Origin of the sequence: Candidatus Darwinibacter acetoxidans, assembly GCF_041936445.1 — a bacterium.
Taxonomy (GTDB): domain Bacteria; phylum Bacillota; class Limnochordia; order Darwinibacteriales; family Darwinibacteriaceae; genus DTU010.
In genome coordinates this window covers 1-56,660 of the sequence record NZ_JBHGXH010000096.1, presented here as the reverse complement: position 1 = coordinate 56,660, position 56,660 = coordinate 1, and the positions used below count along the sequence as shown (strand labels likewise).

53 protein-coding genes, 1 riboswitch and 1 other annotated feature are annotated in these 56,660 nt (G+C 58.4%); of the genes, 40 read left to right on the top strand and 13 right to left on the bottom strand.

From position 1 onward, the window contains the following. The first annotated feature begins 23 nt into the window (after window positions 1-23). Window positions 24-572, top strand: coding sequence for a D-lyxose/D-mannose family sugar isomerase (locus tag ACE4YL_RS03185; RefSeq protein WP_461358485.1), 549 nt, complete (start codon window positions 24-26; stop codon window positions 570-572). A gap of 81 nt (window positions 573-653) precedes the next feature. On the opposite strand, the gene ACE4YL_RS03180 is transcribed toward ACE4YL_RS03185, so the two are convergent. After that, on the bottom strand, window positions 654-1,427 hold the full coding sequence (locus ACE4YL_RS03180) for a sugar phosphate isomerase/epimerase family protein (RefSeq protein ID WP_461358486.1): 774 nt from the start codon (window positions 1,425-1,427) through the stop codon (window positions 654-656). A 301-nt stretch (window positions 1,428-1,728) separates the two neighbouring features. On the opposite strand from ACE4YL_RS03180, the gene ACE4YL_RS03175 reads away from it, so the two are divergent. From ACE4YL_RS03175 to ACE4YL_RS03140, 8 genes are all read left to right on the top strand, one after another. Continuing rightward, entirely contained in the window at window positions 1,729-2,928 is a 1,200-nt protein-coding gene (locus ACE4YL_RS03175) for an ROK family transcriptional regulator (protein ID WP_461358487.1), read from the top strand. 23 nt (window positions 2,929-2,951) lie between these two features. Then, on the top strand, window positions 2,952-4,187 hold the full coding sequence (locus ACE4YL_RS03170; protein ID WP_461358488.1) for a glucuronate isomerase: 1,236 nt from the start codon (window positions 2,952-2,954) through the stop codon (window positions 4,185-4,187). A 60-nt stretch (window positions 4,188-4,247) separates the two neighbouring features. Further along, window positions 4,248-5,477, top strand: a complete 1,230-nt coding sequence (locus ACE4YL_RS03165) for a nickel-dependent putative hexonate epimerase (protein WP_461358489.1) — start codon at window positions 4,248-4,250, stop codon at window positions 5,475-5,477. 26 nt (window positions 5,478-5,503) lie between these two features. Further along, window positions 5,504-7,009, top strand: a complete 1,506-nt coding sequence (locus ACE4YL_RS03160; RefSeq protein ID WP_461358490.1) for a tagaturonate epimerase family protein — start codon at window positions 5,504-5,506, stop codon at window positions 7,007-7,009. A 28-nt stretch (window positions 7,010-7,037) separates the two neighbouring features. Beyond that, a complete protein-coding gene (locus ACE4YL_RS03155; protein ID WP_461358491.1) occupies window positions 7,038-8,111 on the top strand; it encodes a sugar kinase in 1,074 nt (357 codons plus the stop codon). Window positions 8,112-8,126: 15 nt separating this feature from the next. Then, window positions 8,127-9,578, top strand: a complete 1,452-nt coding sequence (gene gnd / locus ACE4YL_RS03150) for a decarboxylating NADP(+)-dependent phosphogluconate dehydrogenase (protein WP_461358492.1) — start codon at window positions 8,127-8,129, stop codon at window positions 9,576-9,578. Window positions 9,579-9,759: 181 nt separating this feature from the next. Continuing rightward, a complete protein-coding gene (locus tag ACE4YL_RS03145) occupies window positions 9,760-10,662 on the top strand; it encodes a restriction endonuclease (RefSeq protein WP_461365136.1) in 903 nt (300 codons plus the stop codon). A gap of 126 nt (window positions 10,663-10,788) precedes the next feature. Continuing rightward, entirely contained in the window at window positions 10,789-11,103 is a 315-nt protein-coding gene (locus tag ACE4YL_RS03140; RefSeq protein ID WP_461360552.1) for a hypothetical protein, read from the top strand. Between the two features lie 55 nt (window positions 11,104-11,158). Here the strand turns inward: ACE4YL_RS03140 and ACE4YL_RS03135 are convergent, their stop codons facing one another. Further along, window positions 11,159-11,953 carry an SDR family oxidoreductase gene (locus ACE4YL_RS03135; protein ID WP_461357925.1) on the bottom strand — a complete coding sequence of 265 codons (795 nt, stop codon included), beginning with the start codon at window positions 11,951-11,953 and terminating at the stop codon, window positions 11,159-11,161. Window positions 11,954-12,065: 112 nt separating this feature from the next. Beyond that, a riboswitch (cyclic di-AMP (ydaO/yuaA leader) is annotated at window positions 12,066-12,193 on the top strand. Between the two features lie 98 nt (window positions 12,194-12,291). Between ACE4YL_RS03135 and ACE4YL_RS03130 the strand changes: the two genes are divergently transcribed. From ACE4YL_RS03130 to ACE4YL_RS03120, 3 genes are all read left to right on the top strand, one after another. After that, window positions 12,292-13,545 carry a cation:proton antiporter gene (locus ACE4YL_RS03130; protein WP_461357924.1) on the top strand — a complete coding sequence of 418 codons (1,254 nt, stop codon included), beginning with the start codon at window positions 12,292-12,294 and terminating at the stop codon, window positions 13,543-13,545. 156 nt (window positions 13,546-13,701) lie between these two features. Then, complete coding sequence (locus ACE4YL_RS03125) at window positions 13,702-14,349, top strand: hypothetical protein (protein WP_461357923.1); 648 nt, start codon at window positions 13,702-13,704, stop codon at window positions 14,347-14,349. A gap of 165 nt (window positions 14,350-14,514) precedes the next feature. Then, window positions 14,515-15,153 (top strand): hypothetical protein, encoded by a 639-nt coding sequence (locus ACE4YL_RS03120; RefSeq protein ID WP_461360551.1) that lies wholly within the window; start codon window positions 14,515-14,517, stop codon window positions 15,151-15,153. A 47-nt stretch (window positions 15,154-15,200) separates the two neighbouring features. Here ACE4YL_RS03120 and ACE4YL_RS03115 read toward each other — a convergent pair whose 3' ends face one another. After that, window positions 15,201-16,157 (bottom strand): L-threonine 3-dehydrogenase, encoded by a 957-nt coding sequence (locus tag ACE4YL_RS03115; protein ID WP_461358034.1) that lies wholly within the window; start codon window positions 16,155-16,157, stop codon window positions 15,201-15,203. Between the two features lie 445 nt (window positions 16,158-16,602). Between ACE4YL_RS03115 and ACE4YL_RS03110 the strand changes: the two genes are divergently transcribed. The 5 genes from ACE4YL_RS03110 to ACE4YL_RS03090 all read left to right on the top strand — a co-directional run bounded on the left by ACE4YL_RS03110 (window position 16,603) and on the right by ACE4YL_RS03090 (window position 21,242). After that, entirely contained in the window at window positions 16,603-16,917 is a 315-nt protein-coding gene (locus tag ACE4YL_RS03110; protein ID WP_461358035.1) for an ArsR/SmtB family transcription factor, read from the top strand. A gap of 9 nt (window positions 16,918-16,926) precedes the next feature. Further along, window positions 16,927-17,889, top strand: a complete 963-nt coding sequence (locus ACE4YL_RS03105; protein WP_461358036.1) for an ABC transporter ATP-binding protein — start codon at window positions 16,927-16,929, stop codon at window positions 17,887-17,889. Further along, on the top strand, window positions 17,886-18,626 hold the full coding sequence (locus ACE4YL_RS03100) for an ABC transporter permease (RefSeq protein WP_461358037.1): 741 nt from the start codon (window positions 17,886-17,888) through the stop codon (window positions 18,624-18,626). Before ACE4YL_RS03105 ends, ACE4YL_RS03100 begins: the two co-directional genes overlap by 4 nt. 401 nt (window positions 18,627-19,027) lie before the next feature. Then, window positions 19,028-20,233: a GIY-YIG nuclease family protein gene (locus ACE4YL_RS03095; RefSeq protein ID WP_461369197.1), complete on the top strand. Its 1,206-nt coding sequence runs from the start codon at window positions 19,028-19,030 to the stop codon at window positions 20,231-20,233. Between the two features lie 52 nt (window positions 20,234-20,285). Further along, on the top strand, window positions 20,286-21,242 hold the full coding sequence (locus ACE4YL_RS03090; protein ID WP_461358246.1) for a selenium metabolism-associated LysR family transcriptional regulator: 957 nt from the start codon (window positions 20,286-20,288) through the stop codon (window positions 21,240-21,242). Here the strand turns inward: ACE4YL_RS03090 and ACE4YL_RS03085 are convergent. Continuing rightward, entirely contained in the window at window positions 21,178-22,332 is a 1,155-nt protein-coding gene (locus tag ACE4YL_RS03085; protein WP_461358245.1) for an aminotransferase class V-fold PLP-dependent enzyme, read from the bottom strand. The genes ACE4YL_RS03090 and ACE4YL_RS03085 overlap by 65 nt on opposite strands. A gap of 166 nt (window positions 22,333-22,498) precedes the next feature. On the opposite strand from ACE4YL_RS03085, the gene yedE reads away from it, so the two are divergent. From yedE to ACE4YL_RS03055, 6 genes are all read left to right on the top strand, one after another. After that, complete coding sequence (gene yedE, locus ACE4YL_RS03080) at window positions 22,499-23,587, top strand: YedE family putative selenium transporter (protein ID WP_461358244.1); 1,089 nt, start codon at window positions 22,499-22,501, stop codon at window positions 23,585-23,587. Next, window positions 23,577-23,789 carry a sulfurtransferase TusA family protein gene (locus ACE4YL_RS03075; RefSeq protein ID WP_461358243.1) on the top strand — a complete coding sequence of 71 codons (213 nt, stop codon included), beginning with the start codon at window positions 23,577-23,579 and terminating at the stop codon, window positions 23,787-23,789. Before yedE ends, ACE4YL_RS03075 begins: the two co-directional genes overlap by 11 nt. A 4-nt stretch (window positions 23,790-23,793) precedes the next feature. Continuing rightward, window positions 23,794-24,030 (top strand): DUF3343 domain-containing protein, encoded by a 237-nt coding sequence (locus ACE4YL_RS03070; protein WP_461358242.1) that lies wholly within the window; start codon window positions 23,794-23,796, stop codon window positions 24,028-24,030. 327 nt (window positions 24,031-24,357) lie between these two features. Continuing rightward, complete coding sequence (locus ACE4YL_RS03065) at window positions 24,358-25,614, top strand: ABC transporter substrate-binding protein (RefSeq protein WP_461369196.1); 1,257 nt, start codon at window positions 24,358-24,360, stop codon at window positions 25,612-25,614. Window positions 25,615-25,692: 78 nt separating this feature from the next. Continuing rightward, complete coding sequence (locus tag ACE4YL_RS03060; protein WP_461358240.1) at window positions 25,693-26,802, top strand: carbohydrate ABC transporter permease; 1,110 nt, start codon at window positions 25,693-25,695, stop codon at window positions 26,800-26,802. A 5-nt stretch (window positions 26,803-26,807) separates the two neighbouring features. Continuing rightward, window positions 26,808-27,629 (top strand): carbohydrate ABC transporter permease, encoded by an 822-nt coding sequence (locus ACE4YL_RS03055; protein ID WP_461358239.1) that lies wholly within the window; start codon window positions 26,808-26,810, stop codon window positions 27,627-27,629. 12 nt (window positions 27,630-27,641) lie between these two features. On the opposite strand, the gene grpE is transcribed toward ACE4YL_RS03055, so the two are convergent. The 3 genes from grpE to ACE4YL_RS03040 all read right to left on the bottom strand — a co-directional run bounded on the left by grpE (window position 27,642) and on the right by ACE4YL_RS03040 (window position 30,597). After that, window positions 27,642-28,373: a nucleotide exchange factor GrpE gene (grpE, locus tag ACE4YL_RS03050; RefSeq protein ID WP_461369195.1), complete on the bottom strand. Its 732-nt coding sequence runs from the start codon at window positions 28,371-28,373 to the stop codon at window positions 27,642-27,644. A gap of 5 nt (window positions 28,374-28,378) precedes the next feature. Next, the gene (locus ACE4YL_RS03045; protein WP_461369194.1) at window positions 28,379-30,094 is read right to left on the bottom strand and encodes a LysM peptidoglycan-binding domain-containing protein; all 1,716 of its coding nucleotides are present in this window, start codon (window positions 30,092-30,094) and stop codon (window positions 28,379-28,381) included. A gap of 185 nt (window positions 30,095-30,279) precedes the next feature. Next, window positions 30,280-30,597 (bottom strand): YmaF family protein, encoded by a 318-nt coding sequence (locus ACE4YL_RS03040; RefSeq protein WP_461359877.1) that lies wholly within the window; start codon window positions 30,595-30,597, stop codon window positions 30,280-30,282. Window positions 30,598-30,781: 184 nt separating this feature from the next. Then, window positions 30,782-31,013, top strand: a binding site (T-box leader). 47 nt (window positions 31,014-31,060) lie between these two features. On the opposite strand from ACE4YL_RS03040, the gene ACE4YL_RS03035 reads away from it, so the two are divergent. After that, window positions 31,061-32,506: a tryptophanase gene (locus tag ACE4YL_RS03035; RefSeq protein ID WP_461359874.1), complete on the top strand. Its 1,446-nt coding sequence runs from the start codon at window positions 31,061-31,063 to the stop codon at window positions 32,504-32,506. Between the two features lie 102 nt (window positions 32,507-32,608). On the opposite strand, the gene ACE4YL_RS03030 is transcribed toward ACE4YL_RS03035, so the two are convergent. Continuing rightward, on the bottom strand, window positions 32,609-33,634 hold the full coding sequence (locus tag ACE4YL_RS03030; protein ID WP_461359873.1) for a winged helix DNA-binding domain-containing protein: 1,026 nt from the start codon (window positions 33,632-33,634) through the stop codon (window positions 32,609-32,611). A 122-nt stretch (window positions 33,635-33,756) separates the two neighbouring features. On the opposite strand from ACE4YL_RS03030, the gene ACE4YL_RS03025 reads away from it, so the two are divergent. Next, window positions 33,757-34,131: a zinc ribbon domain-containing protein gene (locus tag ACE4YL_RS03025; RefSeq protein ID WP_461358234.1), complete on the top strand. Its 375-nt coding sequence runs from the start codon at window positions 33,757-33,759 to the stop codon at window positions 34,129-34,131. Window positions 34,132-34,244: 113 nt separating this feature from the next. Next, entirely contained in the window at window positions 34,245-34,745 is a 501-nt protein-coding gene (locus ACE4YL_RS03020; protein WP_461358233.1) for a GyrI-like domain-containing protein, read from the top strand. Between the two features lie 69 nt (window positions 34,746-34,814). Here the strand turns inward: ACE4YL_RS03020 and ftsH are convergent, their stop codons facing one another. The 4 genes from ftsH to ACE4YL_RS03000 form a co-directional block, all read right to left on the bottom strand. Then, on the bottom strand, window positions 34,815-36,641 hold the full coding sequence (ftsH, locus tag ACE4YL_RS03015) for an ATP-dependent zinc metalloprotease FtsH (RefSeq protein WP_461358232.1): 1,827 nt from the start codon (window positions 36,639-36,641) through the stop codon (window positions 34,815-34,817). A 3-nt stretch (window positions 36,642-36,644) separates the two neighbouring features. Next, window positions 36,645-37,112, bottom strand: a complete 468-nt coding sequence (locus ACE4YL_RS03010; RefSeq protein ID WP_461358231.1) for a MarR family winged helix-turn-helix transcriptional regulator — start codon at window positions 37,110-37,112, stop codon at window positions 36,645-36,647. A 169-nt stretch (window positions 37,113-37,281) separates the two neighbouring features. Then, on the bottom strand, window positions 37,282-38,466 hold the full coding sequence (locus ACE4YL_RS03005; RefSeq protein ID WP_461358230.1) for a thiolase domain-containing protein: 1,185 nt from the start codon (window positions 38,464-38,466) through the stop codon (window positions 37,282-37,284). A 57-nt stretch (window positions 38,467-38,523) separates the two neighbouring features. Next, complete coding sequence (locus ACE4YL_RS03000) at window positions 38,524-41,724, bottom strand: BTAD domain-containing putative transcriptional regulator (RefSeq protein WP_461369193.1); 3,201 nt, start codon at window positions 41,722-41,724, stop codon at window positions 38,524-38,526. A 196-nt stretch (window positions 41,725-41,920) separates the two neighbouring features. Here ACE4YL_RS03000 and ACE4YL_RS02995 point away from each other — a divergent pair, with 196 nt between their 5' ends. From ACE4YL_RS02995 to ACE4YL_RS02955, 9 genes are all read left to right on the top strand, one after another. Then, on the top strand, window positions 41,921-42,943 hold the full coding sequence (locus tag ACE4YL_RS02995) for a 3-oxoacyl-ACP synthase (RefSeq protein WP_461359272.1): 1,023 nt from the start codon (window positions 41,921-41,923) through the stop codon (window positions 42,941-42,943). Between the two features lie 24 nt (window positions 42,944-42,967). Further along, window positions 42,968-43,711 carry a beta-ketoacyl-ACP reductase gene (locus tag ACE4YL_RS02990; RefSeq protein WP_461359871.1) on the top strand — a complete coding sequence of 248 codons (744 nt, stop codon included), beginning with the start codon at window positions 42,968-42,970 and terminating at the stop codon, window positions 43,709-43,711. A 21-nt stretch (window positions 43,712-43,732) separates the two neighbouring features. Continuing rightward, window positions 43,733-45,025: an acetyl-CoA hydrolase/transferase family protein gene (locus ACE4YL_RS02985; protein WP_461359870.1), complete on the top strand. Its 1,293-nt coding sequence runs from the start codon at window positions 43,733-43,735 to the stop codon at window positions 45,023-45,025. 191 nt (window positions 45,026-45,216) lie between these two features. Further along, the gene (locus ACE4YL_RS02980) at window positions 45,217-46,452 is read left to right on the top strand and encodes an ABC transporter substrate-binding protein (protein ID WP_461369192.1); all 1,236 of its coding nucleotides are present in this window, start codon (window positions 45,217-45,219) and stop codon (window positions 46,450-46,452) included. Window positions 46,453-46,519: 67 nt separating this feature from the next. Further along, window positions 46,520-47,449 carry a branched-chain amino acid ABC transporter permease gene (locus tag ACE4YL_RS02975; protein WP_461358686.1) on the top strand — a complete coding sequence of 310 codons (930 nt, stop codon included), beginning with the start codon at window positions 46,520-46,522 and terminating at the stop codon, window positions 47,447-47,449. Then, complete coding sequence (locus tag ACE4YL_RS02970; RefSeq protein ID WP_461358687.1) at window positions 47,449-48,399, top strand: branched-chain amino acid ABC transporter permease; 951 nt, start codon at window positions 47,449-47,451, stop codon at window positions 48,397-48,399. The genes ACE4YL_RS02975 and ACE4YL_RS02970 overlap by 1 nt, the downstream gene beginning before the upstream one ends. Next, window positions 48,371-49,096 (top strand): ABC transporter ATP-binding protein, encoded by a 726-nt coding sequence (locus ACE4YL_RS02965; protein ID WP_461358688.1) that lies wholly within the window; start codon window positions 48,371-48,373, stop codon window positions 49,094-49,096. The genes ACE4YL_RS02970 and ACE4YL_RS02965 overlap by 29 nt, the downstream gene beginning before the upstream one ends. A 1-nt stretch (window position 49,097) precedes the next feature. Next, complete coding sequence (locus tag ACE4YL_RS02960) at window positions 49,098-49,805, top strand: ABC transporter ATP-binding protein (RefSeq protein ID WP_461358689.1); 708 nt, start codon at window positions 49,098-49,100, stop codon at window positions 49,803-49,805. A gap of 29 nt (window positions 49,806-49,834) precedes the next feature. Beyond that, window positions 49,835-50,650, top strand: a complete 816-nt coding sequence (locus tag ACE4YL_RS02955; protein ID WP_461358690.1) for an alpha/beta fold hydrolase — start codon at window positions 49,835-49,837, stop codon at window positions 50,648-50,650. Window positions 50,651-50,661: 11 nt separating this feature from the next. On the opposite strand, the gene ACE4YL_RS02950 is transcribed toward ACE4YL_RS02955, so the two are convergent. Next, a complete protein-coding gene (locus tag ACE4YL_RS02950) occupies window positions 50,662-51,522 on the bottom strand; it encodes a DUF4382 domain-containing protein (RefSeq protein WP_461358691.1) in 861 nt (286 codons plus the stop codon). Window positions 51,523-51,730: 208 nt separating this feature from the next. Between ACE4YL_RS02950 and ACE4YL_RS02945 the strand changes: the two genes are divergently transcribed. The 5 genes from ACE4YL_RS02945 to ACE4YL_RS02925 all read left to right on the top strand — a co-directional run bounded on the left by ACE4YL_RS02945 (window position 51,731) and on the right by ACE4YL_RS02925 (window position 56,473). Then, window positions 51,731-52,678: an alpha/beta hydrolase gene (locus tag ACE4YL_RS02945; protein ID WP_461358692.1), complete on the top strand. Its 948-nt coding sequence runs from the start codon at window positions 51,731-51,733 to the stop codon at window positions 52,676-52,678. Window positions 52,679-52,786: 108 nt separating this feature from the next. Further along, the gene (locus ACE4YL_RS02940) at window positions 52,787-53,431 is read left to right on the top strand and encodes a hypothetical protein (protein ID WP_461365070.1); all 645 of its coding nucleotides are present in this window, start codon (window positions 52,787-52,789) and stop codon (window positions 53,429-53,431) included. Window positions 53,432-53,616: 185 nt separating this feature from the next. Next, window positions 53,617-54,330 carry a TetR/AcrR family transcriptional regulator gene (locus tag ACE4YL_RS02935; RefSeq protein ID WP_461360535.1) on the top strand — a complete coding sequence of 238 codons (714 nt, stop codon included), beginning with the start codon at window positions 53,617-53,619 and terminating at the stop codon, window positions 54,328-54,330. A gap of 71 nt (window positions 54,331-54,401) precedes the next feature. Beyond that, a complete protein-coding gene (locus ACE4YL_RS02930) occupies window positions 54,402-55,763 on the top strand; it encodes a radical SAM protein (protein WP_461359223.1) in 1,362 nt (453 codons plus the stop codon). Between the two features lie 131 nt (window positions 55,764-55,894). Next, window positions 55,895-56,473: a hypothetical protein gene (locus ACE4YL_RS02925; RefSeq protein ID WP_461359222.1), complete on the top strand. Its 579-nt coding sequence runs from the start codon at window positions 55,895-55,897 to the stop codon at window positions 56,471-56,473. Window positions 56,474-56,660 lie beyond the last annotated feature (187 nt).

Below are 56,660 nucleotides of genomic sequence, written 5' to 3'. Positions count from 1 at the left end.
CCGCAAGCAAAGGAGGCCAAGCATTGCTGGCTAAGCAAACTGTTCAAAAGCTGCGTGCCAGGACCAGGGATTTTCTAGCCAAAGCCAACATCGTCATCACCGACGAAGAGTTTTCCACGGTGGAAATCGCCGATTTCGGATTGGGGGACATTGAGCGCACAGGCTTGCAGCTGCTGACCTATGTGAATACAGATCGCTATTGCGCCAAAGAGTTAGTTCTCTTTCCCCATCAGACCTGCCCTGAACACCGGCATCCCCCTCGCGTCGGCGGCGAACCGGGCAAGGAGGAGACCTTTCGGTGCCGCTACGGCAAGGTCTACCTCTATGTGGAAGGCGAGCCCACGCCTAATCCCCAGGTGAGGCCGCCAGCTGGAGATGAGAAGTATTACACGGTGTGGCACGAAATCGTCCTAAGTCCGGGGGAGCAGTACACTCTTCCCCCCAACACCTTACATTGGTTCCAGGCAGGTCCGGAGGGAGCCATTGTTTCTGAGTTCTCCTCCAGCAGCGATGACGCTTCAGACATATTCACTGATCCCCGTATCAAAAGGATTCCTGAACTGGCTGAGTGAAGTGGCCCAGCCCCAAGGCGGACATCTCCCCGTGCTACCGGGGTGATGCCCGCTTTTCTTTTGCCAGAAAAGGGTCGTTTTTCAGCTGAACAGGGCTTGGGCCTTGGCCAGTTCTTCCCTGAGTTTCTCTTCGTTGTTGTCGGGGATAAAGCACTCCAGTGACCAGACTCCGCGGTAGCCAGCGTCCCGGAGGGCGGTGACGATCCGCGGCAGGTCCAGGGAGCCCTGGCCGAGGCGCAGGTGCATCTGCTCTGCTGTGGCATCGCTTAGATGGACATGGGCGATGCGGGAGCCGGCCCCTGCGATGAAGGAGAGGATCCTATCCGTATCCCGCAGGTGGGTGACATCGAGGGTTACCCATTGTTCTATGCTGCCCACGTCGCTAAACAGGCGTTCTAAGTCACCCCAGTCTTTGACAGATACCACCTCTTTGTCGCTGTCCATGTTTTCCACCGCGGCCAGCACGCCCTGCTCCCTGGCGTAGCCCAGGATTCTTCCCATGGAATCCACCTGGTAGTTCCAGTGTGCATCGTTCCGCTCCAGGCGGGAGAACTTACTGCCGGGGTGGATCACAATCAGCCTGGAGCCCAGTTCCTTGGCGAGATCAATGGCCCGCAGGGTCTGCCGGATGGATTCCTCCCGGATACCCCGGTTGGGGCTGGTGATGCTGATGTCCATAATGGGGCAGTGTACAGTGGATTTAAGGTTGTGCTTGGCCAGTGCCGCTTTGAGCTCGGCGCTGCTGGCCCCGTCCCGCTCGTCCCAAGCGTGGTCTGCCCAGATCTCCACGCAGTCAAAGCCGCACCTGGCGATGATTTCCACTGCTTCCAGAATTGGACGGTAGAAAAAGGTCATGGTTGTCACTCCAAAAAGCACCGCTCTCCACCTTTCCCTTAAGGCGTTCGCCCATCAAATGTAGACCAATGGCTCCTTGACGATATGATAAACCACTGTCCATCCATGTTCAATGGAAGATGGCTTGAGCTGCTCGATCCCTCTGCAGTTAAGTTGCACGGCGCAATGAAGGGGAAGTTTAGGGGCATTTTTTTGTCCCAAAATGGGGCATAATTTCGGGATTCCACAGCAGGAATTGTCCCTCCGAAAGAGAAGATGTTGCGTGAGGCAATAAATCTTTTTTGAGAGGGAGAAAAGTTAAGTGGAGATTCTAGGCAGCCTGCCGGTATTACAGGAGGCTAACCCGAGGCTGGTGCTCCGCTTGATCAGGGAAGCGGGATCCATCTCCCGCGCCGAGCTGGCCCGCCTTACCGGCCTGCATCCTTCCACCATCACCCGGATTACAGCTGCCCTCATCGAGGCGGGGCTGGTGCAGGAGATGGGCGAAGGCCAGAATGACCTGGGGCGCAAACCCATTGCCCTGAGGCTGGTACCAGAGGCGGTGCATGTCCTGGGCGTGGCGGTGGAAACCACCTTTGTCGCGGGTGTGCTGGTTAATCTCGGGGCTCAGATCACAGCCAGGGCAGAGGTTGCCTATGTACCCGATGAGGGGAAGACCCCCATCCAGGAGAAGATCCTGGCGGTGATTGAGGAGCTGCTGCGGGAAGCGGGAAGGCGCGGTATACAGGTGGCAGGCATTGGAGTGGCCATGCATGGTATGGTGGACAGCCAGAGGGGCGTAAGCCTCTTTGCCCCCGCCATTGGCTGGCGCAATGTGCCGTTAGCTGAGCTGATTGGGGAGCACTGCGGCCTGCCTGTGCGCATGGAAAACAACGCCCGGGCCATGGTGCTGGGGGAGTACTGGTTCGGCAGCGGCCGCGGGGTGCAGCATCTTTTGGGAGTTAAGGTGGGCCAATCCATCGGTTCTGGGATCATCTTGGGCGGCCAGCCCTTCACCGGTGCGGGTTTTAGCTCCGGTGAAATCGGCCACACCACCGTGGTTCCCGACGGGAGTTTGTGCAAGTGCGGTAATTACGGCTGCCTGGAAACGGTGGCGTCCATCGAAGCAGTCCTGAAAAAAATGCGGGTGATTCTCAAGAGGGGAGATGGCGGGAGTCTTTTGGAGTTGGTGGATACTGATCCCGATCACTTGACCTTCCATCACCTGGTCGAGGCCACCAGGCAAGGTCATCCCCTGGCCGTTCAGCTCTGGGAAGAGGCAGCCAGTTATCTGGGGGCGGCCATCGCCAACACCATCAACATCCTTAATCCCGCCAAGGTACTCATTGGCGGAGACATCCTCCCCGTCATCGACTACCTACTGCCCAAAATCAGGGAGATCGTGGAGGCCCGCATTCTGCATGTGGCCCAGCCCAGCCTGGCCATTGAGCCGGTGGGTCTAGGCGCCGATTCGGTCACGGTGGGAGCAGCAACTCTAGTGTTGAGAGAGCTATTTGCTTAATTAACGAGAAGGGGTGGAGTGAGATGAACCGGGTTGAACTAAAGGCAATCATCGACGAGCAGCTGGCTAACTTGGAAATTGTGGATGTGCACACGCACCTGTTTCCGGCGGATTTCGACGGTCTTTTGCTCTGGGGCATTGATGAGATTTTGACCTACCATTACTTGATCGCAGAGTTTTTCCGCTACAGTTCCCTGGATTACCGGGAGTTTTTCCGGCTGCCCAAAGCTCGGCAGGCGGAGCTGGTGTGGCAGACTCTGTTTTTGGACCGTTCGCCCGTGAGCGAAGCCCAGCGGGGGGTGCTCACCATCTTAAACCGCCTCGGTCTGGATGTGAAAAGCCGCTCCTTGGAAGCCTATCGAGAGTACTACCGCGGCTTGACTTTGCAGGGGCAGATCGACCAGGTGTTTAAGCTGGCGGGCGTTAAGGAGATAGTCATGACCAACGATCCCTTCGACCCCCAGGAAAGGGCAGTCTGGAAGCGGGGCACAGCTGGGGATCCCAGGTTCAAATCGTCCCTGCGCATTGATCCTTTACTGATGAACTTTCCCGCGGCGGCTGAGGTGCTCCAGGGGGAAGGGTATAATGTAACTGGTGATTTCGGCGGGAATTCGGCCGCGGAAGTTCGCAGGTTTCTCACAGATTGGGTGGAGAAGATCGACGCCCTGTACATGGCGGCCTCGCTGCCTCCCACTTTTACAGTGGATGATAACTCCTTGAGAAGTAGAGTGCTGAAGGAGTGCATCCTGCCGGTCTGCCGGGAGCAGGGGATTCCCTTTGCCATGATGATCGGCGTGAAGAAGCTGGTGAACCCCGGGTTGGAACTGGCGGGGGACTCGGTGGGCAAGGCGGAAATCGGCGTCGTGGAACAGCTGTGTTCAGAGTATCCTGAGAACAAGTTCCTGGTGACCATGCTCTCCCGGGAAAACCAGCATGAGCTGGCCATCACCGCGCGCAAATACCGGAATCTGCTGGTCTTTGGCTGCTGGTGGTTCTTGAACAATCCCAGCCTGGTGGAGGAGATCACCGCCCTGCGTGTGGAGACCCTGGGCCTCTCTTTCATCCCGCAGCATTCCGATGCCAGGGTTTTGGAGCATCTGATTTACAAATGGGATCATTCCCGGGAGATCATCGGCCGGGTCCTGCTGGAGAAATACGCAGATCTCGGGGCAACCGGCTGGCAGGTGAGCGCTGCAGAGATCGAACGGGATCTCAAGCAGCTCTTCCAGGGGAACTTCCGGGCATTTGTCGGACGTTAATTTCAAGAAAGGGCGGTGAGCCGATTGCGGAGCTATTCCCTCACGGAGGGACCCATAGATATGGAGCAAGTGGAAAGCACCCTGCAGGAGTGGCTGCTGGGAGTGGATCGGCCCCTCAAGAAGGTGCTCCTCATTCCCCCCGACGGGACGAGGGGGCATAGTCTAGCCGGTCCCATCACAAGTATTCTCTACCGGCTGCTGCAGCCCGCTGAGGTGAAGGTGCTGCCGGCCTTGGGCACCCACAAGCCCATGACCTGGGAGGAGAAGAGCCGTATCTTTGGCCCCGAGATTCCTCCGGAGGCGTATATCGATCATAACTGGCGCACGGACGTGACCAAGGTAGGGGTTGTTCCCGGGGAGTTTGTCCGGGAGGTTTCCGAGGGTCTTGTGGACTATTCCATCGCCGTGGAGGTTAACCGGGAGCTGGTGGAAGGCGGCTATGACCTGATCCTTTCCATCGGCCAGGTGGTACCCCATGAAGTGGTGGGCATGGCCAACTACACGAAGAACATCGTGGTGGGCTGCGGCGGCAAGGAGATCATCGACCGTTCCCACTTCCTGGGCGCGGTGTACGGCATGGAGCGGATGATGGGCCGCGACCATTCCCCGGTGCGCAAGGTGTTTGACTACGCGGAAGAACACTTCCTGAGCAGTCTCCCCCTGGCCTACATCCTCACCGTGAGCAAGACCAGGGGCGAGGAGACTTCCCTCATGGGCCTTTTTGTGGGCCGGGGGCGGTCCGTCTTTGAAGGGGCGGTGGCTCTGAGTCAGAAGGAAAACCTGGATTTGCTCCAGGAGCCCCTGGAGAAAGTGGTGGTCTACCTGGACCCCTCAGAATTCCGCAGCACCTGGCTGGGGAACAAGGCGGTGTACCGTACCCGCATGGCCATCGCTGACGGGGGGGAACTGATCATCTTGGCCCCCGGCGTGAGCAGCTTCGGGGAAGACGCCGGTATTGACCGCCTGATCCGCGCCTTTGGCTACCAAAAGCGCCTGGATATCCTCCGTTTGGTGAAAGAGAGCCAGGAGCTCTCCGAGAACCTTTCGGTGGCAGCCCATTTGATCCACGGCTCCTCCGATGGCCGCTTCAAGATCACCTATGCGGTGCAGCATTTGAGTGAGGAGGAGATCAAGGGCGTGTATTTCGACTACCTGCCGTACCAGGAGGCGGTAGCCAAATACGATCCCCAAAAGCTCAGGGATGGCTTTAACATGGTGGATGGGGAAAAGGTGTTTTATGTCAGCAATCCAGCGCTGGGCCTGTGGGCCTTGGAGAAAGACTTTAGCTGAGGGTGTATAGACAAGGAGGAATGTCGGTGACAGGTTGGAGGCAGGCAGTGGAGCAGGCGGCGGATCTCCAGTCCCTGGCTGGGGGACTGCAGAGGGGTGAAGCGCCGGGCGTGTACAGCGCTTCGGTCCGCTTGGTGGAAAACCAGCTGTTCTTCATGGTGAGAGAGGATCTAGAAAAGCTTTTGGTTGTGGTTGCGGAAAAGGAAGACTGCCCCTTTGAGGCGCAGGCGCAGGTTTTGGGGTCTTTCCACGTGTTTCTGGCCGAGCTCAATAGCGCCAATGCTGAGGTTATGCGCAGGCTCTTCCCCTGGACCGCTCCCCAGGCCTTTGGCACCACAGGGATTTCCCTAGGCCTTGGGGATCGGCTGGGTCTGGCTTCCCCCGGCCATATCAAAACAGTGCAGGGTACGACTGCACGCCCGGTGCTGGCTCAGCAGTCCATGCGGGAACTTGATCTCACCCGGCGCACCTACCGGCAGGTGCTGGATGCGGCCACTTGGGCGGTGTTCCAGGAAGGCTACACGGAAGGTTTCGGCGCGGATGGCGACCACCTGAAGAAGGTGGAGGATATCCAGATGGCCCTGGATCTGGGTTTCAGCATGATCACGCTGGACTGCTCGGAGCATATCGATGATGAGGTTGCCCGCCTCAGCGCCCAGGAGGTTGCTGAGAAGTACCGGGGGCTAGTTCCAGAGCTCAAGGGGCAGCTGGAGGAACTCTACCGGGATAAAACCTATACCCTGCAGGACGGCACTTCTATCCACATGGGTGCCGCGGGCTTCGAGCGCATGGTGCTCACCTACTACCGGGCTCTGGATTTCATGGAGATGGTGTATCACTCCATCATCGCCCGGGAGGAGCGGGCCATCGATTTTGAGATCAGCATTGACGAAGTGGATACACCCACAACTCCCCAGGATCACTTCTTCGTCGCCAGTGAACTGCGCCGCCGGGGGGTGAAGGTGAGCTCTTTGGCTCCCCGCTTCTGCGGTCATTTTGAAAAAGGGATCGATTACATCGGAGACGTGGAGCAGTTTGAAAGGGAGTTCGCAGTGCATGCCCTGATCGCCCGGTATTTCGGGTACAAGGTCAGCATTCACTCCGGCAGCGACAAGTTCAGCATCTTTCCCATCATTGGGAAATACGCTGGGGAGACGGGCTACCACCTGAAGACCGCCGGAACTAACTGGTTGGAAGCTGTGCGGGTGATCGCTTCCGAGGATCCCAAGCTTTACCGGGCCCTGCACCGCAAGGCCCTGGAAACGGTGGACCAAGCCCGCACCTATTACAAAGTAAGCTTGGATCTTGGCAAGGTGCCAAGCCTGGATGAGCTGGACGATGCGGAGCTTCCGGAACTGATGCAGAACGCTGATGCCCGGCAGCTGCTGCACATCACCTACGGCTTTTTGCTCACCGATCCCGAGCTTGGGCCGCAGATCTTCGCTGTGCTTAAAGCCAAGGAAGGGGTGTACGAACAGTTCTTAATGGAGCACATCGGCCGTCATCTTGAGTCCCTTGGCCTTTCTCGCTAGATCATTTCAAAAGGAGGACTTGTACAGGATGGAACTGCGTTCGAATGCTAAGTATGCGATGCTTGTACCCACGAGCATGGGTGTACGGCTCACGCCGCTCCACGGCCAGCCGGTGCACGCCAGCGACACGTTTATCATGCACGTCACCAGTGCGGAAACCAATGTGGCCAGCATTTCTTCGTACCTGGGCCTGCCGGTCAAGGTACTGACAGCCTTTGTTCAAGGCAGTCCCATTGCCCAGTTGATCAAAAGCAACCTGCGCAGCAGGGGCATGGACTTCGAGGGACCTGAGATTCCCCAAGGCGGTCCCTGGGGTTACCGCCATCAGTTTAACATCGCCGACAGCGGCTGGGGGGTGCGGGGTCCCCGGGTATACAACGACCGGGCTGGTGAAGTAGGGCGCATCCTCGATGCTAAGTACTTCGATTTGGAGCGCATCTTTGGGGAAGAGGGCGTGCAGATCGTGCACATCTCTGGCCTTATCGCCGCGCTTTCCCCCGAGTCCAGCCAGTTCTGTTTGGACGTGGCCAGAACCGCCAAGAAACACGGCACCCGCATCTCCTTTGACCTGAACTACCGGGCTTCCTTCTGGAAGGGCAGAGAAGAGGAGCTGCATGAAGTGTTCAAAGAAATCGCCAGCCTAAGTGACATTCTCATCGGCAACGAAGAGGACTATCAGCTCTGCTTGGATATCCCCGGTCCGGAAGCGGGGGGCAAAGAGATCAGCGCCCAGATCGAGTCCTTCAAAGAGATGATCCGCCGGGTGAAGGAGAAGTTCCCCGCGGCCACGGTGTTCGCCAACACGCTGCGGGAAGTTGTGGATGTGAACTCCCACCTGTGGGGAGCCATCCTCTTGGCCGGCGATGAGTGGCATGTGGTTGAACCTAGGCCCATCACCGTTTTGGACCGCATCGGCGGCGGGGATGGCTTTGTGGGCGGTTTGCTCTACGCCATTCTCCGGGGCTGGGAATCGGCAAAATGGGTTCAGTTCGCCTGGGCCACCGGTGCCATGGCCACCACGTTCTTAACCGACTATGTCCAGCCTGCCGACGAAGCTCAGGTCTGGGCCGTGTGGGAAGGCAACGCCAGGGTTCAGAGATAACGAGGAGGTTGTGCTGTGTCTAGAGCAGATCTTGGTTTGATTGGTCTCGCGGTCATGGGCGAGAACCTGGCCTTAAACATGGAAAGCAAGGGCTTTACCGTGGCGGTGTACAACCGCACCGCGGAGCGGGTGACCAACTTCGTTGAGGGCCGGGCCAAGGACAAAAACATCATCGGTACCTATTCCCTTGAGGAACTGGTGGCAAGTCTCAAAAAGCCCCGCAAAGTAATGCTCATGGTCAAGGCGGGGCAGCCAGTGGACGACTTTATTGCTAGGCTCATCCCCTTGCTGGAAGAGGGGGATATCATCATCGACGGCGGCAACTCTCACTTCCCCGACAGCATCCGCCGCACTAAGCTGGTGGAAGAACACGGATTGCTCTATGTGGGCACCGGGGTATCCGGTGGAGAGGAAGGGGCTCTGCACGGGCCGAGCCTCATGCCCGGCGGTTCACCCCAGGCATGGCCGCACATTAAGCCCATTTTCCAGGCCATTGCTGCCAAGGTGGAAGATGGGAGTCCCTGCGCTGATTGGGTGGGACCCGATGGCGCTGGCCATTTTGTGAAGATGGTGCACAACGGCATCGAGTACGGCGACATGCAGCTGATCTGCGAGGCCTATCATCTGATGAAGGAACTTCTGGGCATGAGCGCCGATGAGATGCATGAGGTCTTTAAGGAATGGAATGCAGGTGAACTCAACAGCTACCTCATTGAGATCACCGCGGATATCTTGGCCTACAAAGACGAAGATGGTTCACCTTTAGTGGAGAAGATCTTGGACACCGCGGGGCAGAAGGGAACGGGTAAGTGGACGGCCATCTCGGCCTTGGACGAGGGCATTCCCCTCACCTTAATCGCCGAAGCGGTGTTCTCCCGCTGCCTTTCCGCCTTGAAAGAGGAGCGGGTGGCAGCTTCCCAGGTGCTCACAGGGCCGAAGCCGGAGTTCACAGGGGACAAGAAGGCTTTCGTGGAGGACATCCGCAGGGCGCTTTACGCTTCGAAAATTGTCTCCTACGCCCAGGGTTATACCTTGATGCGGGCCGCTTCAGAAACCTACGGATGGGATCTGAACTACGGCGGCATCGCCCTGCTCTGGCGGGGTGGCTGCATCATCCGCTCCGTGTTCTTGGGAGAGATCAAAAAGGCGTTTGAGCGGGATCCCCAGCTCACCAACTTGCTTTTGGATCCCTTCTTCAAGTCCCAGATCGACGCCTGCCAGGAGAGCTGGCGGAGGGTGGTGGCCACTGCCTTAACCAACGGCATCCCCGTACCCGCTTTTGCTTCAGCCCTGACCTATTACGATGGCTACCGCCATCCCAGGCTGCCCGCCAATTTGCTCCAGGCCCAGCGGGACTACTTCGGAGCCCACACCTACGAACGCATCGACCGGCCTCGGGGTGAGTTCTTCCACACCAACTGGACCGGCAAGGGCGGCAGCACTTCAGCTACCACTTACAACGTATAAGAGAACAGCCCGCATCGCCCCTGGGTGGTGCGGGTTTTTTCATACGTAAATCAATGGTCTCAACACGAAAATGGTGGAGGAAAACGACCTAAAAAGAGTGAAGATATAAATAATGGCAGCCAAAGACATTCCCGTACGGGCGATGGGCTGTCGTGCAAGAAGGGGCGAGGGGTGAGGGAAGATGGCTATTCCGGATTATCAGAGCATTATGCTGCCTTTGCTGAGGTTCGCACGTGATGGGAAGGTTCACTCAATTCACGAGGCCTATGCTGCCATGGCTGAGTACTTCGGTCTATCCGACGAAGAGAGAAGACAGCTCTTGCCCAGCGGGAAGCAGAAGGTCATTGATAACCGTGTGGGTTGGGCCCGTACCTATCTGGTTAAGGCTGGGTTGCTTCATTCGCCCAAACGGGGCTATTTCTCCATAACACCTGAGGGACAAGCTTTCCTGCAGACGAACCCCACGAGTTTAACCAACGAAGATTTGCGGCAGTATGAGAGTTTTCGGGCTTTCCTGAACCAACCGTCCAGGAGAGACAGACCAGTACCATCGTTGGCGCAGGACAAGACGCCTGAGGAAAGACTGGAAGAGATCGTCGAGGAGCTCAGGCAGAATTTAGCCCAAGAATTACTGGCGAAAATCAAGGAGTGCTCTTCGGACTTCTTCGAGGCTTTAGTAGTGGATCTGCTGCTGAAGATGGGCTACGGAGGGTCCCGTAAGGAAGCGGGCGAGGTGCTGCGCCGTTCCAGAGACGGCGGCATTGATGGCATAGTCAAGCAGGACAGGTTGGGGCTGGATACCATTTATATCCAGGCCAAGCGTTGGGAGGGACCTGTTGGGCGTCCTGTGGTGCAGGAATTTGTGGGGGCTCTCCATGGTGTCAAGGCAAAGCGTGGCGTTCTTTTGACCACTTCTTATTTCACACAGGATGCTAAGGATTATGCCAGCAGCATTGAGACACGGGTTGTCCTGATTGATGGCGAGGAGCTGGCCTCTTTGATGATCGAGCATGATCTAGGCGTTACCACTGTAGACACGTACACCGTGAAGCGCATCGACTCTGATTATTTTGTGGATGAATAGCCTCTATCCTTTTTGATCCGGTTGTCTATGATGGCGAGCAGTCGGTTGGGGTGCATCAAATTGGAGTGTGACAGGTGGATGGGCTGAACGATGCTGATTGGTCACAGCTCTAAGGAGGGTATACGTATGAAAGCGGTGTCGTGGATTCTGCTGATTCTTGGAGCGTTCTTCGCTCTAGCGGGTTTCCTGTCCATAGCGTCAGATATCCAGCTGGGCATCGCCGTGACGGGACTGGTCACCTTTTCAATCGCCTATCAACAGCTCCGCTTGCCCATGTTTAAGCTGATAGGCTGGCTGTCGTTGATCGCAGGGGGACTCTTTTTTGTCTTGGGTCTGGCGGCCATGGCCAGCGATATTCAGCTGCAGGTCGCTGCTTCCGGCTTGGCCTTGGCAGCAGCGGGGATCGGCGGGCTGACAGGCCAGCACCGGAAGGGAGCATAGGTTCAGCCTCCTTTCCGGGGCTCTGTTCGCGGAAAAGCGGCCCGATGGCCGCTTCTTACTTGTCTGCGTTTTCTGGTTTGTAGCTCCACCCCTGGTCTCCATGGTAGATCATGAGCTTGGTCATGCCGCCGTCCACAATCAGGTTCTGGCCGTTGATGAAGCTGTTTTCTTCTGAGCACAGGAACATAACCGCCCGGACAATGTCCAGGGGATGGCCAATGCGCTTCACAGGGTGCTGGAGCAGATCCGCTGGATCGAAATTCGGTGTGTAAGTGGGATCATGGTACGCCCCTGTGTCGATCCACCCCGGTGAGATGGCGTTGACCCGCACCCGTCCGGCCAGACTTGCGGCCAGGGCATGGGTAAGGGCGCTGATCCCTCCCTTAGCCGCGGTATAGCTTTCCGTATCTGCTTGGGACTGGAAGGCCCGGGTGGAAGCGATGTTGACAATGCTTGCTCCCGCGTTAAAGTGGGGAAGCAGAAGCAGGCTCAAGAAGTAGGGGGCTGTGACTCCCACCTGCAAAACGTAGTTGAAGTCGGCGTAGCTGCAGGCGGAGAGGATGCCTCCCTTGGACAGGCAGGCGTTGTTGATCAAGTAATCCACCTTTCCGTATGTAGAGACCACTTCTTGTACAAAATCCCGCAGGGTTTGCTCTTCCGCGATATCCCCATGGAAAAACAGGGCTTCGCCCCCTGCGCTGCGGATCAGCTCCAGGTTTTCCTTTCCCGCCTTTTCATCCATGTCCACAAACGCCACTTTGGCCCCGAGGCGGGCAAATTCCTGAGTGAGGCAGCGTCCGATGCCCAAGGCGCCGCCTGTGATGACGCAGACCTTGTTCTCAAACTTCATAGATTTGGCCTCCCTTGAGTGTGCGCTTTAGCTTACGTTCATCATAGCATTGTAATATTCTCGAAGCAACGGCGGCAAACCCTTGCATTTTTCGCAGAATGAGTTATCCTTGAATATGTAGTCTCCGAATACTGATAGTGGGGGACCCAACGTTTCGGGGTGAATCTTGAGCCATCAAGAGGGGCGACTTGGGCGTCCTAACCCGTCAGCTAACCCCATAGGAGTACACCAAGCGCAAGCACTAGGCCTTAGCCTAGGGTACGCGCTTTTTCTTTTGCCCGGCACCGGACAAGGAAAGCGCGCAGGTTGGCAGGTTCATGATAGTGGGAGGGATTGCCTTGAACGTTCTGTTAAAACTGGGTTTGGTCCTAGCAATCGGGTTGGTGGGCGGGAGAGTTGCTAGGGAGTTCAAATTGCCTAACGTGTCCGGTTACTTGGTAGCGGGCTTGTTTTTGGGCCCTTCCTTCACCGGGCTGATCACCGCGCAGGACCTTGATGCCCTGACCGTGATCAGCGAGGTGGCCTTGGCCATTATCGCTTTCAGCATCGGCAGCGAATTTGTCTTGGCAGATCTGCGCAAGCTCGGTAAGTCCATCGTGATCATTACTCTACTGGAGGTAGTGGGCGCGATTGGGATAGTCTTCGGCCTTATGCATTTTATCTTCCGCCAGCCCTTTGCCTTCAGCATCGTGATCGCGGCCATGTCCGCGGCTACTGCTCCAGCGGCAACCCTGCTGGTCATCCGGCAGTACCGAGCCGATGGACCGGTAACCCGGACGCTCCTTCCCGTGGCGGCTCTGGATGACATCTTCGGCATCATCGCCTTTGGTTTCGCCATGTCTGCAGCCAGGCTTGCCACGGGTAGTGCCCACGCCTCGCTTGCCCGCATGCTGGGACAGCCCTTGCTGGAAACCGCGGGCTCGCTGGCACTCGGTGCTGCGTTGGGCCTGCTGCTGGCAGCGGCAGCTGGGAAGGCCGGCGACCGGGACGAACTGCAGGGTATCGCCCTGGCCGCCATAGCGGTAGCCACCGGGCTTGCCAACGCTTTGGGGCTGTCGGCGCTGCTCACCAACATTATGATGGGCACCATTTTGGTTAACGTGATGCGCCATTCTATCCGGGTCTTTAGGTCCATCAACGATTTTGCTTCTCCGGTATATGTACTGTTCTTCAGCTTGGCTGGAGCCAGCTTGAATGTGCGGGTGCTCACGGGTGTGGGCGCTATGGGCTTAGCCTACATCTTCGCCCGGGCTGCCGGTAAAATCCTGGGGGCCCGCTTGGGAGCGACGGTTACCCGGGCTCCTGAAACGGTCAGCAAATACCTGGGCTTTACGCTGCTGCCCCAAGGGGGAATCTCCATTGGGCTGTCCGTCTTGGTCAGGCAGTTCCTACCGGAGTACGCGGCGGCTATCACCACGATCATCATGTTCAGCGTGCTGGTGTACGAAGTCTCGGGACCCATTTTCGCTAAAATGGCCATCGAGAAGGCTGGGGAGATCGGCGGAATGGATAGAAAGGGGAACCGTCCTGGCGGCGAACCTTCAGCTGTTCCGAAGCAGGAAAGACCAGCTGTGGCCTGGGAACAGGGCTGAAGAGGATGGAGAACACGGGACTCAGCGGCGGACGCTGCTGGGTCCTTTTTGCTGCAGGGGGCACAAACAGGAAAGTTCAATCATCTCTCTCTTCCTGCTTGGCGCATATGGTGCTTAAAAGGCCAGACGGGCCCCAAGCAGGGAGGAGGTGAAACCATGGCAGCCACAGGCAGCAACTTGTCTGTAGAGATGCAGGAACGGATGGAGGCACAGCTTCTGGCTGTTCCAGAAGGCAAGGTGACCACCGCCGCAAGCCCCATCGACAACCCCGATGCCGCTTATCTCGCTGCCACCACCAAAATCGACATCACGGATTTGCCTTTCGCCAGTTCCCACGAGTCCATCACTGACGGGACCCTGACCGTGACATTCAGCGAACCGGTGGTCAAGCTCGGGCCGGTCCCGGAGGGCTGGTCCACATGGTCAGCGCCGCCGTTTTCCGAAGATCCTAATCCCTTTGTACTGAGCTCTCCCACCAACATCTTAACTCTGGATCTATCCCGGCCGGTGAGCATCTTCGGTTTTGAACTGGAGCCCGCCCCCTTTGGCGAGTTCGACTTCACTGCTGACTTTTACCTCGGTGATACCCTTGTGGAAAGCATCAACCGCGTCGTGGATGGGGAGGCCGGTGCTCGCTTGTTCGCTAGAGAAAACGGCTTGATTGACCAGGTGGTGGTCTTTGGCGGTGCTGAGTTCGCCATTGCCCAGGTGCGCTACCAACTGCAGGTCGAGCCAATTAACGAGGTGGTCTTCATCCTCCTGGTGGTCATCATCCTGGCGGTTTTGGTGCTCTTGATCCTGTAAAAAGGCAGATGAAAAATGGGGTCCGGCAGCTATTGCTGGGCCCATTTCTGGATCCCGGAACTGAAAAGGGGAACGTTCAACTATTGCTCCCCTCAAGTTCCATGCATATGTATGGACAGAAGTTGGCCGCAACTAGACAGGAGGTGAATCGCGATTAGCAGCAATGTGCTGGAAAGCAAAGTTGTAGGCAGCAATCTGGGTGGAGAAGTGGAAGTGGCCGCGCTCAAGGCTGCGGCTGGAGAGTTTGTCCCCCTGGCCACGCCCATCGACAATCCCGATGCCGCTTATCTAGCTGCCACCACCAAGATCGACATTGACGGCCTGCCTGAGGGCAGTTCCAACGATTCCATCACGGATGGGATCTTAACCGTGGAGTTCAGCGAACCCTTGATCAAGACAGGGCCAGTGCCCGATGGCTGGGCCACCTGGTCGTCGCCGCCTTTCTCAGAAGATCCGAATCCCTTTGTTTTGATCGCCTCTACTAACGTTCTGGAGATGGTTCTGTCGCAGCCCGTGGCTATCTTCGGGTTTGAGATGGAACCCAGCCCCTTTGCACCCGTGGAGTTTACTGTGGAGTTTTTCAACGGGAACACACTCGTGGAAAGCATAACCCGGGTCGTGGACGGGGACGCCGGTGCCCGCCTGTTTGCCCGGGAAGACGGCGCAATCGATCGGGTTGTGATCACTTCTGAAACGGACTTCGCCATCGCGCAAGTGCGTTACCAGTTGGTTGGTGGTGATCAGACCTTTGCTATCGTGCTTGCCCTGCTCCTGCTTGTGATCTTGGCGTTGATTCTGCTGTAAGGTGTGGGCAGTAAAGAAGCAGGCCCAGCTGTCGCTGGGCCCCTTACTTAGAGTCCTAGTTTGCTTTTCAGATTCTTGAGCATATCCTCCGTCATGGCATCCAAATCGTACTTCGGATTCCAGCCCCACTCTTCCCGGGCCGCGCTGTCATCCAGGGAGTTGGGCCAGGACTCGGCAATGGCCTGCCGCACCGGATCTACGTCGAAATCCAGTTCAAACTCGGGGATGAACTTTTGGATGGAACGGGCAATGTCTTCAGGGGCAAAGCTCATGGCCGTGACGTTAAAGGCGTTTCTGTGAATGAGCTTGGCCGGGTCTGCCTCCATGAGCTGAATAATGGCGTCCAGGGCATCGGGCATGTACATCATGTCCATTTTCGTTCCCGGGCCGATATAGCTGGTGTATTTCTTCTGGCGCAGGGCTTCGTAGTAGATATGCACGGCGTAGTCTGTGGTGCCCCCGCCGGGCAGGGTCTTGTAGGAAATCAGGCCTGGGAAGCGCACTCCCCGGGTGTCCACGCCAAATTTATGATAGTAGTAATCGCAGAGCAGCTCGCCGGCTACTTTGGTCACGCCGTAGATGGTGGAGGGCCGCTGAATGGTATCTTGAGGTGTGTTGTCTTTGGGTGTGGAATCGCCAAAGGCCGCGATGGAGCTGGGGGTAAACACGGAGCAATTCTCATGCCGGGCCACTTCCAGCACGTTATACAGTCCATTGATGTTCACATCCCACGCCAGGTGCGGGTTGGCTTCCCCCACGGCAGAGAGGATGGCCGCCAGGTGGATGATGGTGTTGATCCTATACTTCGTTACCACTTCCGCCAGCTGCTCGCGGTTGGTCACATCCACAATCTCAAAGGGCCCGGCTTCCACCAGCTCCCTCTGGTCGTCTTTGACACTTTTGCTGCTGGCTACCACGTTGCTTTCGCCATACAGTTCCCGCAAACGCACGGTCAGTTCAGAACCGATTTGGCCCAAGGCCCCTGTTACTAGAATCCTTCGCACTGGAAACCCTCCTAAGCTGTTGTGATTGACATATTCGTATTAGTATTTAGTTTATTAATTCGCAATACCCTGCTGCCACCACCCCTTTATTTTTCCGCTAAAGCTCAGGGAAGCCCCTTGGAAAAGCGGCCTAGCAGGCTTTACCTTCCCTTTGCGAGGCAGCTCAGCGGGTCTTCACGCTTTCCTGAAATCGGATAACCTCTATTCGGCAAGCTGTAATCGTTTACAACATGGTTCTTCGAGATCTAGGCCCTGTTTTCCTTCTGCAGGGGGAGCAGCCGGAAATGCAAGCAGCGCAGCAAGTTGGGCGTGAACATCAAGGCAGGCTGCCGGGAAACCGAAGTCAGAAGCTTGGGGTTATGGGGGGCGTTTAAGCGTTGACTTAAATATAATCGGGGTCTATAATACAATTAAGTACATGCTTAATAAAGTGGGAGGGTGGAACATGGAAAGAACATTACCACTTCTGAAGGCACTGGCTGATGAGAGTAGGCTAAAGATCGTGAAACTCCTGCTCCAGTACAACTACTGTGTGGGAGCGCTGGCCCGGGAGCTGCAGTTGACGGATGCCGCGGTTTCCCAGCATCTTAAGGTGCTGCGGGAAGCGGGACTGGTCTCAGGCGCAAAGAAGGGCCAGTACACCCACTACGCTGTAGATCGCGAGCAGCTCAAAGCCTTGGCCACCCAGTTTACGCATCTAGCGGGACTTGCCAAAGAAGAGTGTCCCCATGGGGAGGAGCGGTGCAAGGAGAAGGAGTAGGAAACGGTCATGGTCATCCTCAGCGTTACTGATTTGCAGAAAATGTACGGCCGGATCACTGCCGTAGCAGGCATTTCTTTTCAAGTGGAACAAGGGGAAATCTTTGGTTTTCTCGGGCCCAACGGCGCGGGAAAGACCACCACCATCAACATGCTCACGGGTCTAGCCAGGCCCAGCGCGGGCCAGATCTGGATTGACGGCCTGGATGGCGTGGAGGAGATCAAAAAGGCCCAAAGCATCATGGGGATTGTACCTGATGAAAGCAACCTCTGGGACGACCTTGATGGCTTTGAGAATCTCTGCTTTTGCGGGGCCTTGTACGGGTTGGACAGGGCAAGGCGCCAAGAGCGGGCCCGGGAGCTTTTGGAGCAGTTTGGTTTGGCAAGCCTAGGGAGCCGCCCTTTTAGAGCCTATTCTAAAGGCCTGAAGCGCAGACTGACGATTGCCGCAGCCCTGATCCATCATCCCAGGATTTTGTTCCTCGATGAGCCCACCACGGGCATCGACGTGGAAAGCGCCCGGCAGATTCGCCGCCTCATTCTAGACCTTAAGCGCAGCGGCACTACGGTTTTCCTCACCACCCACTACATAGAAGAAGCCGAGCGCCTCTGCGACCGCGTTGCTTTCTTAGTTGAGGGGAGGATCAAAAAAGCCGGGACCGTGCGGGAGCTCATGGCGCAGGCGGGGGATGGACAGATCATCAAGGTCGCCCTGGCCGATGCAGCCGACGCACTGGAGCCGGAGCTGCAGAGAGCCTTCCCGCGGCTCCAGGTGGAGATCAAGGGCAGCACCTGCACCCTGCACGCTTCAGGACAGATCGCTCTCCTGCCCATATTGGAGTTCTTTGAGGTGAGGGGCCTTCACGTTTTGGAAGCCCGAGCGGTGCGTCCCAGCTTGGAGGATGTGTTCGTGCAGATCACCGGTGTGGCCGCAGGTGAGCTGCGGCGGGGAGAAGGGGGCTGCGGCAGATGAGGGCCTGGATCGCCTTTTGGAACATCTTCAAAAAGGATGTGCAGACTTACTACCTAAAGCCGCCTAATATCAGCTGGGGCATAATCTTTCCCTTTTCCTGGACGCTGATGCAGCTGGTCCGTACGCCTGCCGCCGACGATACAGACCTCAGGTCGCTCTTGCCGGGCCTTGTGGCCATGAGCATCTTGTTTGGGACCACCTCCATGGTGGCGGTGACCATCACCTTTGAGAAGCGGAGCCGCTCTTTTGATCGCCTTTTGACGGCCCCCATCAGTTTGACCACTTTGGTGCTGGCCAAAATGGCAGGCGCGGTCTTCTTCGGCGCGCTCATGGCCTGCCTGCCGCTGTTGGTGGGGGCTTTCATCGTAGACCTTTCCGGCCTTAACTGGGCCGTGGCCGCTTTGGGCATCTGGCTGATGTCCATAAGCTCGGCGTTTTTGGGTTTAGCCATCGCGGTTTCCGCCAAAGAGGTTTTTGAGGCTCAAACCTACGCCAACTTCTTCCGCTTTCCCATGCTCTTCCTCTCGGGGTTTTTCTTGCCCATCCACAGCCTGCCCTGGCTGCTGCGGCTCCTTTCCTACTGCCTCCCCCTTACTTACGGAGCGGATCTCCTCAGGTGGGCCCTGGTGCAGGCAGGTGATTTTCATCCAGGGCTTGATCTAGCGGCCCTGGCTGGCTTTTCCACACTGCTGTTTTCCTACTGTCGCTGGAGCATCACCCGGAAGTGGATTCTCTAGAAAAACAAGTCCCGCACCAACGGCGCGGGGCTTGCTTTCTAGGTTGAGGCGGCAGTAGTGAGGAACCACGTAACCAAATAGCGACACATCGTCGCCCCAACGTATATTGGCCGTACACCTCCTTTGTTGAGGCTCTTTAGGATCAGTGTACGGCAGAATACGTCAAAAAAGTAGTTACTGGCGGTTACCTTCTGTAAAGCGCAGCTGCCCATCTTGAGTGAGCGAGCCTTTCTCCCCCGCGTTCTGCGGGGAGGAATTCCCTTGGCCGTGGGGAAAAGCATCTGTAAGTGCAAGTCCTTATTAAGTCGATCCTCTTGAGTCAACAGCACGGTTAGGTCTCCAGCAATACAGTTGGCATTGATGTAGTCTGGAGGAGCGGAAGACTTTGAGGAGGGTTGATGATGCGTGTCCCTGGGCATGTCTACGTGCTGCAGAATCCGGCCTTCCCACACTTGCTGAAAATCGGTTTTACCACCAGAACGCCCGAGGAGCGGGCTGAAGAGCTGTCTAGGCATTCCGGTGTACCGACTCCTTATCGTGTAGTCTTCAGCGAATTCTTTGAAGACTGCTATGCGGCTGAACAAGAGATCCACCAAATCCTGGAAGCAAAGCGCAGAGGCAAGGAGTTTTTCCATGTAAGCGTTGAAGAAGCGGTTGATGTAATACGAGAGTGCAAAAGGCGTGAGGGCAGGCGTAGCTTGTTTCTGAACCGATCTTGGCGTGGTATTGGTGCTGCGGCTTTGTTGCTGATCCTGGTCTTTTCGGCCATGCGCAGCTGTCAAACGCGGATTCGTGAGGGTGAAACTGTCCTTACAGCAGTTCATCAGCGGGAAAACCGCGTTCCTGTTTCCGGCCGTCGGCCCCATCAGGAAGAAACAGATTCTAAGGACGTGGAGTTTCCTACCGCCAAGGAGCCTGTTGCAAAAAAGGAAAGCGAGACTGATCGGTCGGCCCCTCTGGTACTCTTTTCTCAGTCTGAAGGGCCGATGATCGAAGGTTCATCTGCCAGGGAGCTAGGAGTTGCCGACGAGGACGTATTTCCAGGCGATGATGGAGGTTCTCCTATGGAGCCGGATGTGGCTGAAGGTGTGGTTGAGGACGAGCTGCCACCAGCGGTGCAGGAGCGGGTCGAAGGAGCCCCGGAGATGCAGGGCGGACAGGGCGCACCGGCTGCCACTTCAGGGATCATCGGGTTTGTCCGGAACTTGTTATCCAGGCTCGGAAGCCGCCCTGAAGCCGACAGTCCAGGGCGAAAGCGGAGCGATAGGGTATCAACGGCGCTGCAGGCCCAAGACGATGCAGAACCGCCGGAAACAGACGCATCCTTAGCACTTGAGTCAGCCGAACTACCAGAACTCCCCGATGAGGAACAGGTGAGTAACGGCGGATTGGATCAACCCGTGTCCTTCACACAGTTTGAGGATCATGTTTTCTTTGACGGCGCCCGGACAGGAGAGCGCGGGGAGAGGGGTAAACTCCCCGGTGATGATGGGGATATGAGTACAGCTGAATCCGGTTCCCCAGTGTATGCAGCGACGGGAGAGGCTGACCCCTCAGTGCCCCAGGAGGAAGAGCAGAAGGAAGGGCTGCAGCTCACCGAAGAATAAGGCTTGTCCCGCAAACAGCCCGCCATTTCTCTGAGTTAGAAGGGAAGACACCATGGACTTCAGACAGCTTGAGTCTTTTGTAGCCATTGTCAAGCACGGCAGCTTTACCAAAGCGGCGGAAGGGCTGTTTCTTACCCAGCCCACCTTAACCGGGCATATTCAGTCTCTAGAAAACGAGCTGGGTACAGTGCTCCTCAATCGCTGCGGCAAGACGGTCACCCTGACTGAGGCGGGGGAGATCCTCTATAGGTATGCGGTGAATATCCTCAACTCCAGGGAACTCGCGAGGTATGCTTTGGCCCAGTACGAAGGGAAGCTCGAGGGGGAGCTGGCCATAGCTGCCAGCACCGTTCCCCAACGCCACATTCTGCCGCGCCTTTTGGCCGCCTTTAACCAGCGCTATCCCCGGGTCAGCTTCAGGCTGAACCAGCACGACAGCAAAGGGGTGGTCCAGGCCATCGCATCCAGTGCCGTGGACTTCGGTTTCGTGGGGACCCCCGTCTGCGGGAATGAGCTGGAGGCGGTGGAGCTCTGCCGCGGCCGTTTGGTGGTGATCACACCCAACGCCGGCAGGTATGCGGATTTGGAGGAGAAAAGTCTTGCCTGGGATGAGCTGAAGGATGAGCGGTTTATCCTGAGGGAAGCGGGTTCAGGCAGCAGGAGCGTTTTCCTGGAGGGTCTGGCCGCGAAGGGCTTGGACATAAAAGATCTAAAGGTCATTGCCACCGTGGAAAACCCCGATACCATCAAACAGTGCGTGATGGCAGGTTTGGGCATTGCGGTGGTTTCGGAACTTTCTGTGCAGGAAGAACTGCGCCTGGGCCTGCTCAAGGCCTTCTACCTTAAGGAGCTCGATTTGACCCAGCGCTTTTACTTCGTGGTACACAAAAACAGGGTGCTCTCCCCAGTGGCCCGGGCCTTTCAAGAGTTCACCCTGGAATATGCTAGGAGTCTGCCAAAATCTCCTGCACAGCGGCTAGAACCGCCTGCATTTCCCCTTTCGTGTTGAACCAACCAGGGGAAAAGCGCACAGTGCCCCGTGGGAAGGTGCCCAGCGTTTTATGGGCGGCCGGCGCGCAGTGCAGACCGCATCTGGTTTGGATGCCGTAGAACTTCTCCAATTTGTACGTTACTTCTCCGTTATCGCGATCGGGGAAATCCACGGAGATAACTGCGACCCGATCTTCCAGCGAAGCTGGCCCCACGAGCACTACACCTTCCATGTTGGTAAACCCTTCCATCAGGATCCTGGCCAGGGCCTGTTCTTTGGCCCGGATCGCCTCCAGGCCCGTGTTTTCCAAGTAGTTCAGGGCGGCATGGAGCCCGTAAATTCCAGGGAGATTCAAGGTCCCCGCTTCGAATTTGTCCGGGAGGTAGGGGGGAACCTCCTCCTGCTCGGAAAGACTTCCCGTGCCGCCGCTGATCAAGGGTTCCATCTGTTCAGCCAGTTCACTATCGATGACAAACCCGCCTATGCCCTGGGGCGCCAACAGCCCCTTGTGTCCTGTAAAGGCCAGGGCGTGGGCTTGGATTTTCTGGAAGTCGATCTCCAGGATCCCCGCGGTTTGGGCGGCGTCCAGGATGAACAGCAGGCCGCGCCGGGCGCAGAGTTCACCGATTTCTTCCACAGGCAGGATGGTGCCGCAGACATTGGAGGCGTGGGTGACCGCCACCATCTTGGTGTTGGGCCTGATTTGAGCTTCAAAATCGGCAAGGCGCACCCGTCCTTCCCGGTCGCCCCTAACCCGGGAAAACTCCACACCCTGCTTTTGCAGCTGCAAAAGGGGCCGCATCAGGGCATTGTGTTCCAGGGAGGAGACAAGGATGTGGTCCCCGGGCCGCAGCAGACCTTTAAGCAGGAAGTTGAGGGCCTGCGTCACATTCATGGTGAAGACGACGTTTTCCGCTGCCGGGACGTTGAAGAGGGCAGCGATTTTTTCCCGGGTTTCCCACACCACCTCCTGGGCCTCGGGGAAATTGGCGAAGGAGCTGCGGTTCACGCTCCCGCTCACTTCATCGAGGCAGCGCTTCACCGCGCTGCTCACCCCCGGGGCTTTGGGATAGGATGTGGCTGCATTATCAACATAGATTCTCTTCATGTCAGTTGGCCTCCCCATCCATTTTATACCGGCGGCAGCCTGGTCTGTATAGAGTTTGCTTATTGGTGGGGAAGAGGTATAGGCAGTTCTTATTGTACAAGGCAAGGGGCGATTTACTATAATGAAAAGGGGTTTGACAAAAAAATCTCAATGAACTCAGGGAGGGATGTGTGTGGGCGGCAAAAAAGGCATTGCCTTAGTGGGAGCCCTGGTGGGTGCCTTGGCCGTGGCTTTGGTGGCCTTTGGCAACCCCGTGAACATGGGTATCTGCATTGTCTGCTTTATCAGGGATACTGCAGGGGCCCTGGGGCTGCACCGAGCTCCAGTGGTGCAGTATATCCGGCCGGAGATCATCGGTATAGCCCTGGGTGCTTGGCTCATGTCCTTGAGGGGCGGGGACTTCCGGGTCCGGGGCGGCTCGGCTCCCTTTACCCGTTTCATCCTGGGCTTTTTTGTTGTGGTGGGGGCTTTGATGTTCTTAGGCTGCCCCCTAAGGATGGTGCTGAGGCTGGCTGGAGGGGATCTCACAGCTGTCTTTGGCCTTCTGGGCTTTACAGCCGGTATCTTGGTCGGCGTAGCCTTCTTGAACAGGGGGTTCACCCTGGGGAGGACCTACTCGCTGCCTAAAGGGGAAGGTTACCTCTTCCCGGCTGTGCAGGTGGTGCTCTTGATCCTCCTGGTGGCGGGGCCTGCCTTCATCTTTTTCAGCAGCGAGGGGCCTGGCTCACTCCATGCACCGATCTTGGTTTCCCTCCTTGCCGGCCTGATCGTGGGTGCCGGTGCCCAAAGGAGCCGGCTCTGCATGGTGGGCGGCATTAGAGACCTGGTGCTGTTTAAGGACTCCCACTTGATTTCAGGCTTTCTGGCCATTTTCTTGGTAGCCCTGGTGGGCAACCTGGTCACAGGCAACTTCAGGCTGGGCTTCAGCGGACAGCCCGTGGCCCACACCGATTGGCTGTGGAACTTCCTAGGCATGCTCCTCGCGGGGCTCGGTTCCGTGCTCCTGGGCGGCTGCCCCTTGCGGCAGATTGTACTGGGGGCGGAAGGAAATGCGGATTCCGTGATCACCGTGCTGGGGATGCTGGTGGGTGCAGCCTTTGCCCATAACTTCGGGCTGGCCGCCTCTGGGGCCGGTGCCACTGCCAACGGCAAGCTTGCCACCATCATCGGGCTGATTGTGGTGGCGGCGGTTGGCCTTTTGAACACAGAACGGGCTGAAGTGAGTGTGAAGGGAGAGGTGCAAGTTGGCTCTTAGATCAGTTGATGCCAGGGGCAGGGCGTGTCCGGAGCCGGTCCTTTTGACCAAGAAGGCGCTGGCAGCGTCCCCAGAAGGCGTACAGGTGTTGGTGGGTAACAGCACATCCCGGGAAAACGTCCGGCGTTTTGCCGAAGCCAGGGGCTACAAAGCGGAGATCAGGGAAGAGGGGGAAGACTTCCTGCTGATCATCACCAGGTGAGGTTATGGATTACATCGCTACATTTTTTACCCACTCCGGTGCGGTGAAGTATAGAAGGTACATGGGAAGATTGGGTGTGGAGGCGGAGCTTCTGCCCGTGCCGCGCCGCTTGAGCTCAGACTGCGGCATCGCCGCCTGGTTTTCCACAGACCTAGACCTAAGCAGCCTGATCACCGCCGAGATCGAAAAGCTCTTCGTGGTGGAAGAGGGCGGCGAACGGCTGGTTTACAGCGCAGATTAGTTTCGAAAAAAAGTGCACCTCCCAGGCTGCGGAAAGCTTTGGGAGGTGCGTTTTTTCATCTAGGCCTACTGGGGGAGGGTTTCCGGTCTTGTGGCGCTCTTGGCAATCTTTGCAGGATTTATCTTTTTTTCACAGAAGTATATCATTAACCTCATAGATGCGGCAGCATAGGCTATCCACATCCGGGAGGGGATTGAGCTTAGCCACAGTGAACAACCTAGAACTTCTGCTTCAACATACTCCACTCCAAGACGGTAGGGGAGGTGGTGCGGCGGAGTTTTTGCGCGTTTATGTGGAAAAGCCCAAAAAAGGATGGAGGGATAGAGCATGAAGAGGTTTTGCCTGCTGACAGCCGCTTTTTGTGTGGTTTTGGTGGCAACCCTGGCCGTGGCAGCAGCTGCTGCTCCCCAGGGAAAGCTGGAGATCTTTTCCTGGTGGGCCGGCGATGAAGGTCCGGCTCTGGAAGCTTTGATTGCGCTCTACGAAGCCAAGTATCCGGAAGTCACCGTAATCAACGCTACGGTCACAGGCGGCGCGGGAGTGCATGCGAAGGCCGTGTTGAAAACCAGGATGCTTGGTGGAGATCCGCCCGATTCCTTCCAGGTCCATGCCGGTCAGGAGCTCATCGGAACGTGGGTTGTGGCCCAGCGCATGGAAGACCTGACCTGGCTCTTCCAGGAAGAGGGCTGGTTCGAGGTCTTCCCCGAGGACCTCTTGGCCCTGATCAGTACGGATGAAGGCATCTGGTCCGTGCCAGTGAACATCCACCGCTCCAACGTTATGTATTACATCCCCGAAAACCTGAAAAAATGGGGTGTGGAGCCGCCCAAGACCTGGGATGAGTTCTTGGCCATCGCCCCGAGCCTTCAGGAGCAGGGCGTAATCCCCCTCTCCCTGGGGGAAAACTGGACAGCGATCCACCTTTGGGAGAGTGTGGCCCTGAGCTACCTGGGACCGGACAAGTATGACGATCTGTGGGAAGGCAAACTCTCCTGGACCAGTCCTGAGGTGGTCGGGGTGTGGGAGCTCTTCGGCCGGATCTTGGAGTATACCAATCCCGATGCCCCGTCGCTCTCCTGGCAGCAGGCCACCGATATGGTGGTGGCGGGGCAGGCGGCCTTCAACATCATGGGTGACTGGGCTTCCGGTTACATGTCCGTAACCTTAGGCGTAAAGCCAGAGGAGGGCTACGGCTGGGCTCCAAGCCCGGGCACGGAGGGCGTGTTTATGGCCCTCTCCGACTCGTTTGGACTGCCTGTGGGCTGCCCCAACCGGGAGAACACCATCGCCTGGCTGAAGACCATTGGCAGCAGAGAAGGGCAGGACACGTTCAACCCCCTCAAGGGTTCCATCAGCCCCAGAATTGACTCCGATCTCTCCAAGTATGATGTCTACCTCCAGAGTGCAGCCAGGGATTATCAGTCCAATCGCATCGTGGGTTCCTTGGCCCACGGCACAGTGGCCAACGAACGGTTTATGAACGACTTCGCCACAGTCATGGACATCTTCTTGGCCAACAAGGATCCCCAGGCCGCAGCCTACGCTGCCCAGGCGGTGGCCATCCAGTCCGGGCTGGTTAAGTAGGGCGCACAGCCACAAGCCCGTCACCGCAAGGTGGCGGGCTTTCACAAAGGGCAAGATCTGGAGAAAGGACTGAGGGCTATGCACACCCGCCGCGAGCACTTGGCGGCTATTGTGACTATACTGCCGTCCATCATCCTGCTGGGCATTTTCGTCTACGGTTTTATCGCCAACTCCATCTACATGTCCACCACCGATTGGGGACAAACAGCCGCCATGTCTTTGGATCCCCAGATCGAGAGCGTCGGTCTGGACAACTACCGCGATCTGTTCACCGGTTTTTTGAACGTCCGCTTCCGGCAGGACTTGGTGAACATGTTTTTCTTTACCCTGCTCTTTGTGGGACTCTCGCTGCTGGTGGGACTGGTTTTGGCCACCATCATCGACCAGCTTTTCTGGGGGGAAACGTTTTTCCGCACAGTGTTTCTCTATCCCATGTCCCTTTCCATGGTGGTCACCGGTACCATTTGGCGCTGGATCCTGCAGCCCAGGGGAGGGATCAATGTCCTGCCCACATTGATCGGCCTGCCCCCAGGGAAGTTCCTGTGGCTTTCCAGCCGGGATCAGCGTCTAGTCTTTGACTGGTCCCATCTCTTGCACTACGCCTGTTGGGTATTACTGGTCGTTTTGGCCATCAGCGCCTACAGCCAGTGGCGGCAGGGGAAAAAGGGGCGCCTAGCTTGGCACCTGGTTATCTGCGGGGTTTTGGCGGGCCTGATCGCCAGTCGGGTCCTCACCCGCCTTAGGCTTCTGCCTTACCCGGAGATGCACGGTTTCAACGACGCGCTCTGGGGTGTGGTCATCGCTGCGGTCTGGCAGATGTCCGGGTACACCATGGCGCTTTATCTGGCGGGGTTGCGCACCATACCCAGCGAACTGCGGGAGGCGGCGCGGGTTGATGGCGGCAGTGAACTGCAGATCTACCGCTATGTGGACCTGCCCCTACTGAAGCCCATTACCGCAAGTGCCATCGTGATTCTGGGCCACATCGCCCTGAAGATTTTCGACCTGATCTTTGCCATTTCCAGCCCTGACCACTACCCGACGTCCATGCCGGCGGTAACTATGTTCTTGAAAGCTTTCCGCGGCAATGAACTGGCGGTGGGTTCGGCCATCGGCGTGATCCTCTTTTTCATCGTTTCGTTGTTGATCGTACCTTACCTCATAGTTTCCTTTAGGAGGGAGGAGTAAAGCCCATGTCCTCGGGAAAAACGATCAGAGTGTTGGCTCAGATCCTGGCGGTGCTTCTGGCCATGGTCTATCTAGTCCCCATTTACATGACCCTGATCACGAGCTTGAAGGCACCTGCGGAAATCAACGTGATGACGGCCTGGGCGCTTCCCTCCAAGGCACATTGGGCTAGCTACGGGGTGGCTTGGGAAAGATTCGCCCCGAATCTGCAGAACAGCTTCGTTCTGGCCATCAGCGCCACTTTGCTTTCCGCCATAATGGGCTCCCTGAATGGCTATGTGCTGAGTAAATACCGGATTCCCGGGGGGAAAGTGGCCTTGCCCCTGATTGTCTTTGGTATGTTCATCCCCTACCAGAGCGTACTGGTTCCCCTCTTCAGGTTCATGCAGCAGACCAGACTCTACGGGGGCCTACCCGGTTTGATCCTGGTGCACGTGGTCTACGGGCTGCCCATAACTACCCTGCTTTTTCGCAGTTTTTATCAGGAAATACCGGATGAGCTGGTGGATGCCAGCAGCATTGACGGTGCAGGATTCTGGGGCATCTTCCGTCACCTGATCTTGCCCCTATCGGGCCCGCCCTTTTTGGTGGTCTGCATCTGGCAGTTCACCCAGATCTGGAACGAATTCCTCTTCGCAGTCACCTTGACCAAGCCCAGTTCCCAGCCCATCACCGTGGCCCTGGCCAATCTCGCCGGGGGTCAGGCGGTTTCCTGGAATCTGCCCATGGCGGGCTCGGTCCTGGCGGCCCTGCCCACCACCATCGTCTATGTTCTGCTGGGGCGTTATTTTGTCCGGGGGCTTCTGGCTGGCGCCCTGAAGGGATAAAAAAAGCGGCGCCTATTCGGCCGCCGCCACAGTTACCTTGGCTGGTATCTGCACCTGTCCGTTGAGGGTGTAGCCACACTCCAGGCATTCCACGATGATCAGCTCTGCGGTGGGGGGTTCCTCTAGGTTATCTGCCTGGTGCAGTTTCCCGTCGAAACGATCCCCCGGCTCAGGTTCAATGAGGCCTATGCCCAAGGGAGCCACCAGCTGGGCGAAGTGCTTTTTGGCGCTCAAGATGGCCTCAAGCTGCCCCTGATCTTCTGGGGCTGCGCTTTGGCGCTGTTTGTCCAGGAAGCGCAGCATCTCCAGGCTGCGTTGCCGCCACTCGGTGATCTCTTCCCTGAACTGCGCGTTCCCCTTGGCGTAGGTATCCCTTTCCTTGCGCAGGCTCTGGACCTGCTCCTCCAGGGTCTGCATGTACTTGCCCAGGCGCACCTTGGCCACGTTGGGTTCCTGAACTTCCCCTGCCTCTGGAGCAGCCGCGGGCGGCGGACTCACCTCCACCGGCGGCGGAGGAAGCTCCTGGCTGCGCCCCCGGGCACTTACCAGCATCCCCGCGAGACTTCCGATCATCCCCACTATGGACAGGACCAGCAAAGCGCTGGGGTGCATGCCTTCCACGGGCTGCTGAAGCAGGCGGATGGACACCACCAGCAGGGACAGGGCCAGGACGAAGAGGGAGAAGAAAACGACAAGGGCCTCAAAACTAAATAGCTTAGGCCTGGTTGGCTCGGGGTTCGCCATGCCCATCACTCCACTTCCACCAGTCTAAAGATCTCCTCGTTCAGAGGAATCAGCAGGTCTTGGCCGATTCTCAGCCTGTAGGGATCCACCTGGTTGAGTTCGATGATCTGGTTGATGAACTTCTCGCTAGGGGGCGATTGAAAGCGATTGGCGATGCCCCAAATGGTGTCCCGGGGCTTGATGGTCAAGATCATGGCCTGGTTTTTCTTGATCAGCTCTTCAGCAAGGGCAGATAGGACCGGCAGATCTCCAGCCACTTCCAGGCTCACTGCGGGGGCTTGGGGTGCCTCCGGCCGCTCTTCGGCCTCGTGTTCGCTCATCGCGTCCCCAAAGCCCTTGGCGGGAGCGACAGCCTGCACTGCCACCGCTTCGGTGAGGGCCTGCAGCTGGGCCGCTGTGGATTCCCTCTGCTCGGCCAGATCATCTGCCAAGGTGGCCAGGGCCGCGGCGAGGGACTGCACCTCCTGCCCCTGCTGGCTGCTGGCGGTCTGGAGACTGGCCAGCTCCAAGTGGAGCTGGGTCACCTGCTCGGCCAGGTTGGCCAGGGACCGATCTATGGAACGCAGCTCTGTGACCAGGGACTGCAGTTCTGCGCCTGCGGAAACAGCTTCCAGGGTCTCCAGGCGGGCGGTAGTGCTTTGGGCCTCCTCAGCCACCTGCTGAGCGAGGGTGCTAACAGCCACGGCTAAGGTCTGCACTTCTTGGCTCTGCTGGGTGCTGGAGGTCTTCAGGCCAGTTAACTCCTCTTGGAGCTGGGCCAAGCCTGCACTAAGACCTGCCACGGATGCATCGAGGGACTCAAGGGTTGTGAGCACAGCGTCCTGCTCAGTGCTATCCATTGAAGCTGCCAGGGTCTGCAGTTGGCTGCCTGTGCTTTCCACGGCCGCCGCCAGCTCCTGCAGCTTGGCTTGGGTGTTTTCCGCTTGTCCGGTTACTTCCACGGATAGCGCACTCAAGGAAGTGGCCAGGGCCTCCATGTCACGGTCCTGTTCAGCGCTGCGGCTCTGGAGGGCTTCCAGTTCCACTTGGAGCTTAGCCAGCTGCTCCCCTAGCCCGGCGATGCTGGTATCCAGGGACTCCACCGCATTTAGAACTGGCTCCAGCTCATCCCTTTCCGCTGCCGCCGTGAGGACCTGCAGCTGTTGAGCGGCCTCCTTGGCGTGCTCAGCCACCTGGCTGGAAAGCGTCTCCAGGGCAGCGGCTAGGCTTTGCACCTCCGTGTTCTGTTCCGCCGTGGTGCTCTGCAGGGCTGCTAGCTCCTGCTGGAGCTGGGCCACCTGCTGAGCCAGATCCGCCACCGACTGATCGGTGGTCTCCACCGCCGTCAGCAGTGCTTCCAGCTCGCCGCTTTCCGCCGCGGCGACCAGGACTTGCAGCTGGGCTGTGGTAGCTTCCACCTGCCCGGTCATCTCGCTGGAAAAGGTGAGAAAGGTGCCGGAAAGGGCTTCCACGGCGGTTCCCTGCTCAGCAAGGCGTTCCTGCAGGTCAGCGACGTCCACATGGAGTTGGTCCACCTGTTCAGTTAGGGCCGCCATGGTTCCATCCATGGACTGGACTACTTCCATCAACCTGTGCCACTCCTGGGTTTCGGCCAGGGCTGGCTCCGGTTCTGGAGGTTTGAACTGCGTCACGCCCAACAAGTAGCCGCTGGCGAGCAGCGCGATGATCAGCAGCGCACCGGCCACATAACGGAATGCTGTTCCCTCAAAGCGTTGTCCCATAAGCCGTGGTCCGTCCTTTCTTGACAAATTTCCCCAGCGACCTGGGTAAGAAAATCGTTAGTTATGCTAAATATTCCACTAGGGGAGAGGGAACTCCTTCCATAACCTTGAGTGAAACTGGGGATTGGCACCAGGCCGAACGGGAAAAATCCCAAGCAGAGCACTGCCCGGGATTTTTTCGTGCTTTAACGCCGCAGGGGATCGTCAATGAGGGTGGCAAAGAAGAACTCATGGATGTGGCCCCGGTTGAGGGTGGTGATCCCGCTGGCGAAATGGATGTGCCTGCCGTTTCCCACGGGGATGGACGGTCCGGTGAACCCTCCCATCCCATGCAGGTGGATTTCGGTGAAGTCGGTGCTCACCTCAAAGGCGTGGATGTGATCGTTGTTGGCGATGGGTATGACCTGGCCGGTCAGGCCCGCGAAGCGGTGGTTGTGGGGAATGTCGGTGAAGATCGTGGTGCTGCCCTGGATTTCATGGACATGGGTTTGGGTGGAGATCACCTCTTGAGCCGGGGTGAACTCAAAGCTGTTCAGGCTGATCCCTCCTGTCTCCAAGTTTTGTACAGTATATGTGGAAGAGCCTCCCCGGGCACCGTACCCCAGTTCCAAATGGGGAGCGCGGCAGCATCTAGGTGGTTGACAGGGACCAGTTCCAGGCGTATACTGTATGCAAATTCCAAAACGCGGAAAGATCATGAAGGGGACTAAGTAGGTTTCAAGAGGGATTTCCAGAGAGCTGGGGGGTGGTGCGACCCAGTAATCGCTTGAGGCCGAAGTTACACCCTGGAGTCGCCGATTGAACTAGCAGTAGATCGGACCGTAGACCGGCGTTAACGGTTGCGGGAGTGATGGCTCCCTAGAGGGAATCTGCGTGCAGATTAATTCAGGTGGTACCGCGGCTGAAAGTCGTCCTGTTGGGGACGGCTTTTTTTGTTAGAAAAACAAAAGAGAAGGAGCGGTGGACATGACCAAAATCAAGTTGTTCAGCGGTGAGCAGATCCCCATGGAAATGCACAAGGCCAAGATTGTGCAGAAGATCCAGCTGGTGCCGGTGGAAAGGCGCCTGGAGGCCCTGGAGGAAGCAGGTTACAACACCTTTCTCCTGCAGAACAAGGATGTGTTCCTGGATATGCTCACGGACAGCGGAGTGAACGCCATGAGCGACGGGCAGCAGGCCGCCATGTTGGTCGCGGACGACAGCTACGCAGGTTCCCAGACGTTTACCCGTTTGGAACAGAAATGTCAGGAAATCTTCGGCACCCGCTATTTCCTCCCCGCCCACCAGGGCAGGGCCTGCGAGCATCTGCTGGCTAAAGTGCTGGTGCGGCCGGGCACTGTTGTTGTGACCAACTACCATTTCACCACCACCAAGGCCCATGTGGTGCTCCAGGGCGGGGAAATGCTGGAAGCTTACATCCCGGAAGCCCTTGAGACCACAAGTGTTCACCCCTTTAAGGGGAACATGGATGAGGAAAGGCTGGAAGCTCTCATCCAGAGGTACGGAGCGGAGAAGATCGCTTTTGTACGCATGGAGGCAGGTACCAACCTCATCGGCGGCCAGCCCTTTTCCCTGGCCAACCTAGCTGCGGTGAGGGAAATCTGCCAAAGGCACGGTCTCTTGCTGGTGCTGGATGCCAGCCTTTTGGCGGACAATCTGCACTTCATCAAGGAGCGGGAAGCGGCTTGCCAAAAGCTGAGTATACGGGAAATCACCCGCCGTGTTGCGGAACTTGTGGACGTGATCTACTTCTCCGCCAGAAAGCTCGGCTGCGCCCGGGGAGGCGGGATCTGCACTAACAGCGAAGAACTCTATGGGCGGCTCCGGGAACTTCTGCCGCTTTACGAAGGGTTTCTCACCTATGGCGGGATGTCTGTGCGGGAGATGGAAGCCATCGCGGTGGGGCTGGAGGAAACCATGGACGAAGATATGATCAGCCAGGGACCCCAGTTCACTGCCTACATGGTTCGGGAGCTGGAGAAGCGGGGTGTTCCTGTGGTCACTCCCCCCGGCGGGCTGGGCTGCCACCTCAACGCCCGGGAGTTTCTGGACCACCTGCCCCAGGAGCAATACCCAGCTGGGGCCCTTGCCGCCGCTTTGTACTTGGTAAGCGGCATCAGGGGTATGGAGCGGGGCACCCTGTCCGAAGCCAGGGATGCCCAGGGGAGGGAAGTCCTGGCTGACCTAGAGCTCCTCCGCCTAGCTGTCCCCCGCAGGGTGTACAGCCTCTCCCAGCTCAGCTGCGCTGTGGATAGGATCACCTGGCTTTACCAAAACCGCCGGCTCATTGGCGGGCTGCGCTTTGTGGATGAGCCCAAGACGCTGCGCTTTTTCTTAGGTCGCCTGGCACCCCTTACGGAGTGGCCCGCCGAGCTGGCGCGCCGCTTCAGCCAGGACCTCAGCAAGCTCTAGACAGTTCTGCTGCAAGTTGGTGGGGGAGGGTGTTGACCAGCCGGCGGCGAAATTGTGCGGCGAAAAGGAAGGAGGTGCTAACTCCGTCCCGTAGGCGGAGTCCTAGCTAAGGGGCGGGGCAAAGACCACAGTCTGCAGCTCAGGGCCGAAGATTTCCCCTGCTTTTCCTGCGATGAGCTCCTCGTCTTTTTTGGTGAGGGGGCGGAAGGGGGTGATCACAAGCCGCCTCCGTTCCTTTTTCCACCTGGCCCTGAGCCTGCCCCGGAGCAGGATGGTGGGGAAGACGATGCCGGTGTTGGTGGTAACCTTGGTCTTGTCTTCCTCGTCCAGGAAGCGACTGCGCTCCCTGTAGCCCAAGATCAGCTGATCAAAGCCCGCCAGAAAGAGGCAGTCGGGGATCTGGCCGGTGCTGGGCAGCTGATTGAGGTAATAGTACTCCCGGCCTTGGTGGGTGATGCTTCTCAGGGGCAGGCCGGCTTGTTCCACAAGCTCCGCCACTTCCCGCTGGCGGAAGCCGGTGAAATAGGCGCAGTCGGTGAAGGTGGCCGGGCCGAAGGTTTGGAAATAGCGACGGATCACTTCCTGCCGGGCGGTCCGCCGATCCATAAACTCCACGTCAAAGCAGGGGACAAACTCTTTCCCCGTGCCCGGGGCGTAGGCGATCATGCCGCGGCTGCACATATCCCGCAGCAGTCCGCCCCAGCCGTGGAAGACCTTCTTCAGCACCTCCGGCTCCATGCCGCTCGCCCGGGCCTGCTCTTTGAGGGCGCTCCTTTGGGTGATACCTGCAGCGATCCAGCTGCACAGCTGCTCCGCCCAATGGGGTTTGAGGGCAGGATCCAGGTCCCAACGGTCATCCCAGGTCTCCTTCACGCCAACGGCCGAGAGGTAAAGTCCCAGCTCTTCCCGGCGCACGGCGTGGAGTGTACCCCGGAAGGTCCAGGTTTTGACCAGCCCTTCGCCCCAGGTTTCTTCATCATAGTCTGCGGCCCTGATCTGCAGGGCGTACTTGGGATTATTGGCAAACTGGGCCTGCAGCCCCATCAGATCGGAAACGACGGTGGCTTTATCCGTTTTCTCCAAAAGATGCAGGTTGTGGAGGGAAGCAAAAAGCAGCTGCTCCAGCACGAAGACGCCTCCTTTAATGTGATTGGCAGATCTCGACAGCTCGCCGCGGGGCGCTTGCTCCCTCCGCCGGGGTATGTCTTCAGCGGGCCACAGCGTATGATGCAAGGGAGGAGGGTGATGGCATGTCCAGGAAGCTCGCCAGAGGAGGCATTGCGCTTTTGATCCTCGGCGGCGTTTGCGCCATAGTCGGTTTGCTGCTGTTCCTGCGGGGTTTTTTCGCCGTTGGTATGGACGATCCCTTCATCATGCCCTGGAGGAGTCCTGCCTTGAGGCGCTTGGTGTCCTTTGAAGGGGCGGCGGTGGGTATAGTGCTGCTTGGTATCGGCAGTTACCTGGTGAAAATCGGTCTGGGTCTTACCCTGGTGGGCCATTCGGAGAGCATCGCCGGCTGGCTGCGGCGGCTGGTGCGCGGCGAGCGCCTGAGCTGTCCCGAGTGCGGCAGCCCCGCTCCCACAAGTGCCAAATACTGCAGTCAGTGCGGCACCAGGCTGCAGTAAGGCTGGCCGCTTTATGCCGCCTAAGTTTTGTTTTCCCCGCGGCTTAAGCGGTGGCAGGAACGGGGAGTGCACTGGCGAAGCATTGGGTAAAAATGGGAAAGGGGCGATGGACAGTGCCCAGGCTAGTACATTTTGAGGTGAAGGATTTGCCCCAGCTGTGCGTGGTGGGAAAGGCCATACAGGTGCCCAAGGAGATGGAGAGCAATCCCATACCTGCCCTCTGGCACCAGTGCTTTAACGACGGAACCTTTGCCACCCTGGAGACGCTGCGGGAGTATCACGTGGCGGAGGACTATGTGGGTTGGATCGGGGACTGGGGAGAGGAAAGCTTCACCTATATCTGCGGGATGCTGATGAAACCCGAGGTGCCCGTGCCAGAGGGCTTCGAAGGCCGCATACTTCCCGCAGGCCGGGCGGCGGTGGCCTGGATCAAGGGCCAAGAAGCTGAAGTGCTCTTTGCTGCCCACACCGTGACCATGGAGGCCCTCTTGGGGAAAGGTTATGAGTACGACCAAGCCGCCGGCTGGTCCATGGAGCTCTACAACTGCCCCCGCTACACCGAGCCCGACGCAAACGGCGAGCTGATTCTGGACTATTACATCCCGGTGAAGTAGGCAAAGCGGCTGTTTGATCAGGAAAATGCAAAGGGGAATGGGCAAAGAAGGCCCATTCCCCTTTGGCTGTTAGGTGCCTAGGATCTGCATGAACTCCTCGCCGGTGATGGTCTCCTTGGCCAGGAGGTGGCGGGCCAGCTCGTGCAGTTTGTCCATGTTGTCCTTGAGGATGTTCACCGCCCGCTCATGGGCTTTGTTGATCAGCTCCATCACGGCCTTGTCCACGGCCGCGGCCGTTTCCGAGGAGCAGGTGGGCACCGCATCGCCGCCCAGGTAGGGGTTGGTCACCGTCTCCAGGGCCACCATGCCGAACTGCTCGCTCATGCCGTAGCGGGTGACCATGGCCCTGGCCAGCCGGGTGGCCTTTTCGATGTCGTTGGCGGCACCGGTGGTGGCTGTGTTGAACACCAGCTCTTCCGCGGCCCGTCCGCCGGTTAAGGTGGCCAGGCGGGCCATGGCCTCTTCCTTGGTCAAAAGGTAGCGGTCATCCTCTTCCACCTGCATGGTGTACCCCAAAGCACCTGAAGTGCGGGGGATGATGGTGATCTTGTGCACCGGCGGAGAGTTGGTCTGTTTGGCCGCCACCAAAGCATGCCCGATTTCGTGGTAGGCGATGATCTCCTTTTCCTTGGGGGAAATGGTGGCGTTTTTCTTTTCGTAGCCGGCGATGACCACTTCCACGCTTTCCTCCAGGTCCTCCTGGGTTACCCGGCTTCTGCCCAGCCGGACAGCCCGCAGGGCCGCTTCGTTGATAATATTGGCCAGATCTGCCCCCGAGGCACCCGCGGTGGCCCGGGCGATGGCCTCCAGGTCCACGCCTGGTTCCATGGCCACTTTGGCCGCATGGACCTTGAGGATGGCTGTACGTCCCGCCAGGTCAGGCAGTTCCACGGGAATCCGCCGGTCGAAGCGGCCCGGGCGCAAGAGGGCGGGGTCAAGGGATTCGGGGCGGTTGGTCGCGGCCAAAAGGACCACCCCTTTGCGGGAGTCGAAGCCGTCCATTTCCGTGAGGAGCTGGTTGAGGGTCTGCTCCCGCTCGTCGTTACCGGCAAGGCCGCCCTCACCCCGCTTTTTGCCGATGGTGTCGATCTCGTCGATGAACACTATGCAGGGGGCCTTCTCTTCCGCCTGCTTAAAGAGATCCCGCACTTTGGCGGCCCCCAGTCCCACAAACATCTCCACGAACTCCGAGCCGGAAATGGAGAAAAAGGGTACCTGAGCTTCGCCGGCCACCGCCTGGGCCAGCAGCGTTTTACCGGTGCCCGGCGGGCCCACCAGCAGTGCCCCTTTCGGCAGGGAGGCCCCGATGCGGGTGTATTTCTCCGGATCATGGAGGAAGTCCACGATCTCCATGAGCGCTTCCTTGGCCTCATCCTGGCCCGCCACATCGGCAAAGGTTTTGCCGGTCTGGGCCTTCACATAGACCCGGGCATTGCTCTTGCCAAAGGCCATGATATTCCCCATCCTGGTCTGGAGCTGCCGGGAGAAGAGCCGGCCTAAACCCAAGATGATCAACATGGGCACGATCAGGCTGAAAAGGTACGTGAGGATGGGATTGGGCTGGGTGGGCTTGACCCGGGAAAAGCGGATGTTGTTTTCGCTGGCCCGCAGCCGGCTCAAAAGGTCCGGATCAGGCATGACCACAGTTACGTAGGTTTGGCGCTGGCCGCGTGCGTCCAAGGCCACGTAGGCCAGCTCCTGGCCATCAGCGCTCATTTCCACCTCCAGCACCCGGTTTTCTTCCAAGGCCTGGAGGAAGGTGCTGTAATCAACCTCCGTGAGCTGGCGGCGGAGGAACGAGGGGAGCACCACGGCGTTGATGATGAAGAGGATAACGATAGAGATGAGATAGTAAAAGATCAATGGCTTTTTGGGGGTTTTATCCCTGTCAGGCATGGGCTACCTCCTCCCTGGACTGTTCTGGAAAGCCTGCTGAAGGCTGGTGACCACTTCTTTCAGCTTTTCCATACCGCTGATAATCTGCTCAAATTCCCCGGGGGAATAACCTTCCAGCACGGGGTCGAACTTGCTGCTCAGATCCTCTTCGATCAGATGCAGCACCCGTTTGCCCTCAGGTGTCAAGGTGATGAGCACAATGCGTTCATCCTCTGGGCTGCGGTCCCGGCTCACCAAGCCTTTTTTCTCCAGAGTCTTGCACATAGCGGATGAGTTGGCCGGCGCTGAACCCAGGGCCTGGCTCAGTTCCCCCACGGTCATCTCACTGCGGTGGTCCACTTCCATGAGGATGCGCAGCTGGGTCATGGTGATCCCGTGGGCCTGCACAATGGTTCCCAGGGGCCCGTCCAGCCCCTGACCGATGGCCCGGAACAGCTGCCACAGATGGTTCTGGAATTCCCGGATATCCATGGAACGCCTCCTTTATTTATGTGTAAGAAAGAATATACGCATGAAAATGTATTCACTATAAATAATACCACGAATAAGGGAAACGTTCAAGGCCAGGGAGCGGGGTTTTGGCTAAATAATGGTGAACCCCGCCGCAGAGGGCGGGGTCGCATCTTCCCTGAGTACTGTCTTACCTGATGCGCTGGAAAATGAGGGCGTAGTTGCTCACGGCACTGCCGCCGATGTTGTAGGTGAGGCCGATTTCCGCCCCGGGAATCTGGTGGCCGATGGCCCTACCCAAAAGCTGCCTCACGGCCAAGACCGCCATGGACACCCCCGTTGCCCCTACAGGATGTCCCTTGGCCTTGAGGCCCCCGGAGGCGTTTACCGGCAGCCTTGCCCCAACTTCCACCCAGCCTTCCTCGATGGCCTGGGCACCCCGGCCCGGGGGCGTTAAGCCCATGGCCTCGTAAGCCAGCACTTCGGCGATGGTGAAGCAGTCGTGCACCTCCGCGAAGTCCAGATCGTCCACGGTGATCCCCGCCAGCTCATAGGCCCTGTGGATGGCTCTGCGCCCCGCGGTGAACTCCGCCTTGGAGCGCTTGCTCAGGGGCAGGTAGTCGGTGGTATGGGCCAGGGCCTTCAGTTCCACCAGCTCATTTTGGAGCTCCTTGGCTTTATCCTCCGAGGCCAGAACCAGGGCTGCGGCGCCGTCGGAAATCAAGGAGCAGTCGAAGAGCCGCAGGGGAGCGGCCACGATGGGGTTCTTTTCCTCCGGCCGGTTTAGAATATCTTCATAGGTGCACTCCCAGGGCATCTGGGCCAGGGGATTGGCCGCGGCGTTGCGGTGGTTTTTGGCGGCCACTTTGGCCAGGAGCACCCGGAGCTCTTCGGGGGAAATCTGATACTGCTCCTGGTAACCCTTGGCGAACTCGGCAAAGAGCCCGGGGAAGGTCATGCCCTGGGCGCCTTCCTCCGGCCAGTGGGAAGCCATGGCCAGAACCTGAGTGACCCCGGAAGTGTTTAAGCTGGTCATTTTCTCCACACCGATCACCAGGGCCAGTTCAGCGGCGCCGGCTTCAATAGCCTGTTTGGCCGCGGCGATGGCTGCGGAGCCTGAAGCACAGGCATTTTCCACCCGGGTTGCCGGCTTGAACCGCAAATCGGGATGGATCTCCACGGCGCAGGGGGCCAGGTGTTCCTGGGAGTTGAAGCCGCCCCCGCTGAAGTTGCCAACCCAGATGCCGTCGATGTCCCGGGCTTCCACGCCGGCATCTGCCAGGGCGCCTCTACCTGCCTGAATGAGCAGATCATAGACGCTTTCCTCTAGACGTCCCACTATGGAATGATAGGTTCCAACCACATACACAGCCATGCACAACACCCCTTCGTGAGTTTGTTCAAATCTTAACGAAGGGGCGTTACAAACCAGTTACATTTTGGAAGTAAGTTTTTGATAGAACCTTTCGATGGCCGGCATGGGGGTCACATTGAGTTCCCGGTCCAAGACTGCGCAGCAGCGCTGGTAGACCTTGACCGCCAGAAAAGGCCTGTTGGTGCGGGCGTAGATTTTCATCTGCAGCAGGTAGGCCGGTTCCCAGCAGGGATCGTGCTGCAGGAGTAGTTCGGTGAGCTTCAGGGCTTCTTCGTTTTCCTCCCGCTCGTAAAGGTACCTGGCCAGTTTGTCCGCGGTGTCCAAAAACAGGCTGCGCAGCCTTTCCCGCTCGTCCGCCACCCACTCCAGGTAGGGCAGATCCTCCAGGAAATCCCCCCGGTAAAGCTTGATCGCTTCCCGATAGAGTTCCGCCTGGTGGTGGGGATGAGCTGCGCTGTCGCCCAGCCTGATCAGGCGCTCCAGTTCCTCGGCGTCCAGGACATAGCTGGCCTGGGGGTTGAACCCATAGTTGGAGCGGCTCCTGAGGATATAAAAGGAGGTCTGCTGCGCGGTGCGGTCCGGTTCCAGCGCTTTGCGCACCGCATTGAGGGACACCTTGAAATTGCGGGCAGCCGTTTCCAGATCGTCCTCGGGCCAGAGGGTATCGAAGATGATCTCCCTGGGCAGGTACTTCCCCCGATTCAGGAAGAGGAGGAGGAAAAGCTCCAGCGCCTTTTCCCGCTGCCACTCCTTGCTGCCGATTTCTTCCTTGCCCCGCCAGAGCCGGAGGTTGCCCAGGGTCTGCACCTTGAGGGTGTAGCCGGGGTGGTATTCCAGCCCCGCCAAGCCGTGCTCGGCCAAAAGGCCCTGGAGAAGGAGATTGTCCTTGAGCTTCTGGCTCGCATCCAAAAGGAGGGGAGCCACCATGTTGCGATCTCGAAAGCCAAGCAGGGAGGGTACCTTGAGCAGGATCTGCGCCTCTTTGTCCAGCTTGGTGCGGAAGATCTGCTCCAAGAGCTCTGCATACCTTTCCTTCTGCTGGCTTTGGAAATAGACCAGGGCCAGCCAGAGCTTGGCCGCGAGCAGACAGTAATCATCCTGGCAGCTGGCGAAGTCCGCCGCCGCCGTGCGCAGTTCTTGGGCTGCCGCTTCCCACTGGGCCAGGAAGTAGTGGTTGATGCCCAGACCGATGCGGACCATGCCGCTGAGCCACTGATCCCCCGAGAGCTGCAGAATCTCCAAGGCCTCCCGCCCGAGGTGCAGGCCCAGGTTGGAATCGCCAAAAAAGGCCTCCAAAAGGGACAGGCCCATCAGGGGTTCCGCCCGGCCTCGGGCCACCTCCAGTTCATCCACGATCTCTAACGAGGCCTGATAAGCCCTTCTGGCTTCTTCCACCTTCGGTGGATCCATCAGCTGCAGGCTGTGCCCCAAGCGCATGTGGGCCACGGCCACGATAAAGGGAGAGTCGTACTGCCTGCCCAGTTCCACCCCTTGGCTGGCGTAGGCCCAGGCCCGCTCCACCTCGCCCCGCAGGCTGTGGGCCAGGGACAGAATTAACACCGTTTCCCGGTGAGCCCGGGGGCTCATGGCCCGCTGCTGTTCCGCGGCCAGTTTTCTTTCCAAAAGGTCAATAGCCTCCGCGAGGCGGCCTGTGCGCAGCAGCACCCGGGCCCGGATATTGCTGTCATAGACTTCCTGGCGGTCCAGTTCCTGAGCCCGCTTCTGCAGGGCCATGGCCTGGTCCAAAAGCCCCTGGTTGGCCTTGTTTTCCGCCATGAGCTTGAGGATGCTCGCCTCTTCCCAGCGGTTTTCCTTATCCCGGTATTTCAAAGCCTCCTGCAGGTAGTCGGCGGCCAGCACGGGCTGGACCGTATCCAGGTAGACCTGGGCGATTCTCTGGGAAGTGTGGCTGAGCTGCAGAAGATCTTGGCGCTGCAAGAAGATCTCCCGGGCCCGGTGCAGAACCTGCAGAGCCTCCTTGAACATGCTCTTCAGGCGCAGCACTTCCCCCAGGTAGAGATAGAGCTGGGGATAGCTTGCGAAAACAGCTTCCGGCAGTTCCTTCAGGTAAGCGTGGAGGGAGTCAAATCTGGCCAGGCGCAGCATTTCCTCCCCGCAGGAGATGAGCACAGCTGCCGCGCCCTGGAAGTCTTCCGCCTTGAGCAGGTGGAAGATGGCCAGGTCCGTTTCCTGCACGGCGGTGCAGATTTCCGCCGCGCGCCGATGCAGCTGCTGGTAATCGTATCTACTCCTACCCTGTTTGTGGAGGAATTCCCGCACCAGATGGTGGTAGCGGTAGAGATCCGGGGCCAGCATAAAGACAAACAGGCCCTTCTGGTGCAGGCCGCTGAGGATCTCTTGGCTGTCCTGGCGGCCCAGGAGCTTGTTGCAGATATCGACCTTCAGGTTTTTCAAAACGGCGGTCTGCAGCAGAAACTCCTGAACCTCCGGGCTTTGATTTTCCAGCACCTCAAAGGCCAGGTACTCAAAGAGCAGTTCCAGGGAGGGGGCTTCCACCCGGAGCACCTCATCCAGCTCAGCTCCTTGGGTCAGGCCCTGGCCCAAAAGATCCAGGGCGATGATCCAGCCCTCCGTTTCCCGGGCCGCCTTCTCCGCTTCCCCGGGGGAGATGGCGAGCCCATACTGATCCGCAAAGAAATCCGCGATCTCCCCGCTGGTGAGCATCAAATCCTGTTCATCGATGACCAAAACCAGCCGCTTCAGCCGCCAACTGGCCCACTCCCGAAAGCCCAGCTTTTCCCGTGTGGCCAAAATGAGGTGGAGCCGGGGAGGCAGCAGCCTCACCAGGTGGCTCATGAGCTCCAGGATCTGGCTGTTGGCCGCCACCAGGTGGAAGTCATCCACAATTAGGTAGGCATCTTCCTCGAGGTTGGCCGCTGAGTTGATGAACAGGTTGAGGGCCCGCAAATAGTCCCCGCTGCTGCCAGGCCCATCCGCCAAGGCGGCCAGGGCGCCCTCCACTAGACTGGGGTGTTTCAGACGCACAGCGTGGAACAGGTTGGTGAAAAACACCGCGGGATCCGCATCCAGCTCGTCCACGTTGTACCAGAAGTACTGGCCGCGCTCCTGGAAAAAGGCGGCCAGAGTCGTGCTTTTGCCAAAGCCGGGGCCTGCCTTCACCACCGTGAGGGGATACTGGGCACAGAGCCGGTACTTTTCCCACAGAGCAGCCTTTTTCCAGTGCCGTGCGCTGGAGCCCGGCGGTAAGAACTTGGTTCTGACTGTATACTCGCCCAAGGCAGTCACCCCCCGTTAACTAAAGTTATTTACTTATTTCTAGGAAGGGTTTTATAAACCTTCCGCCAACCGGGCTGACCCACCGCGCGCAGCCCATTTTTTGTTTTTTGCGTAGTTTGGGTTACCGATTTGTAACTGAAATGGAACTTCCCCTAGTTATAGTGTGGGCAAAAGCGCAAAGCAAAGGAGGTTCGCCATGCCCAGAGAGATTGACGTCGGCATCGTCGGAACAGGGATCTACCTGCCGGAGCAGGTGATGACCGCCAGGGAAATCGCCGAGGCCACCAACGGCCGCTGGACCGAGGAAGCTGTCCGGGAAAAGCTGGGGATCAATCAAAAGCACATTCCCGGCCCGGGCGATGGGACCCAGGAGATGGGGGTTAAGGCCGCCCTAGATGCCCTGGAAAGGACCGGTGTTGACCCTCGGGAGATCGACCTCATCCTCTGTGTGGGGGAAGAGTGGAAGGAGTATCCCCTCACCACTAGCGGGATCTACATCCAGGAGCAGATCGGCGCGGTAAACGCCTGGGCCATCGATGTGCAGCAGAGGTGCTGCAGCACCGTGGCGGCCATGAAAATGGCCAAGGACATGATGACGGCGGATGAAGAGATCGAAACCGTCATGGTTGTGGGCGGTTACCGCAACGGAGATTTCGTGGATTACACCGATCCGGCCATGTCCATGATGTACAACCTGGGGGCGGGTGGCGGGGCCCTGATCCTGCGTAGGGGTTACGGCCGTAATCTGCTCCTGGGCACCCATATCATGTCCGATGGGTCCCTGGCCAGGACGGTGGGGGTGAAATACGGCGGGACAGAACACCCCATTACCAGGGAAAATGTGGATGTTGCCTATAAGTCCCTGCAGATCTTCGATGTGGAATTCATGAAAAACCGCCTCAATGAGGTTTCCATGCCCAACTGGTTCCACTGCATTGACCGGGCCTTTGAAAAGGCGGGGCTGAGCAAGGAGGAACTGGGCTACTTGGCGGTGTTGCATTTCAAGCGCTCCATGCACCTGTATATGCTGGAAACCTTGGGACTGAGGGAAGAGCAGACCACCTACTTGAGTGATTTCGGCCATCTCGGCCAGGTGGATCAAATCCTGTCCCTCCATCTGGGGCTGGAGCAGGGCAAAATCAAGGACGGCACAGTGATCGCCATGATCGCCGCGGGCATCGGCTATGCCTGGGCGGCCAACGTGATCAGGTGGGGTTAAGGAAAATCGAGGGAGGTTGCGAGAATGAGAGTGCAGGACAAGGTTGTGATCATCACCGGGGCGGCCAACGGCATTGGCGCCGCCACAGCCCGCATTTTCGCCCGGGAAGGGGCGAAAATCGTGGCGGCAGATATCAACCGCCAGGACGGTGAGCGGCTGGTTCAAGAGCTCAGGGAAGGCGGAGCGGAAGCGATCTTCGTGGAGGTCAACGTAGCGGAAGAGGCCAGCGCACAGCGGCTTATGGAACGCACCCTGGAGGCCTTCGGGCGCATCGACGTGCTGATCAACAACGCGGGCATCCACCGGGACGGCTGGCTGGTGAAGATGAGCGAAGAGGCCTGGGATCTGGTGATCGATGTGAACCTGAAAGGCGTCTTCAACTGCGGTAAGCATGCGGCCAAGGTCATGATGGATCAGGGCCGGGGTGTGATCATCAACACCACTTCCGTGGTGGGACTGTACGGGAATATGGGACAGAGCAACTACGCGGCCAGCAAGTTCGGCGTGATCGGCCTGACTAAGACCTGGGCCAAGGAGCTCGCCCCCAGGGGCATCCGGGTGAACGCCGTGGCCCCGGGCTACACCATGACCGCGATGATGGACACGGTGCCGGAGAAAATCCTCAGCGCCATCAAGGAAAAAACGCCCCTGAAAAGGCTGGGTGAGCCGGAGGATGTGGCCTACGCCTATCTGTACCTGGCTTCCGATGAGGCGTCTTACGTGAACGGCGCAGTACTCAGTGTGGATGGCGGGTTCGTGATCGGCTGAGGCCAAAAGGGGGGACTACTAGTGGATGTGAAGGAACTGTACAAACGGAAGCTGATCAGCCTGGAGGAGGCAGTAAGACTCGTGCAGTCCAACCAGAAGATCTGCACAGCCATGGCTGCCTCGGAACCGGCGGGCCTGCTCACGGCGCTGGCGGGCCGCAAAGACGAGCTGGAGAATGTGACCATCGTCTCCTGCTTGATCATGCGCGACTATGAGATCTTCAAACCGGAGATGACCGGCCGCTTCCTCAACGAAACCTGGTTTTACGGGCCTGGGGACCGGGCCAACCATGTCCACGGCAACGTGACCTATATCCCCAACAACCTGCACGAAGCGGGGAAAAAGAAGCTGGCCAACGACAAGATCAATATCTTCTGGGGTACCGCAACCCCCATGGACAAGCGGGGCTACTTCTCCCTTTCCCTGGGCCTCACCTACGAGAAGCTCATGATCGAGCAGGCTGATCTGGTGGTGCTGGAAATCAACGAGAACCTGCCCTGGACTCTGGGGGATACCCAGGTGCACATTTCGGAAATTGACCATGTGGTGGAAAACACCATTCCCCTGGTGCAGCTGCCGCCGGTGGAGCCCGGGGAGGAAGAGCTGGTTATCGGCCAGTACATCGCCGAGATGATCGAAGATGGAGCCACCCTACAGCTGGGGATTGGCGGCATTCCCAACGCCATTGCCCAGTCGCTCATGGACAAAAGGGATCTGGGCGTCCACACCGAGATGTTCACCGACGGCATGGTGGACCTGTTCAATGCGGGGGTGATCACCGGACGGCGCAAAACAATCTGGAAGGGGAAGATGGTGGGCACCTTTGCCCTGGGCACCCAGAAGCTTTACGACTTCATCGACACCAATTTGGCCGTGGAGTTCCAGCAGGGCTATGTGGTGAACGACCCCTGCGTGGTGGGGCAGAACCACAAGATGGTGAGCATCAACACTGCCCTCCAGGTGGATCTCACCGGTCAGGTCTGCTCCGAAGCCATCGGCAACCGGCACTACAGCGGTACAGGCGGTCAGGCGGATACCCATCGGGGGGCGCAGCGTTCACCGGGGGGCAAAGGGATCATTGCCCTGCGCTCCACCGCCAAGGCGGGCAAGATCTCCACAATCGTGGCCCAGCTGCCCGCGGGGGCCAAGGTGACCTTGGGCCGAAACGACATCGACTACATTGTGACTGAGTACGGTGTTGCCCACCTCAAGGGCCGTTCCGTACGGGATCGGGTGCAGGCCATGATCAACATCGCCCATCCTGACTTCCGGGCGGAGCTGCGGGAGGAAGCGAATCGCCTGCAGATCTGGTGAGGGCTTTACGAAATATTTCACAATGCCTAGGTCGGTTTACGTTTGTAACCCATTTGTAACTTTGTGAGGTTAAAATGCGGAAAAGGAAAGGAAAAAGAGGGGGGGAAAGCCAACTCCAAGATCCATCTGTCGTTTGCTCAGCGTTGACCCGTAGTGGATAACTACCTATACCTAAAGGAGGAACATGACCTGTGAAGAGGATCAGTATGTTAACTGTCCTGGCCCTAGTTTTAACCCTGGCGCTCTCCAGCGCAGCTTTGGCCATTGAGCCCATTCGCTTCGGCGCGGTCAATCCCCTGGGGGATATCACCGGGGAACAGGCCACCAGGGCCATGGAGCTGGCGGTAAAGGAGATTAACGAAGCCGGCGGGCTGTTGGGCCGCCCGGTGGAACTCATCGTCATCGATGACGAGATGCGGCCGGAAGTGGGAGCCGCGGCCATTGACCGTTTGGCCACCGTGCACAATGTGGACTTCTTTGTGGGCGGCATGGCCAGCGGCGTACATCTGGCTCAGGTACCGGCCCTGAAGAAGTATGAAAAGATCACCGTGTGGATTGGCGCCGCTTCCCACCAAGTGGAGCTGGCGGTTGGTCCCGATGCCGACTGGTATTTCCACCTCCACCCCTGGGACTATCAGCAGGGTGCCAGCTACGGCCAGGGCTGGACGGAAATAGCCCAGGCCCATCCGGAAATTGAGATCAAACGGATCTTCCTAGCCTATGAGGAAGGCGCTTTTGGTACCGACTCTTATCTGGCCTACCAGGCCCTGCATGAACAGGCCAAGCAGGGTGAAGGCCCCTATGCGCAGATCCTCACAGACTTCGCCGGTGCCTCCTTCACCAGCGCCCTGTTGGGCGGCGGCGATTACCGGGCCGTGCTCCGGCAGGCCATGGCCTTCAACCCAGACCTCTTTATCTGGGCGGGCTATGACGCCGATGCGGTGCCCATCGTGGCCCAGGCCATGGAGATCGGTTTTGAGCCTCCCCTCTTCGTGGGAGCACCTCCCGGATGGCCCGCGGACTTCGGCAAAAATCCCCTCTCGGACGGCGTGATCCTTTACGGTATGTGGGCGCCGGCCCTGAAGGAAGTGAGCCCGGTGGCCAAGCACTTCTGGGACGCCTATATCGAAATGCACGGCCATGAACCGGCCACCTACTTCGCACCCCTGGGCTACACCAACATTATGTTCATCGCCGAGGCCATCAAGGCCGCGGGTACCCTGGAGAAGGAAGCCCTCATTGAGGCCCTGCGCACCATCGAATATGAGTCGCCCATCGGCGCAGTGCTGAAGATTTCCCCCAGCAACGTCATTTCCAACCAGGGCTTCACCAGCCAGAAGATTCTCCAGTACATCGATGGCGAGCAGCATGTGATCTGGCCCTTTGAGTACGCCACGGCGCAGATCAAGTATCCGTTTGGCCGGTAAGAAAAATGCGGGCACGGCCGGACAGCCCGGCCGTGCCTCTTCAGTTTAGAAGATCGGGGGGGTCGCTATGCAGGCTGCTGGATCGGCCAAGAGACTGTACATCTACACCGCAGCTCTGATCGTTACAGCCATCATCATCTGGTTTTGGGAGCCCACCGCGCTGGTTTACGGCATACAGCGGGGAAGCTTGTATGCGGTTGTGGCGCTGCCCCTGGCACTGATTCTGGGCATCTTGGGAGTGCTCAATTTGGCCCACGGCGAGTTTTTAACCGTGGGACTCTATGCAACTTACACCTTGTTCCGCAACTACGGCTGGGATCCCATGGCATCAGCGGTTCCGGTGAGCATTATCCTGGCTGTGGTGGGGATCGGGGTGTATCTGCTCACCGTGAGGCAGGTGCTCAAGGCGGGGCACCTCAGCCAGCTGCTCATCACCTTCGGCATCGCGCTGGTCTTAAGTGAGCTCTTGAAAAGCATCTACACCACCCAGCCCCGGGCCGTTTTCACCACCTACTCCTATGCCTTCACCAGGTTCGCCGGCGTGCGCTTTGGCATCTACGAGTTTGTGTACCTGGCCATTGCCCTGGGGGTTTTGCTTGGACTCCAGCTCTTCTTGAAGAAGACCCGCTTGGGCCAGGCCACCTTTGCTGTGGGACAAAACCCCACCGGGGCCGCCATCGTGGGCATTAACGTGCGCTTTGTTTACCTCTTTGTCTTCGGACTGTCCATCGCCATCGTGGGCTTGGTTTCCGCCTTTATGGTGCCCCGGGTCTCTGTCTTCCCCGGCGCGGGAACGCCCTTCACCATGAAATCCTTCGCCCTGACGGCCATGGCCGGTTTGGGCAACCTGAACGGGATTCTCCTGGCGGGCCTCGCCCTGGGGATCTTGGAGGCCATCGTTAACGCCATCCCCGGCGGGGCGGGCTGGTCCGATGTGGTGGTGTTTGGAGTTTTGATCCTGGTCATATTGTCCAGAGCATTTCGGGGGGCGAGATAATGGGGAAAAAAGCGATGATCATTGTCTGCATACTTGTGGCGGCGAGCTTGCCCCTCTACGCGGGCCCTTATTTCCTCAGTGTTTTTAACACCATCTTTGTCTACATGTCCCTGAGCCTGACCTGGGACATGATGCTCCGCACTGGACAGCTCTCCTACGGTACGGCGGGTCTGTTTGGCCTGGGCGCCTATTCCTCCGCGCTGCTGGTGGCGAAAGCGGGGGTGCACCCCCTGCTCAGCATCGTGCTGGGCGGGCTGTTCGCCGGCGTGGTGGCTTTCCTTCTGGGCTTTGCCGTACTCCGCCTGCGCAAAATCTATTTTTCCATCACCACCCTGGCCTTAACTTCCGTGTTTGCCGTGGTGATCAGGAATCTCCCCAGGCTCACCGGGGGCGCCAGCGGCATGGTGCTGCCTTCAGCCCTGTTTAGCGGTGATGCGGCCAAGAACTACTGGATGGTCTTCGCCCTGGCCCTGGGGGTGATCGGGATTTCCCTGTGGCTGAGCAGGAGCAAGACCCATTACGCCATCAACGCCATCCGGAATGATGAAATCGCCGCCCGTTCCAGCGGGGTGGATGTCTTTAAGTACCTGCTCTTTATGTTCGTGCTCACCTCCAGCATCCAGGGAGTGATCGGCGCCTTCTATGCCCAGCAGTACGCCTTTGTGCAGCCGGAAGCCACCTTCTCCATGAACTTCCTGCTGCTGCCCCTGGCCATGGCCTTGGTGGGAGGCGTGTACTCCACCAGCGGGCCGGTGGTGGGGGCGGTGGTTTTGGGCGTGGTATCCGAGTACCTGAAGCTGATCATGCCCTACGGCCACCTGGTTGTGTATGGACTGATTATCGTGCTGGTGGTGCTGTTTATGCCCCGGGGCTTAACCAGATTTGTGGCCAGGCAGCTGGCTAGAAGGGGGAGGGTTGGAGGTGCAGACCGTGCCGCTCTTGGAAACTAGGAATCTAGAAAGACGTTTCGGTGGGCTGTTGGCAGTCAAAGATCTGAGCTTCTCCGTGGGCAGAGGGGAAATCCTGGGCATCATCGGCCCCAACGGGGCAGGGAAGACCACGGTGATCAACTTGGTGGCGGGGATTATTCCCCCCACTGGCGGACAGATCCTGTTTAAGGGCCAGCGGGTCGACCACCTGCCCGCCCATGCCCGCAGCCACCTGGGTATTGCCCGCACGTTCCAGAACGTGCGCCCCCTGGAGGACTTCACGGCCTTGGAGAACATCATGGTGGGGGCCCTGTTCGGCCGGGGTCAGAACCTGGCCCAAGCCCGGGCCACCGCCCTGGAGATCTGCGAGCTGATCGATCTGCCGCATTACGACCGCCCTGTGGACAATCTCACCGTTTTGGATCTGAAAAAGGTGGAGATCGGCCGGGCCCTGGCTGCCCAGCCTGACCTACTCTTTTTGGATGAACTGATGGCCGGTCTCAATGCCGATGAGACCAGGGAGATGATCGCCGTGGTCCGCCAGCTCCAGCGGCGGGAGATCACCATCGTGGTGGTGGAACACATCATGGCCGTAGTGAAAGAACTCACGGAGCGGTGCATCGTGCTGGACGGCGGCACCATCATTGCCCAGGGCAGCTACGCAGAGGTGGCCGCCAACGAACGGGTGATCGAAGCTTACCTGGGGAAGGAGGCGTAGCATGCTGGAAGTGAAAAACCTTTCCGTGGCCTACGGGAGGATTCAGGTGATCTGGGACCTATCCCTAAGTATCGGTAACAACGAAGCTGTGGGCATTTTCGGCCCCAATGGCGCGGGAAAGACCACGCTGATCAACGCCATCGTGGGGCTGGTCAAGGCCAAAGGGGGCGAGATCACCTTTGACGGCCGGCCCATCCTGGGTCAGGACACCCACACCATCGCCCGGGGCGGGATCGTTGTGGTTCCCCAAAACCGGGAGCTCTTTCCCTTCATGACCGTGCGCGAAAACCTCCGGCTGGGCGCCGCTTACATCCCCCATGCCCGGGAAAAGCTCGAGGAAACTTTGGACTACGTGTACCAGCTCTTCCCCATCCTCAAGGAGCGGGATAAACAGCTGGCCGGCACCATGAGCGGGGGACAGCAGCGCATGCTGGTGATCGGCAGGGCGCTCATGAGCAGACCCAAGCTGCTCATCCTGGATGAGCCTTCCCTGGGGCTGCAGCCCTCTTTGGTCACTGAGCTGTTTGACACGCTCAAGGAGATCAAAAAGAACGATATGGTCATTCTCCTGGCGGAGCAGAATGCCCGCCAGGGTTTGAAGGTGATTGACCGTGGTTATGTAATGGAAAACGGCCGGATTGCCCTGGAGGGCAGCGTCGAGGAGCTCTCCCAGGATGAACACATCAAAAGGGCGTATCTTGGAGTGTAGCTGAGGGAAAGCACAAGGAGGTAGATGCCATGCCGAAGGTGGAGTTGCGTGGAGTTGAACTTTATTACAGCCTAGATGGCCAGGGCCCGGAAACCATCGTGGTCCTCAACGGGATCATGATGAACACCCTGAGCTGGAATGAGTTTGTCCCCGTGTTCACCGCAAAGGGGGGTCACCGCTTTCTGCGGGTGGACTTCCGGGATCAGGGTTTTTCCAGCCCCTATCCCCAGGAGTATGATCTGTCCATCCATGTAGATGATCTCAAGGAACTTTTTGATCACCTGGAACTGCAGAAGGTGCACCTGGTTGGTGTCTCCTACGGCGCCATGGTGGCCCTGCTCTTTGCCCTCAAGTATCCCGAGTACCTGGCCACCCTGATTCTGGGTAACGCGGTGGCCCAGGTGACCAAGTTCCTTCAGGCGGCAGCGGATATCTGGGAGTATTCCGCCACCACCAACAGCGGGGAGCTGTTTTTCAAGCTGAGCATGCCCTTCATCTACTCTGATCAGTTCTACAGCCAGCACTGGCAGTGGCTGAAGGAAAGGGAGGCCATGTTCAACCAAATCCTCACCCCCGAGTGGTTCGCCGCCCTGCGCCGGCTCTGCCGCAGTTCCTATGAGTTCGATGTCCTGGACCAGATCCACTCCATCACCACGCCCACCCTGCTCATCGCCGGCACACGGGATATCATCACTCCCCTCGAGGAGATGAAAAAGATTCAAGAGAGGATCAAGGGCTCCCGCATGCTGATCATTGAGGGAGCAGGCCATGCCTCCTTCTATGAAAAGATGGATGAGTTTGCCGCAGCTGTGCTGGGTTTTGTGGCCCTGCACCAAAGCAGCTGAAGGCCCTTCCGCTAGTTCCCCCAGCCCTTGAGGGTGATGGCCCTGCTGGTCCCCGCTTCCAGGTGGAAGGGGCCGCTGGTCAGGGTGAGGGAGGCCGCGCCCATAAGCTCGATGGACGCTTCCAGGCGGTATTCCCCCTCCGGCAGGCTGGTTACCTCGAAGCTCAGCCTGTCGTCGTGGAGGTAGGCGGTCCAGATGGGCTCCGCCTGTTTGGCCCGGAAAAGGTTGATCTCGATGGCAATGAACTTGTCGATCCCCGCAGGCAGCTGGATTTCACCCCGGATGGAGGCAAATCTGTCCCGGTAAGAATCGATCAGCACCAGTGCCTTGCGGGGATTGACGATGTAACTGCCGTCTGTGCCCCGCTCCACGAAGTGGGGGAGATGCACATCGAAGACCAGTTCCAGAGCGCTGCCCTGGGCAATGGACAGGTTCAGCTCCGGTTTCAGCTGACCGCTGGGGACCTGGAGGGCCACCGTCTGCCCGTCTTTGAGGACGATGTAGTTGTGGAGGGGCCCGCCCGCCTGGTTTTCCTTCAGTTCCAAGCGGAGCTCGGTGAGCCGCCCCGCGGGAATGGTGGCTGTGCCCAGAAGCTGCTCCCGGAACCTCAGCTCCTTGAGGTTGATTTTCCCCGCGTCCTGCGGCATCAGAAGGAGCGTAACCCACCTGCCGTCCACCCGCGCGGTCACTTTATCCACGGTCACCCACACCTGGGCGATATCCGCCAGGGCAGGCGAGTCCAGACTGATCAGGGAACATCCCGCGGTCTCCGTTAGGTAGATGCCCACATTGGCTGTGCCGCCGGGACCTCCGCCCAAACACCCCGTCAGGATCAGTGCTGCCAATACCAACGTTAGAAGTTTCGCTTTCACCTTACTGCTCCTTTCTAGGCTGGCCCCCTCCCATACCATCCGCAGGGCGCGGCCTTGAGCTTAGGGTAGGAGGGGTCTGGCCGGCCAGGTAAAAAAAGGAAGGCTTGGACCCGCGCGGCTTGGGACAGGAAGCGCCCGCGACCAGGAAATCGAGGAGCACGCGCCGTATTCAAATTGGTGGGAACTGAGCTAAAAGGGGTGCTGCTTCATGAAGGTTTTGGGGTTTGCTTTGGCTGCCCTGTTCCTGCTTCTGGTGGTGGGGCTAACCGGGGCCAGCTTGCACTTTTACAACTTCGCCATCAAGCGGGGACCGAAGGCGTTTTTGGGCTCCAACCCTGATTTGCAGGCCACCCAGAGCCAAGCTGCTGCGGCCCCCGGCGGAACCGGCGCCCATTGGGTGGAAGAGCAGGACTATGAGACTTGGGAGATCCGCTCCCACGATGGTTTGAAGCTTGTGGCCTATTACATCCCGGCTGCCCGGCCCACAACCAGAACGGCCATCATCGCCCACGGCTACACTTCCCGGGGGAAGGCCATGGGGCGCTTTGCCCGCTTTTACCGGGAGGAGCTGGGGTTCAACGTGCTTTTGCCCGATGCCCGGGGGCATGGGGAGAGCGAAGGGGATTACATAGGCTTTGGCTGGCACGACCGCCTGGACTATCTCCGGTGGATCGAAGAGGTGTTGGCCAGGGTGGGAGAAGATGCGGAGATTGTGCTCCACGGGCTTTCCATGGGCGCGGCCACCGTGCTCATGGTAAGCGGTGAACGGCTGCCGGAGCAGGTTAAGGCGATCATCGAAGACTGCGGCTACACCTCCGTCTACGAGCAGTTGGGCTACCAGTTTCGGCGCATGTTCCGCCTGCCTGTCTTCCCCCTGCTGGATACCACCAGTTTGGTCACGAAACTGAAGGCGGGCTACAGCTTCCGGGAAGCCTCCGCCCTGAAACAGGTGCAAAAATGCCGGGTGCCCGTGCTGTTCATCCACGGATCCGAGGACGCCTTCGTGCCCGTGGAAATGGCCCGGCGGCTGTATGCAGCCTGTGCGAGTCCCAAGGAGCTCTTCATTGTGGAAGGGGCCGCCCATGGCACCGCCTATCAGTGGGCAGGGGAGGCCTATCAGGAAAAGGTGGAGCGGTTTATCGGAAGTTACCTGTAACCACTAGTCCCCACAACATTTTTTTCCGTTTCCGCAGCTTTCTGTGTAGGGATTTCCCGCGAGATGCATAATTATCGCAGTAACTTCCCAATCAAGGAGGCGGAACCTATGATCCGCAAATTAATGGTGGTAAGCGTAGCTGTTTGTGTCCTTCTATCTTTCAGCACATTGGCTTGGGCGCAGGATTATTGGAACTACAACGTCTTTCCCTACAACTATGAACGGTTTGTCTACGAGGTGACCACTTACGGCACGGCGTGGGACTGGGACATAGGTGAAGAGGTTGTTGTGGAGACAAAGATGCAGCAGTTCCTGGAGATCCGCAAGCTGGACGAGGAGAACGCGGAGGTAACCCAGGGTCAAACCCAGGTCTATAGCTACGAGGATCTGGGAGAAGCAATCAGCTTCATGGGTGGACTCGGGGGCCTGGCCATGCTCTTCGGGGGGCCGTGGTTTGGTGAGCTTATGTTCCTGGGCATGTGGGCGGCGGATCTGGAACTGGAAGTGGGCAACAACATGCAGCTCTTCGACGGGTCCCGGGTGCGGGTTGTGGATGAACAGACCGTGGCTGGAGTCCGGGGTTACCTGGTGCGCAAGTTCGTCCGGGAAACCGATGAAGAGGGCAATCGCCAGGATATCACCACCTCCGAATGGGTGATCGCTCCCAATGTGGGCTGGCCCTTATCTTTGACCATGTATGAGGACGGCGAAGTGTCCTACGAGATGGTTTTAGTGGAGTACGAGAGGAAATAGGCGGGAAAGAGATAACTGAGACGGGAAACGGCTGGCTGTGGCTGGCCGTTTTTCTTTTGTGGAGGGGAAAGCGCGGCAGCTGGGCTCATTAGGCGGGGCTGCTTTTGCCAATTCCTTGACACTGCCCAACAGAAAGTGGTAAAATTGACTTAGTTAACCGGTTAGTCAAGATGGAGGAGAAGGTATTGAAGCCTGAGCATAAACCAGAAGCAAAGGACAGGATCCTGCAGGCAGCCGGCAGGCTTTTTTCCGAGAAGGGCTATGAGGGGACTAGAGTATACGAGATCGCCGATGCCGCGGGTGTGAACAAAGCCCTGATCTACTATTATTTCCACAACAAGGAGGACATCCTAGACAGCCTCATCGACTCGCTGATGACCGGAGTGTACCAGATTGCCCTGGAGTTTGTGGACAACTGCGTTCGGGCCATGGTCCAAGACGGCCGCTTGTCCATTGCCGGAGACCGCTTCTTGTTTGCCCATGGGGAGGCGTTGAAATATTTCAAGCGCCAATTGAATAGGTATTACGCGGACATCATCGATTATGTCTTGGAAAATCGCCGCGTGGTACGGATTGCCATGTTGGAGTCGCTGAAGGGAGGGAAGCACAAGGGCAGTCTGTTTAGGATCATGCAGCTGTTGGACAGCGGGCCCGAGAATTCGCTGCACAGCTCGCTGAAGGCAGCGGCCCAGGATGTGAACTACCATGAAGATCTGGTGTTCTTTGAGTTCTTCTTTGTGATCATTCCCCTGGTGAGTATGGCTGCCTTCTACGATGATTACAAGGAAAAGAGCCTGCTCAGCGATGAGCGCTTGAAGGAGCTGGCCCTGAGCTCTTACGCCACTTTAGCTGAGGGCCTGGGGGCGCGGCATATTGCCCTAGCTCCTCAGGAAGACTGAGCGGCTCCCCGGGCCTGCTGCGCTGGTCTAGGTGAACGGAGAGATCAACCCAGGGAAGGAGAGATGGTTGGATGTCAGTCAAGCAAAGTCTCCAGGCTGCTGCTTTACGGGAATCCCTGCGCTACGTGCGACGCAATCCCGAAGAGAACTTCGCTAGGCTCCTCGGTCTGATCAGGCCTTTTGCCCGTTTGCCCTGGCACCAGGAGATTATCCGCCAAGCGGGGGAGATGTGGGCGGATCCCCAGAACAACTGGCGCAGGCTCACAGAAAGGGCTCTACGGCAGCTGGCACCCAAGGTCTCGGAGAAGATCGTGATGAACTTCTTCCTGAATGCCGCCTTGATCGGCGTGCCCATCGCCCGGGCGGTGGAAGAAGAACACGGCTGCAACGTGCCCTGGGCCATTTTGATGGATCCCACCTCCAACTGCAATCTGCGCTGCGAAGGGTGCTGGGCGGGGGAATACGCCAAGGGAGCGCACCTCAGTTTGGAGGAACTGGACGGGATCATCCAGCAGGGTAAGGAACTGGGGGTCTACTTCTATCTGTACTCAGGGGGCGAACCGCTGCTGCGGGCCGCGGACATTATTCAGCTGGCGGAAAAACACAATGATGCTGTTTTCTGCTCGTTTACCAACGCCACTCTAGTTACCCCCGAGCTCGCCGCCCAGCTGGCGGAAGTGGGCAATGTGGCTCTGGCCATCAGCGTGGAAGGTTTTGCCGAGGCCAATGACTTCCGCCGGGGCATTGGCGTCTATGAAAAGACCGCGCGAGCCATGGATCTCCTGCGGGAAGTGGGGGCTCCCTTCGGCTTTTCCACCTGTTACCATGCGGGAAACACCGAAGAAGTGGCCTCCGAGGAGTTCGTGGACGCCATGATCGAAAAGGGCTGCCTGTTCGGCTGGTACTTCACCTATATGCCCATTGGGCAGCATGCCCGTCCGGAGCTTTTGGTCACGCCTGAGCAGCGCCAGCTCATGTATGAGCGGGTGCATGAGTTCCGGGCCACGAAGGATATCTTCCTCATCGATTTTTGGAACGACGGGGAATACTGCAACGGCTGCATTGCCGGGGGCCGGCATTACCTGCATATCAACGCCAACGGTGATGTGGAACCCTGCGCCTTCATCCACTACGCAGATACCAATATCCGGGAGGCAACTTTACTGGAGGCCTTGAAAGCGCCTTTGTTTATGCAGTATCGGGAGCGGCAGCCCTTCAACGCCAATCCGCTCAGGCCCTGTCCCCTCCTGGATAACCCCGATGAGCTGGTGGAGATGGTGAACAGGGCTCAGGCCTACTCCACCCAGCGCCGGGACAATGAACCGGTGGAGGTTGTGGCTGATAAATGCCGGGAGGCTGCGGCCCGCTGGGCGCCGGTTGCCGACAGCATCTGGCAGCAAAAAACGGCCCAGCAGGTCAAAGAGGCTATTTGAGTAAGAGGTTCTAGGGAGGCGTCGCGGCGGCGCCTCTCTTTTTTTCTGGGGGCAGGTAGATCGGCAGGAAAATATTACTAAGGCGGTGAATTACTTTTAGCAAATCGGGCAGTACAGAAGGGAGAATTCCTATGAAGCGCCGTTTAGGCACCATCCTGTTGGCCCTGCTCTGTGCAGCTTCCAGCCCTGTCTGGGCAGCTGATCTCTGGAGTGCCCCGGTGCAGACCCAGCAGTGGTCGCAGCCGGAGTACACGGAGCCTTGGTCGGAAGTGGAGTATGTGGAACCGTGGGGGGAGGCTGGAAGTGTAGAGCCGCCTGTCCCCGGAGAAGCTCAGGGCGAGATCGACCCCATGCTGCTGGATTTTGAGAGTCTATACGGTATCTGGTTGATCTGGACTCCAAGCGCCCCCCTGGGCGGCGGGCACGTGCAGCAGGGGAAAGACCAGGGGATGGTGGCCATCAACCCAGATGGCACCTACGTCCTTTTGCATCAAGCCTGGGACCCTGACCCCGTGGAGGGCAGCTGGCGCCTCTCGTACCCTGGGGAAATCAACGGTGAAGCGGTGCAGGCCATTGTGCTTCTGGATGGACCAACCGGGACCCACTGGGCTGTGGCCCCGGACCCCAGCGGCAAAGTCCGCCTGCTCTGGGCCATGCAGTGGGCCGATGGCTCCGCCCTTTGGTTTTTCGATGCCGAACTCTATCGCTAAAGGATGTTTGGAACACAAGGCAGCTCCCTGACCAGGGGGCTGCTTTGCGGTGCGCCCGGCATGTCTACCGAGCCGATGGGTTGAGAGAAACCCTACCGCCCAACCAGCGGGAAGGTAACCAGCAGGCAAGGGCGCCACTGGCAACAGTGGGGTCTGGAGGAAGCCGAGGGGGTGCCTTGGAACATAG

Bases quoted from the DNA above. Each gene is read 5' to 3' on its own strand.
- ACE4YL_RS03180 (WP_461358486.1), bottom strand. From the start codon at position 1,427: ATGACCTTTTTCTACCGTCCAATTCTGGAAGCAGTGGAAATCATCGCC.
- ACE4YL_RS03170 (WP_461358488.1), top strand. From the start codon at position 2,952: ATGAACCGGGTTGAACTAAAGGCAATCATCGACGAGCAGCTGGCTAAC.
- ACE4YL_RS03165 (WP_461358489.1), top strand. From the start codon at position 4,248: ATGGAGCAAGTGGAAAGCACCCTGCAGGAGTGGCTGCTGGGAGTGGAT.
- ACE4YL_RS03155 (WP_461358491.1), top strand. From the start codon at position 7,038: ATGGAACTGCGTTCGAATGCTAAGTATGCGATGCTTGTACCCACGAGC.
- ACE4YL_RS03145 (WP_461365136.1), top strand. From the start codon at position 9,760: ATGGCTATTCCGGATTATCAGAGCATTATGCTGCCTTTGCTGAGGTTC.
- ACE4YL_RS03140 (WP_461360552.1), top strand. From the start codon at position 10,789: ATGAAAGCGGTGTCGTGGATTCTGCTGATTCTTGGAGCGTTCTTCGCT.
- ACE4YL_RS03135 (WP_461357925.1), bottom strand. From the start codon at position 11,953: ATGAAGTTTGAGAACAAGGTCTGCGTCATCACAGGCGGCGCCTTGGGC.
- ACE4YL_RS03125 (WP_461357923.1), top strand. From the start codon at position 13,702: ATGGCAGCCACAGGCAGCAACTTGTCTGTAGAGATGCAGGAACGGATG.
- ACE4YL_RS03110 (WP_461358035.1), top strand. From the start codon at position 16,603: ATGGAAAGAACATTACCACTTCTGAAGGCACTGGCTGATGAGAGTAGG.
- ACE4YL_RS03105 (WP_461358036.1), top strand. From the start codon at position 16,927: ATGGTCATCCTCAGCGTTACTGATTTGCAGAAAATGTACGGCCGGATC.
- ACE4YL_RS03100 (WP_461358037.1), top strand. From the start codon at position 17,886: ATGAGGGCCTGGATCGCCTTTTGGAACATCTTCAAAAAGGATGTGCAG.
- ACE4YL_RS03095 (WP_461369197.1), top strand. From the start codon at position 19,028: ATGCGTGTCCCTGGGCATGTCTACGTGCTGCAGAATCCGGCCTTCCCA.
- ACE4YL_RS03090 (WP_461358246.1), top strand. From the start codon at position 20,286: ATGGACTTCAGACAGCTTGAGTCTTTTGTAGCCATTGTCAAGCACGGC.
- ACE4YL_RS03085 (WP_461358245.1), bottom strand. From the start codon at position 22,332: ATGAAGAGAATCTATGTTGATAATGCAGCCACATCCTATCCCAAAGCC.
- yedE (WP_461358244.1), top strand. From the start codon at position 22,499: ATGTGTGTGGGCGGCAAAAAAGGCATTGCCTTAGTGGGAGCCCTGGTG.
- ACE4YL_RS03070 (WP_461358242.1), top strand. From the start codon at position 23,794: ATGGATTACATCGCTACATTTTTTACCCACTCCGGTGCGGTGAAGTAT.
- ACE4YL_RS03065 (WP_461369196.1), top strand. From the start codon at position 24,358: ATGAAGAGGTTTTGCCTGCTGACAGCCGCTTTTTGTGTGGTTTTGGTG.
- ACE4YL_RS03060 (WP_461358240.1), top strand. From the start codon at position 25,693: ATGCACACCCGCCGCGAGCACTTGGCGGCTATTGTGACTATACTGCCG.
- ACE4YL_RS03055 (WP_461358239.1), top strand. From the start codon at position 26,808: ATGTCCTCGGGAAAAACGATCAGAGTGTTGGCTCAGATCCTGGCGGTG.
- grpE (WP_461369195.1), bottom strand. From the start codon at position 28,373: ATGGCGAACCCCGAGCCAACCAGGCCTAAGCTATTTAGTTTTGAGGCC.
- ACE4YL_RS03045 (WP_461369194.1), bottom strand. From the start codon at position 30,094: ATGGGACAACGCTTTGAGGGAACAGCATTCCGTTATGTGGCCGGTGCG.
- ACE4YL_RS03035 (WP_461359874.1), top strand. From the start codon at position 31,061: ATGACCAAAATCAAGTTGTTCAGCGGTGAGCAGATCCCCATGGAAATG.
- ACE4YL_RS03025 (WP_461358234.1), top strand. From the start codon at position 33,757: ATGTCCAGGAAGCTCGCCAGAGGAGGCATTGCGCTTTTGATCCTCGGC.
- ftsH (WP_461358232.1), bottom strand. From the start codon at position 36,641: ATGCCTGACAGGGATAAAACCCCCAAAAAGCCATTGATCTTTTACTAT.
- ACE4YL_RS03010 (WP_461358231.1), bottom strand. From the start codon at position 37,112: ATGGATATCCGGGAATTCCAGAACCATCTGTGGCAGCTGTTCCGGGCC.
- ACE4YL_RS03005 (WP_461358230.1), bottom strand. From the start codon at position 38,466: ATGGCTGTGTATGTGGTTGGAACCTATCATTCCATAGTGGGACGTCTA.
- ACE4YL_RS02995 (WP_461359272.1), top strand. From the start codon at position 41,921: ATGCCCAGAGAGATTGACGTCGGCATCGTCGGAACAGGGATCTACCTG.
- ACE4YL_RS02990 (WP_461359871.1), top strand. From the start codon at position 42,968: ATGAGAGTGCAGGACAAGGTTGTGATCATCACCGGGGCGGCCAACGGC.
- ACE4YL_RS02975 (WP_461358686.1), top strand. From the start codon at position 46,520: ATGCAGGCTGCTGGATCGGCCAAGAGACTGTACATCTACACCGCAGCT.
- ACE4YL_RS02970 (WP_461358687.1), top strand. From the start codon at position 47,449: ATGGGGAAAAAAGCGATGATCATTGTCTGCATACTTGTGGCGGCGAGC.
- ACE4YL_RS02960 (WP_461358689.1), top strand. From the start codon at position 49,098: ATGCTGGAAGTGAAAAACCTTTCCGTGGCCTACGGGAGGATTCAGGTG.
- ACE4YL_RS02955 (WP_461358690.1), top strand. From the start codon at position 49,835: ATGCCGAAGGTGGAGTTGCGTGGAGTTGAACTTTATTACAGCCTAGAT.
- ACE4YL_RS02945 (WP_461358692.1), top strand. From the start codon at position 51,731: ATGAAGGTTTTGGGGTTTGCTTTGGCTGCCCTGTTCCTGCTTCTGGTG.
- ACE4YL_RS02940 (WP_461365070.1), top strand. From the start codon at position 52,787: ATGATCCGCAAATTAATGGTGGTAAGCGTAGCTGTTTGTGTCCTTCTA.
- ACE4YL_RS02930 (WP_461359223.1), top strand. From the start codon at position 54,402: ATGTCAGTCAAGCAAAGTCTCCAGGCTGCTGCTTTACGGGAATCCCTG.
- ACE4YL_RS02925 (WP_461359222.1), top strand. From the start codon at position 55,895: ATGAAGCGCCGTTTAGGCACCATCCTGTTGGCCCTGCTCTGTGCAGCT.